This window comes from Sphingomonas sp. OTU376 (genome assembly GCF_038440415.1).
GTDB classification, from domain to species: Bacteria; Pseudomonadota; Alphaproteobacteria; order Sphingomonadales; family Sphingomonadaceae; genus Sphingomonas; species Sphingomonas kyeonggiensis_A.
This window is the reverse complement of the sequence record NZ_JASATQ010000008.1, coordinates 54305-109753: the sequence shown is the minus strand read 5'-3', so window position 1 is coordinate 109753 and position 55449 is coordinate 54305. Positions and strand designations below refer to the sequence as shown.

General features: G+C 67.1%; 55 protein-coding genes and 2 riboswitches (1 of these 57 running past the window's edge). Of the genes, 24 read left to right on the top strand and 31 right to left on the bottom strand.

Annotated features, from left to right (window positions below):
- Positions 1-108 precede the first annotated feature (108 nt).
- The 14 genes from AAHM44_RS05815 to AAHM44_RS05750 all read right to left on the bottom strand — a co-directional run bounded on the left by AAHM44_RS05815 (position 109) and on the right by AAHM44_RS05750 (position 13316).
- On the bottom strand, positions 109-666 hold the full coding sequence (locus tag AAHM44_RS05815) for a dihydrofolate reductase family protein (RefSeq protein WP_342249336.1): 558 nt from the start codon (positions 664-666) through the stop codon (positions 109-111).
- Between the two features lie 97 nt (positions 667-763).
- The gene (locus AAHM44_RS05810) at positions 764-2314 is read right to left on the bottom strand and encodes a carboxylesterase/lipase family protein (RefSeq protein WP_342249335.1); all 1551 of its coding nucleotides are present in this window, start codon (positions 2312-2314) and stop codon (positions 764-766) included.
- Positions 2311-3201, bottom strand: coding sequence for a LysR family transcriptional regulator (locus AAHM44_RS05805; RefSeq protein ID WP_184171257.1), 891 nt, complete (start codon positions 3199-3201; stop codon positions 2311-2313). Before AAHM44_RS05805 ends, AAHM44_RS05810 begins: the two co-directional genes overlap by 4 nt.
- A gap of 32 nt (positions 3202-3233) precedes the next feature.
- The gene (gene kdgD, locus AAHM44_RS05800; protein WP_342249334.1) at positions 3234-4172 is read right to left on the bottom strand and encodes a 5-dehydro-4-deoxyglucarate dehydratase; all 939 of its coding nucleotides are present in this window, start codon (positions 4170-4172) and stop codon (positions 3234-3236) included.
- Positions 4173-4227: 55 nt separating this feature from the next.
- The gene (locus AAHM44_RS05795; protein WP_342249333.1) at positions 4228-4698 is read right to left on the bottom strand and encodes a hypothetical protein; all 471 of its coding nucleotides are present in this window, start codon (positions 4696-4698) and stop codon (positions 4228-4230) included.
- 176 nt (positions 4699-4874) lie between these two features.
- On the bottom strand, positions 4875-5384 hold the full coding sequence (locus AAHM44_RS05790) for a hypothetical protein (protein WP_342249332.1): 510 nt from the start codon (positions 5382-5384) through the stop codon (positions 4875-4877).
- A 12-nt stretch (positions 5385-5396) separates the two neighbouring features.
- Entirely contained in the window at positions 5397-5969 is a 573-nt protein-coding gene (locus AAHM44_RS05785) for a hypothetical protein (protein ID WP_342249331.1), read from the bottom strand.
- A 67-nt stretch (positions 5970-6036) separates the two neighbouring features.
- Entirely contained in the window at positions 6037-7044 is a 1008-nt protein-coding gene (locus tag AAHM44_RS05780) for a type II secretion system F family protein (RefSeq protein ID WP_269572682.1), read from the bottom strand.
- 4 nt (positions 7045-7048) lie between these two features.
- Positions 7049-8029 carry a type II secretion system F family protein gene (locus AAHM44_RS05775; protein ID WP_269572681.1) on the bottom strand — a complete coding sequence of 327 codons (981 nt, stop codon included), beginning with the start codon at positions 8027-8029 and terminating at the stop codon, positions 7049-7051.
- 51 nt (positions 8030-8080) lie between these two features.
- Positions 8081-9373, bottom strand: a complete 1293-nt coding sequence (locus AAHM44_RS05770) for an AAA family ATPase (protein ID WP_269572680.1) — start codon at positions 9371-9373, stop codon at positions 8081-8083.
- Positions 9370-9996, bottom strand: coding sequence for a CpaD family pilus assembly protein (locus AAHM44_RS05765; RefSeq protein WP_311768512.1), 627 nt, complete (start codon positions 9994-9996; stop codon positions 9370-9372). The genes AAHM44_RS05770 and AAHM44_RS05765 overlap by 4 nt, the downstream gene beginning before the upstream one ends.
- 29 nt (positions 9997-10025) lie before the next feature.
- Positions 10026-11747, bottom strand: a complete 1722-nt coding sequence (locus AAHM44_RS05760) for a type II and III secretion system protein family protein (protein ID WP_269572679.1) — start codon at positions 11745-11747, stop codon at positions 10026-10028.
- 1 nt (position 11748) lies between these two features.
- Positions 11749-12780, bottom strand: a complete 1032-nt coding sequence (gene cpaB, locus AAHM44_RS05755; RefSeq protein ID WP_269572678.1) for a Flp pilus assembly protein CpaB — start codon at positions 12778-12780, stop codon at positions 11749-11751.
- A 62-nt stretch (positions 12781-12842) separates the two neighbouring features.
- Positions 12843-13316: an A24 family peptidase gene (locus AAHM44_RS05750; protein ID WP_184168977.1), complete on the bottom strand. Its 474-nt coding sequence runs from the start codon at positions 13314-13316 to the stop codon at positions 12843-12845.
- Between the two features lie 49 nt (positions 13317-13365).
- Here AAHM44_RS05750 and AAHM44_RS05745 point away from each other — a divergent pair, with 49 nt between their 5' ends.
- The 5 genes from AAHM44_RS05745 (at position 13366) to AAHM44_RS05725 (ending at position 16973) form a co-directional block, all read left to right on the top strand.
- Complete coding sequence (locus AAHM44_RS05745) at positions 13366-14310, top strand: alpha/beta fold hydrolase (protein WP_269572677.1); 945 nt, start codon at positions 13366-13368, stop codon at positions 14308-14310.
- Positions 14310-15395, top strand: coding sequence for an NAD(P)/FAD-dependent oxidoreductase (locus tag AAHM44_RS05740; RefSeq protein WP_269572676.1), 1086 nt, complete (start codon positions 14310-14312; stop codon positions 15393-15395). Before AAHM44_RS05745 ends, AAHM44_RS05740 begins: the two co-directional genes overlap by 1 nt.
- A gap of 34 nt (positions 15396-15429) precedes the next feature.
- Entirely contained in the window at positions 15430-15603 is a 174-nt protein-coding gene (locus AAHM44_RS05735; RefSeq protein WP_269572675.1) for a YegP family protein, read from the top strand.
- Between the two features lie 122 nt (positions 15604-15725).
- Positions 15726-16100, top strand: coding sequence for a hypothetical protein (locus AAHM44_RS05730; RefSeq protein WP_342249330.1), 375 nt, complete (start codon positions 15726-15728; stop codon positions 16098-16100).
- Positions 16101-16241: 141 nt separating this feature from the next.
- On the top strand, positions 16242-16973 hold the full coding sequence (locus AAHM44_RS05725; RefSeq protein WP_342249329.1) for a hypothetical protein: 732 nt from the start codon (positions 16242-16244) through the stop codon (positions 16971-16973).
- Between the two features lie 237 nt (positions 16974-17210).
- Here AAHM44_RS05725 and manD read toward each other — a convergent pair whose 3' ends face one another.
- Entirely contained in the window at positions 17211-18422 is a 1212-nt protein-coding gene (gene manD / locus AAHM44_RS05720; RefSeq protein ID WP_269572672.1) for a D-mannonate dehydratase ManD, read from the bottom strand.
- An 87-nt stretch (positions 18423-18509) separates the two neighbouring features.
- Between manD and AAHM44_RS05715 the strand changes: the two genes are divergently transcribed.
- The 4 genes from AAHM44_RS05715 (at position 18510) to AAHM44_RS05700 (ending at position 25564) form a co-directional block, all read left to right on the top strand.
- A complete protein-coding gene (locus AAHM44_RS05715; RefSeq protein WP_184168972.1) occupies positions 18510-19280 on the top strand; it encodes a FadR/GntR family transcriptional regulator in 771 nt (256 codons plus the stop codon).
- A 70-nt stretch (positions 19281-19350) separates the two neighbouring features.
- Positions 19351-21228 (top strand): hypothetical protein, encoded by a 1878-nt coding sequence (locus AAHM44_RS05710; protein ID WP_342249328.1) that lies wholly within the window; start codon positions 19351-19353, stop codon positions 21226-21228.
- 114 nt (positions 21229-21342) lie between these two features.
- The gene (locus AAHM44_RS05705) at positions 21343-24261 is read left to right on the top strand and encodes a TonB-dependent receptor (RefSeq protein WP_269572670.1); all 2919 of its coding nucleotides are present in this window, start codon (positions 21343-21345) and stop codon (positions 24259-24261) included.
- A 19-nt stretch (positions 24262-24280) separates the two neighbouring features.
- Entirely contained in the window at positions 24281-25564 is a 1284-nt protein-coding gene (locus AAHM44_RS05700; protein WP_342249327.1) for an alginate lyase family protein, read from the top strand.
- 43 nt (positions 25565-25607) lie between these two features.
- Here the strand turns inward: AAHM44_RS05700 and AAHM44_RS05695 are convergent, their stop codons facing one another.
- The 3 genes from AAHM44_RS05695 to AAHM44_RS05685 form a co-directional block, all read right to left on the bottom strand.
- On the bottom strand, positions 25608-26549 hold the full coding sequence (locus AAHM44_RS05695; protein WP_269572668.1) for a DUF4861 family protein: 942 nt from the start codon (positions 26547-26549) through the stop codon (positions 25608-25610).
- A gap of 9 nt (positions 26550-26558) precedes the next feature.
- Positions 26559-27734 (bottom strand): glycoside hydrolase family 88/105 protein, encoded by a 1176-nt coding sequence (locus tag AAHM44_RS05690; RefSeq protein ID WP_342249326.1) that lies wholly within the window; start codon positions 27732-27734, stop codon positions 26559-26561.
- Between the two features lie 87 nt (positions 27735-27821).
- Positions 27822-28520: a hypothetical protein gene (locus AAHM44_RS05685; RefSeq protein WP_342249325.1), complete on the bottom strand. Its 699-nt coding sequence runs from the start codon at positions 28518-28520 to the stop codon at positions 27822-27824.
- 179 nt (positions 28521-28699) lie between these two features.
- On the opposite strand from AAHM44_RS05685, the gene AAHM44_RS05680 reads away from it, so the two are divergent.
- Together AAHM44_RS05680 and AAHM44_RS05675 are read left to right on the top strand one after the other, a co-directional pair.
- Positions 28700-29110 (top strand): acyl-CoA thioesterase, encoded by a 411-nt coding sequence (locus tag AAHM44_RS05680; RefSeq protein WP_184168966.1) that lies wholly within the window; start codon positions 28700-28702, stop codon positions 29108-29110.
- Between the two features lie 102 nt (positions 29111-29212).
- The gene (locus AAHM44_RS05675) at positions 29213-29569 is read left to right on the top strand and encodes an STAS/SEC14 domain-containing protein (RefSeq protein ID WP_269572665.1); all 357 of its coding nucleotides are present in this window, start codon (positions 29213-29215) and stop codon (positions 29567-29569) included.
- A 31-nt stretch (positions 29570-29600) separates the two neighbouring features.
- On the opposite strand, the gene AAHM44_RS05670 is transcribed toward AAHM44_RS05675, so the two are convergent.
- The 4 genes from AAHM44_RS05670 to ispH form a co-directional block, all read right to left on the bottom strand.
- The gene (locus AAHM44_RS05670; protein WP_342249324.1) at positions 29601-30959 is read right to left on the bottom strand and encodes a protein arginine N-methyltransferase; all 1359 of its coding nucleotides are present in this window, start codon (positions 30957-30959) and stop codon (positions 29601-29603) included.
- A gap of 64 nt (positions 30960-31023) precedes the next feature.
- Positions 31024-31464, bottom strand: coding sequence for a ribonuclease HI (rnhA, locus tag AAHM44_RS05665; RefSeq protein WP_269572663.1), 441 nt, complete (start codon positions 31462-31464; stop codon positions 31024-31026).
- Positions 31461-32417 carry a homoserine kinase gene (gene thrB, locus AAHM44_RS05660; RefSeq protein ID WP_342249323.1) on the bottom strand — a complete coding sequence of 319 codons (957 nt, stop codon included), beginning with the start codon at positions 32415-32417 and terminating at the stop codon, positions 31461-31463. Before thrB ends, rnhA begins: the two co-directional genes overlap by 4 nt.
- Before the next feature lie 60 nt (positions 32418-32477).
- Positions 32478-33452, bottom strand: coding sequence for a 4-hydroxy-3-methylbut-2-enyl diphosphate reductase (gene ispH / locus AAHM44_RS05655; protein ID WP_342249322.1), 975 nt, complete (start codon positions 33450-33452; stop codon positions 32478-32480).
- Positions 33453-33560: 108 nt separating this feature from the next.
- Here ispH and AAHM44_RS05650 point away from each other — a divergent pair, with 108 nt between their 5' ends.
- From AAHM44_RS05650 to gcvPB, 6 genes are all read left to right on the top strand, one after another.
- Positions 33561-34208 (top strand): hypothetical protein, encoded by a 648-nt coding sequence (locus tag AAHM44_RS05650; protein WP_184168961.1) that lies wholly within the window; start codon positions 33561-33563, stop codon positions 34206-34208.
- An 89-nt stretch (positions 34209-34297) separates the two neighbouring features.
- Positions 34298-34386, top strand: a riboswitch (glycine riboswitch).
- A gap of 1 nt (position 34387) precedes the next feature.
- A riboswitch (glycine riboswitch) is annotated at positions 34388-34477 on the top strand.
- A 67-nt stretch (positions 34478-34544) separates the two neighbouring features.
- Positions 34545-35708 carry a glycine cleavage system aminomethyltransferase GcvT gene (gene gcvT / locus AAHM44_RS05645; RefSeq protein ID WP_342249321.1) on the top strand — a complete coding sequence of 388 codons (1164 nt, stop codon included), beginning with the start codon at positions 34545-34547 and terminating at the stop codon, positions 35706-35708.
- Positions 35708-36079, top strand: coding sequence for a glycine cleavage system protein GcvH (gcvH, locus tag AAHM44_RS05640; RefSeq protein WP_269572659.1), 372 nt, complete (start codon positions 35708-35710; stop codon positions 36077-36079). Before gcvT ends, gcvH begins: the two co-directional genes overlap by 1 nt.
- Entirely contained in the window at positions 36076-36564 is a 489-nt protein-coding gene (locus AAHM44_RS05635; RefSeq protein WP_342249320.1) for a hypothetical protein, read from the top strand. The genes gcvH and AAHM44_RS05635 overlap by 4 nt, the downstream gene beginning before the upstream one ends.
- Positions 36565-36574: 10 nt before the next feature.
- Positions 36575-37933: an aminomethyl-transferring glycine dehydrogenase subunit GcvPA gene (gene gcvPA / locus AAHM44_RS05630; protein ID WP_342249319.1), complete on the top strand. Its 1359-nt coding sequence runs from the start codon at positions 36575-36577 to the stop codon at positions 37931-37933.
- Complete coding sequence (gene gcvPB, locus AAHM44_RS05625; RefSeq protein WP_342249318.1) at positions 37930-39504, top strand: aminomethyl-transferring glycine dehydrogenase subunit GcvPB; 1575 nt, start codon at positions 37930-37932, stop codon at positions 39502-39504. Before gcvPA ends, gcvPB begins: the two co-directional genes overlap by 4 nt.
- Positions 39505-39641: 137 nt before the next feature.
- Here gcvPB and AAHM44_RS05620 read toward each other — a convergent pair whose 3' ends face one another.
- Positions 39642-40553 (bottom strand): oxygenase MpaB family protein, encoded by a 912-nt coding sequence (locus AAHM44_RS05620; RefSeq protein ID WP_342249317.1) that lies wholly within the window; start codon positions 40551-40553, stop codon positions 39642-39644.
- A 125-nt stretch (positions 40554-40678) separates the two neighbouring features.
- Between AAHM44_RS05620 and AAHM44_RS05615 the strand changes: the two genes are divergently transcribed.
- Complete coding sequence (locus AAHM44_RS05615; protein ID WP_342249316.1) at positions 40679-41005, top strand: phage tail protein; 327 nt, start codon at positions 40679-40681, stop codon at positions 41003-41005.
- Positions 41006-41026: 21 nt separating this feature from the next.
- Here the strand turns inward: AAHM44_RS05615 and AAHM44_RS05610 are convergent, their stop codons facing one another.
- Positions 41027-41500: a methyltransferase family protein gene (locus AAHM44_RS05610; protein WP_269572653.1), complete on the bottom strand. Its 474-nt coding sequence runs from the start codon at positions 41498-41500 to the stop codon at positions 41027-41029.
- A gap of 129 nt (positions 41501-41629) precedes the next feature.
- On the opposite strand from AAHM44_RS05610, the gene AAHM44_RS05605 reads away from it, so the two are divergent.
- Both AAHM44_RS05605 and AAHM44_RS05600 read left to right on the top strand, forming a co-directional pair.
- A complete protein-coding gene (locus AAHM44_RS05605) occupies positions 41630-42139 on the top strand; it encodes a CcdC protein domain-containing protein (RefSeq protein ID WP_342249315.1) in 510 nt (169 codons plus the stop codon).
- Complete coding sequence (locus AAHM44_RS05600; RefSeq protein WP_342249314.1) at positions 42136-42717, top strand: DUF938 domain-containing protein; 582 nt, start codon at positions 42136-42138, stop codon at positions 42715-42717. Before AAHM44_RS05605 ends, AAHM44_RS05600 begins: the two co-directional genes overlap by 4 nt.
- Before the next feature lie 132 nt (positions 42718-42849).
- On the opposite strand, the gene AAHM44_RS05595 is transcribed toward AAHM44_RS05600, so the two are convergent.
- Both AAHM44_RS05595 and AAHM44_RS05590 read right to left on the bottom strand, forming a co-directional pair.
- A complete protein-coding gene (locus AAHM44_RS05595; protein WP_269572650.1) occupies positions 42850-43755 on the bottom strand; it encodes a DMT family transporter in 906 nt (301 codons plus the stop codon).
- A 50-nt stretch (positions 43756-43805) separates the two neighbouring features.
- A complete protein-coding gene (locus AAHM44_RS05590; RefSeq protein ID WP_342249313.1) occupies positions 43806-44603 on the bottom strand; it encodes a hypothetical protein in 798 nt (265 codons plus the stop codon).
- Between the two features lie 229 nt (positions 44604-44832).
- Here AAHM44_RS05590 and AAHM44_RS05585 point away from each other — a divergent pair, with 229 nt between their 5' ends.
- The 3 genes from AAHM44_RS05585 (at position 44833) to AAHM44_RS05575 (ending at position 48125) form a co-directional block, all read left to right on the top strand.
- The gene (locus AAHM44_RS05585) at positions 44833-46368 is read left to right on the top strand and encodes an aminoacyl--tRNA ligase-related protein (RefSeq protein WP_342249312.1); all 1536 of its coding nucleotides are present in this window, start codon (positions 44833-44835) and stop codon (positions 46366-46368) included.
- A gap of 144 nt (positions 46369-46512) precedes the next feature.
- On the top strand, positions 46513-47121 hold the full coding sequence (locus AAHM44_RS05580) for a TIGR02466 family protein (protein ID WP_269572647.1): 609 nt from the start codon (positions 46513-46515) through the stop codon (positions 47119-47121).
- A complete protein-coding gene (locus tag AAHM44_RS05575; RefSeq protein ID WP_342249311.1) occupies positions 47118-48125 on the top strand; it encodes a pectinesterase family protein in 1008 nt (335 codons plus the stop codon). The genes AAHM44_RS05580 and AAHM44_RS05575 overlap by 4 nt, the downstream gene beginning before the upstream one ends.
- A 4-nt stretch (positions 48126-48129) precedes the next feature.
- Here AAHM44_RS05575 and AAHM44_RS05570 read toward each other — a convergent pair whose 3' ends face one another.
- From AAHM44_RS05570 to glpD, 5 genes are all read right to left on the bottom strand, one after another.
- Positions 48130-48543, bottom strand: a complete 414-nt coding sequence (locus AAHM44_RS05570) for a TadE/TadG family type IV pilus assembly protein (protein ID WP_342249310.1) — start codon at positions 48541-48543, stop codon at positions 48130-48132.
- On the bottom strand, positions 48540-49040 hold the full coding sequence (locus AAHM44_RS05565; RefSeq protein ID WP_342249309.1) for a TadE/TadG family type IV pilus assembly protein: 501 nt from the start codon (positions 49038-49040) through the stop codon (positions 48540-48542). Before AAHM44_RS05565 ends, AAHM44_RS05570 begins: the two co-directional genes overlap by 4 nt.
- Positions 49037-51046, bottom strand: a complete 2010-nt coding sequence (locus AAHM44_RS05560) for a beta strand repeat-containing protein (RefSeq protein ID WP_342249308.1) — start codon at positions 51044-51046, stop codon at positions 49037-49039. The genes AAHM44_RS05565 and AAHM44_RS05560 overlap by 4 nt, the downstream gene beginning before the upstream one ends.
- A 318-nt stretch (positions 51047-51364) precedes the next feature.
- Complete coding sequence (locus AAHM44_RS05555) at positions 51365-51697, bottom strand: PilZ domain-containing protein (protein ID WP_342249307.1); 333 nt, start codon at positions 51695-51697, stop codon at positions 51365-51367.
- 49 nt (positions 51698-51746) lie between these two features.
- Positions 51747-53195 (bottom strand): glycerol-3-phosphate dehydrogenase, encoded by a 1449-nt coding sequence (gene glpD / locus AAHM44_RS05550; RefSeq protein WP_342249306.1) that lies wholly within the window; start codon positions 53193-53195, stop codon positions 51747-51749.
- Between the two features lie 54 nt (positions 53196-53249).
- Between glpD and rnr the strand changes: the two genes are divergently transcribed.
- On the top strand, positions 53250-55449 hold the 5' portion of the coding sequence (gene rnr / locus AAHM44_RS05545) for a ribonuclease R (protein ID WP_342249305.1). It continues 41 nt past the right edge of the window; the window shows 2200 of its 2241 coding nt (coding positions 1-2200); its start codon is at positions 53250-53252; its stop codon lies off the right edge, out of view.

Sequence of the window (55449 nt, the reverse complement as noted above, 5' to 3'; positions counted from 1 at the left end):
CCCCCCCCCCCCCCCCCCCCCCGCGCCCGCCCCCCCCCCCCCCCCCCCCCCCCCCCCCCCCCCCCCCCCCCCCCCCCCGGGGAACCGAAAGTGGAATGACGGCCCCAGCTACGCCAGCACATAGGTCAGCCGGATCACATCCGGACCGATCCGCTCGTCCGCCACCAGCCGCAGCCTCGGCCGTGGCCCCGCGAAATAGGGCTTGCCGCCGCCCAGCACGACCGGGTGCAGATAGATGCGATACTCGTCGATCAGCCCCAGCTCGGTCAGGCTCTGCGCCAGGATCGTGCCCGAGACTTCGATCACCCCGTCCCGCCCCGCCTTCAATTCCCGCACCGCCGCCGCAAGGTCATCTCCAAGCAGCATGGCATTGGGCCCGACCGATTCCAGCGAGCGCGACGCCACCCATTTCGGCATCGCCCGCCACGCCTCGGCATAGTCGCGCCGGGCCGCGTCCCATTCGGGATGCTCGTCGTCCCAGTAGCGCATGATTTCATACATGCGGCGGCCATAGATGCTGCCGGTCAGGCTCCGCACATCCTCGATGAAGTGCCGGAAGACGATCTCGTCGGGCGCGAACGCCATGTGATCGACATAGCCGTCGAGCGACTGGTTCAGGGCATAGACGAGCCTGGCCATGGCGATCTCCTTCGGAAGGGTATCCATACACACTTCCGGTTCCCCGGCGAAAGCCGGGGCCCAGGGCCACAAGCGAGACGATGGAGAAACCCCGGACCCCGGTTTTCGCCGGGGAACAGCCAGCCTAACCGCCCGGCTTGATATAAGGCGCGACCGACCAGAGCAGCCGCTCCTCGCGACGCGGATCGTCCACCACGCGCGTATCCACATCGAAAACCATCGTCGGCCGCTTTTCCAGCTCGAATTGCGGCCAGGCCGGGATGCCAGCACAGTTCGGATCGCCGGTGCGGGCAAAGGCGATGAAGACGTCCGCCATCCGCCCCGCCAGCCGCCGCGCCTCGGGCCCGTCGCCGGTGCGCGCGCCCCTGGCGCCGGTATTGTCGAACACCAGCGGGATATCGAGCGTATGGAAGGCGCCGAGCACCCCGCCCGCCTCGGGCGACGGGAAGTCGAGCTGGTACATCCAGGTCGGCGCGCCGATCTTCGCGCGCTCCTCGGCCTGGATCAGATGGCCGGGCCAGGAACGCCCCGCCGTGCTTGCCGCCAGCAGGATCTGGCCGGGCGTCTTCTCCGGGTAGATCTCGCGGTAACGCTGCACCACCCAATCGGGCGCGACGTCCTTGGTGATCTGCGCCGCGACGCGCTCGGTCAGATTATCCCAGCTGGTATCGCCACGCTTCAGCACTTCGCCCAGCCAGAAGCCGGTCTCGTCATGCGTGTTACCGACGATCAGCGGAATATGCGCCGCCTCGCGCGGGGCATCGGGCACGAAGGGATGGCGCGGCAGCACGCCGTGATCGAGCGTGGAGGTGAAGCTGATCTCGCCCTTCCCCTCCAGCGGATCGGTCATGCCCATCGCCCCGACCAGCTTTTCGACCGGCAGCGTCGCCAGCGCACCGACGTCGGGAGCACCGGCCTTCGCCATCCAGGCCCTGGCCCGCGCGGTCGCGTGCATCGGGCCGGCGGCGGTGACGTGCTGGCCGCTCATCGTCGCGGCGCGGTGGAAGAGCGGCCGCGCCTCGGGCATCGCCATCAGCGTCACCACCTTGGCGCCCCCGCCCGACTGGCCGAAGATCATGACGCGCGACGGATCGCCGCCGAAGCCCGCGATATTGTCGCGCACCCATTGCAGCGCGAGCACGATGTCGAGATTGCCGACATTGCCCGATTCCGCCGGTCCGCCGAGCTGGGCGAGATAGGCATAGCCCAATGCCGCCAGCCGGTGGTTGAGCGTGACCACAACCACATCGCCGCGGCGGACGAGATGGCTGCCATCATAGAGCGGGTCCGATCCCGATCCGTGCGCATGCGCGCCGCCATGGAGGTAGACCATAACCGGGCGCTTCCCGGCACCGAGCGCGGGCGTCCAGATATTGAGGAACAGGCAGTCCTCACTGGTTGGCTCTTCCGCCCTGGTCTGCGGCGCGGCCGGGCCGTAGCGCGTGGCATCGGCCACGCCCTTCCACGCCACCGGAGGCAGAGCCCGCCGGAAGCGGCGGGTGCTGGTATCGGCGCCGTAGCGGACGCCCTTGAACACCAGCACGCCTCGCTCGCTCAGCCCCCGGACCCGGCCATAGCGGGTAGTGGCAACCGGATCGCCCTTGGCTCTGCCCAGCGCCGCGCCGGCGGGCAGCAGCAACGCACCGCCCAGCACCACGCCGCGCCGGTCTATCACGCGCCCGCCGTCTGGGCGCAGAGCCGGCGCATCGGCTCGAGCGCGGGATTGGCGTTGTCGCGGCGCCAGGCCATGTGGAGCTCGACCGGGTTCTCCGGATCGGTGCGCAGCGCGCGGAACTGGACATCCATCAGGTGCAGCCCCGATGCCGATTGCGGCACCAAGGCCGCCGCCAGCCCGGCATGGACCAGCCCGAGCATCGAATGGATCTGGGTGACGTGCTGCACATAGAGCGGCGAGACGCCGGCATCGTCGAACAGCCGCACCAGCATGTTGTGGAAATAGCCCGCGCCCTGGCGGGCATACATGATCAGCGGCTCGTCATCGAAGTCGGACAGCTCGAAGCTCGGCCGCGACTGGCGCGGATCGCCCGGCGGCAGCGCCACCACCAGCGGCTCGTGCAGCACGCACAGCGTCTCGAACTCGTGCCGGTCGATCGGCGGGCGGACAAAGCCGATGTCGATCAGCCCGGTAAGCAGCGCGTCGACCTGGTCGCCGCTGACCATCTCGTGCAGGTCGAGATCGATATTGGGCAGGCTCGCCCGGGCATTGGCGACGATGTGCGGCACAAGGCCATAGCCCGAGACGGCGGTGAAGCCGATCGCCACCTTGCCGGCATCGCCCTGCGCCACGCGCCGGGCGGAGAGCGAAGCGCTTTCGGCAAGCCGGACGATGCGCCGCGCCTCGATCAGGAACACCTGCCCCGCCGGGGTCAGGCTCACCTGGCGGCTGGTCCGCTCGAGCAGGGTGACGCCGAGGATGCGCTCGAGCAGCTGGATCTGCCGGCTGAGCGGCGACTGGGTCATGTTCAACCGCTGCGCCGCGCGGCCGAAATGGAGTTCCTCGGCCGCGGCGACGAAGCAGCGGAGCTGGCTTAGCTCGAACATGGACCCAGCCTATCGCAGTTGGCTTCTCCCTGTCACGCGGCGTGCGCGACCGACTTGGCGGAGACACCCTCGACCAGCGCGCGCAGCTCGTCATGCTCGGCGGCGGTGAGGTCGGTCAGCGGGGTGCGCACCGGGCCCGCATCGCGCCCGACGACGCGCATGCCCGCCTTGACGATCGACACCGCATAGCCGCGTCCACGGTTACGCAGCGCGATATAGGGCAGCACGAACGCCTTGAGCTGGGCCATCACCTCGGCCTGGTTGCCGGCGCGGACGGCGCGATAGAAGTCGAGCGCCCATTCCGGCATGAAGTTGAAGATCGCCGAGGAATAGGTGGTGACGCCCATGGTGAGGTACGGCGTGGCGAAGGTCTCGGCCGTAGGCAGCCCGCCGATATAGGTGAGCCGGTCGCCCATCCGCGCGAAGATGCGGGTCATCAGCTCGATGTCGCCCACGCCGTCCTTGAAGCCGACCAGGTTGGGATTGCGCTCGCACAGGCGGGCCAGCGTCTCGTCGTTCACCACCGCATTGTCGCGATTGTAGACGATCACGCCGAGCCCGGTGGAGCGGCACACCTTCTCGACATGCGCGGCCAGGCCTTCCTGGCTCGAGCCGACCAGATAGGGCGGCAGCAGCAACAGGCCGTCGGCGCCGGCCTTTTCCGCGCCCTGCGCGATCTCGGTGGCGATGGCGGTGCCATAGCCGCAGCCCGAGATCACCGGCAGCTTGCCATTGGCCTCGGCCACGGCAGCCGCCACGACGGTGATGACTTCGGCCGGGGTCAGCGAGAAGAACTCGCCGGTGCCGCCGGCGGCGAACAGGCCGGTCAGCTCATGCTCGAGCATCCAGGCGCAATGCGCGCGATACGCATCCTCGACGAAGGCGCCATCGGCATCGAAATGCGTGACCGGAAAGGACAACAGGCCGCCGCCAAGGCTGCGCGCCATTTCAACCGGGCTCCAGGTCGTCACGATCTTCTCCTAATCGCCGCCCGTCGCATCGACGGGGGTCGGGTTCGATCGTTAGCTATTGGGTGATCCCCTTCGCGTCCAAACCAAAGCCGCGATGGATCGATGCAAGACTTGGCTTGATCCACATGCAGGTGCGGGGGGGGGGGGGGGGGGGGGGGCGGCGCCCCCCGCGGGGGGGGGGGGGGGGGGGCGGGGGGGCGGCCCCCATCACCGTCACCGACCAGCCGACCGCCTTGCCGGCGAACTGGGTCTTCACCTTCTGGGCGATCTGCGCGACGGCGAGTGCTTCCTGGTTGATCTTGATGCCGCCCTTGGGGAGCCAGCTGCCCGAGCTTGCGGGGCGCAGCTTGTAGGGGCGGCTGACCGGCTGGTCCTGCGCCGGAAAGCGTTGGCGCAGTTCGAGGGGCGAGACCTGGCGAAGGTCCTGGGCGGTTACCTGGAGTTGCGGGCGGACGGTAACCTGGCCCAGGGCCGGCGCCGCCACGCCAAGAAGGGGAATCGCTACGAGGACGTGCTGCAACTTCACGGCTCTTCTCCGAAAGACAGAGGCACTGGGCTGGTGCGCGCCAAGCCGGTCCGATTCGGGCGATCGATGCCGGCGACGAAAGAGCGATCCCGCACACGCCTATAGCCGATGCCGGGCGGATCGGCATCGTAAAAAAACCGTTCAGTACCTATGTTTGGCGAATAAAGTCGCGGCGATCAGCCGAATTTCTCCGCATGCGCGTGCTCGTTGCCGGCGGCGAGCAGCGCGGCCTGTTCGCGCCAGCCCTGTTCGGCGATCGTGCCGGCGGGCAGCTCAAGCCGCTGCTCCAGCGCCGCCTCGTCGGCGGGCGCCATCTTCTCGATCTCGCGATAGGTCTTGATGCCCAGCTCGTTGAGCCGCTTCGCCTGGGCGTCGTCGATGCCCTTGATCCGCACCAGATTGTCGCGGCCCCAGCCGAACCAGCCACGCCAGGCAGCACCCGGCTTGTCGTCGGCCGCAACCGGGGGGGCAGGGACCTGGCCACGCAGCGCCTTCACTTCGGCCTGGAGCGCGCGGATGCGTTCCTCGGCCTCGTCGCGGGTGCGCGCGTGCTCGAGTTCCTCGTCCTGATAGCGCTCGCGCCACTTCGCCCCGCCCGAACGGCTGGCCAGCCCCAGGAACCAGCCGGCGACCAGAGTCAGTCCCAGCGCCGCAAACTGCGTCGCGGTTTCGAACGGAAGCGGCATTATCGGGCGATCCTAGTGGGCGTGCTCTGGGTGTGCGGGCTCGGCTGCTGCCGGCTCCGCATGCGGGGGCTCGTCATGCGCCACCGGCTCGGCGGGGGCAACGGCAGCCGGCGCTTCCTCGACATGCACGGGTTCGGCGTGCGCGGCGGGTTCCGGAGCGCGGGGCGGCTCGGCGGGAGCCGCTTCGGCTGGTGCGGCAGCGTCGTGCGATTCCACCGCATGGGTGACCGCGGCGCCCGCAACGGCCCCGGCGACCGCGGCTGCAGCCACGGTTGCGGTCGAATGGCCTTCGGGCTGGGGTGCGGGTTCGGGCGCAGCGGCGGCGACGGGCTCGGCCACCGGTGCCGGTGCAGCTGCGCGCAGCTTCGCATTCTCGGCTTCCAGGTCGCGGATGCGGCGGGCGGAGTCGCGCAGGTCGCTCTCGGCGCGGTCGCGATAGCCCGCGTTGTCGATCTCTTCTTCCTCGAGGCGCTGGCGCCACTTGCGGCTGCCGCTGTGGCTGGCGAGCCCCAGGAACCAGCCGGCGATCAGCGTCAGACCCAGCCCGGCGAGCTGCGTGATCGTCTGGAACGGCAAATCATGCATCGAGTCGACCTCCCCTTAGTCGGGCGGGAGGCTATCTCGCCCGGGCAGGTCGCGCTACCGAAATTGGTTAAGGACCCTTGGAGATCAGCGCGTCGTTGATCGAGCAGGCCGCCGGGCCAAGGATCACGATGAACAGCACCGGCAGGATGAACAGGATCAGCGGCACGGTCATGATCGCGGGCAGGCGGGCGGCCTTTTCCTCGGCGCGCATCATGCGCTCGTTGCGGAATTCGGCCGAGAGCACACGCAGCGCCGAGGCGAGCGGGGTGCCGTATTTCTCGGTCTGAATCATCGTGGTGACCACGCCGCGGATCGAATCGAGGTCGATGCGCTCGGCGAGATTCTCGAAGGCCTGACGGCGATCGGTGAGGAAGCCCAGCTCGATCGCGGTCAGCTGGAATTCCTCGCCCAGCTCGGGATAGGCCTTGCCCAGTTCCTTGGAGACGCGCGCGAAGGCGGCATCGACGGTGAGTCCCGCTTCGGCACAGATCACCAGCAGGTCGAGCGCGTCGGGCAGGCCCTTGCGGATCGCGGCACTGCGCTTGGTGATCTTGTTCTTCAGGTAGATGTCGGGGAACTTGTAGGCGAGAATGAAGCTGCCGGCGACCAGACCATAGGCCTTCATCGGGCTCCAGTCCGAGAACATCTCGGTGCCGTAGACGAAATAGAGCATCGGCCCGCCGATCACGATCGGCAGGACCAGGCGGCCGAAGATCACCGCGACCGCGAATTCCTTGCGGCGGATGCCGGCCTGGAGCAGCTTGGTCTGCGCCTGCTTGACCTGGCTGTCCTGCAGCACCTTCATCGAGGAGAGCAGCGAGCGGATCCGGTCGGTGGTCTCGCTCTTCTGGACCAGCTTGGCGCGGCGCTTCGAGGTGGAGGCGGTGATGCCCGCCTTGAGCTGCTCGCGGCGTTCGTTGAGCGACTTGACGCGCTTCGCCATCGGGTCGCGCACCGTGGTGGCGGCGTAGATCGCCAGCAGCACCGCGAAGGCGGCGACGGCCGACAGGATCGATGCCACCCAGATGATGTCGATGCCCATGATCGTGGGGCCGGAAGGAGGTGCGCCGTTCATCGCATCAGATCTCGAAGTTGACCATCTTGGCCATGATGAAGGCACCGAGCCCCATCCAGATCAGGCCGCCGCCGCCGATCATCATCAGCCGCTCGTCCTTGAAGAAATTGGCCATGTAGTTGTTGTTGATGAACCACACGAGCGTGAACACGATGAAGGGCAGGGCGCCCACGATCAGTGCCGACGCCTTGGATTCCGAGGACATCGCCTTGATCTTCAGCTTCATCTGGGCGCGCTTGCGCAGCACGTCGGCCAGGTTGGCCAGCGTCTCGGCCAGGTTGCCGCCGGTCTCGCGCTGGATCTGGATGGTGATGGTGAAGAACTGGAATTCGGGCGTGCCGAGCCGGTCCGCGGTTTCCTGAAGCGCGGTGTCGAGCGACTTGCCGATCTTCATCTTGTCGCTGACCGCGCGGAATTCCTCGCCCACCGGGCCTTCGACTTCCTGCCCGACCACACCCATCGTCTCGGTGATCGGCAGGCCCGAGCGCAGGCCGCGCACGAGCAGCTCGATCGCGTCGGGAAACTTGGAGGTGAACTTGGCGACGCGGCGCTTGATGAAGAAGCCGACCACGAAGTGCGGCAGGCCGACGCCCAGGAATAGGCCGACGCCCAGCGCCAGCAGGATCGGCAGGCCCTGGAGCAGGATCAGGCCGGTGGGCACCAGCGTGAGGCCGGCGCTGACCATCATATACTGGCCAAGCGTCCATGGCTTGCCCGTCATGTTCAGGCGCTTCTGGAGCAGGGCCGGATTGGGCAGGAAGCGGGCGGCGGTCGCGTCCATCTTGGTCGCGCGGGCGGCGGCCACCCGGCGCATCTGCGCTTCCATCGCGTTGGCGCCGACGGCGCTCACCACGTGGCGCTCGCGCATCGTCTTCACGCGGCGCGCGCCTGCACGCTCGGCGGATGGGCCCGAAAAGGCGAACACCATCAGCACGAGCACCAGGAAGGTGCCTCCAGCGAGCATCAATACCGGCAGCATGTCCACGCCGCGCTAACTCCGCCTGTGTGATCCCCGCGCAGCCTGGCTGCGCAAAGGTTACTTCCTTGCCTTGACCGGCATCTTCACCTTGAACTTCTCGAGCAGCGAACCGCCGCCCTTGGCCGGCTTTCCGCCCTTGGCCTTCGCCTTGGCGCCGCCGTCATCGGTGCCCGAATCGGCGATGCCGACGATGCGCTGGGCAAGGTCACCCAGCGGTGCCACGCCCTTGTTGCTCCGGCCCACCTCGGCAAGCGGCTTGCCCAGCTTGGCCGATTGCGATGCCAGCTTGGCGTCGAACGGCAGCAGGAAGTCGATCTTGCGCTCGATCGAGCCTTCGAAGTCCTTGCGGCTGATCTCCAGAACGCCCGCCTGCTGGATTTTGTTCGCGACCACGATGACCTGGGTCTGCGGCGCGTTCGACTTGAACCAGCTGAGGATGCGGATCGCGTCACGCGCGGCGGCGAGCGTCAGCTCGGTCACCAGCACGGCCACCTGCACATCGGTGATCAGGTGCGGATGGTTGACCAGCATCGAGCGCGGCAGGTCGACCACGGTGCACTCGAAGGCGGTGCGGATCTCTTCCTGCAGCTGATAGAAGGCCGCGCCGTCGGTCATGATCGGCGAGTGGATCGGCGCCTCGGCGCTGAGCACCGCGAGCCGGTCCGACGCGCGCACCATCGCGCGCTCGATGAACAGGCCGTCGATGCGGCTCGGATTCTCGATCGCGTCGGTCAGGCCGCGGCCGGGCTCCAGGTCGAGCGCGAGCGCGCCGGTGCCGAAATGCACATCCAGGTCGAGCAGCGCCGTGGTGCGGCCCTGCTTCTCGCCCATCAGCCAGGCGAGCGAAGTCGCGATCGTCGAAGCGCCGGCACCGCCGCGGGTACCGATCACCGCGACCGCGCAGTGCGCGCGCTCGGCGCCGGTCTCGGCGGCCTTTGGCGCGTTGAGCGCGGTCTGCGCCTGGGCGAAGGCATCGCGCAGCGCATCCGGGTTCAGCGGCTTGAGCAGATAGTCGTGGATGCCGCTGGCGACGAGGTCGCGATACAGGCGCACGTCATTGACCTGGCCCGATGCGATCACGACCGTGCCCGGTTCGCAGACTTCGGCGAGCGCGTTGATGTCGTTCAGCGGATCGCCGCTCTCGGACAGGTCGACGAACAGGATGTTCGGGCTGGCCGAGACCGACAGGGTCTGGACCGCGTTGCGCAGGCCGCCCTTGTTGACCTTTTCCGGCGACCAGCCGAGCTCGACGGCGATCGGACGCAGGATCTCCGCCGTCGCCTCGTCGCAGACGAAGGCAACGAACGGATCGCGATGCCCGGTGCGGGCGGGATTGAAGGGCGCGTTCACTTCGGCGTGCTCCCACCAGAGTTCAGCGTGGCGCCGCCGGCGCCCGAGGGCGCTGCCGTACGGAAGGCACCGATCGCCTTGGCGCTGGTCGCCGGGTCGCCGGTGGGCGAGCCGGGCGCGCCGCGGACGAGATCGGCCGGATCGGCGATCATCGCGGCGAGGTTGGCATTGGTGGAGCAGCCATAGTTGGAGCTGGTGCTCGCCTCGAACGTGTATTCGGCGGGACGCGAATTGTCGGGGCAGCCCGGCACCGCAGCGGTCATCCGGGTGACGACCACGCGGATCGTGCCCGGCGCGATCTGGCCGGCGGTCACCGGGGCGCGATCGGCGAGGATCAGGCCGTAGCGGCCCGCCTCGGCGGCGATTTCCTGGCGGCCGGTGGTGCCGGCGGCGCCGTCGTCGATCGCCACGCGGTCGCCGTAGCGCAGGTTCATCGCCGACATCCAGCCGGCCAGGCGCTGGCTCTCGCCGGCGGCAAGGCCATAGCCGGTGGTCTGCAGGTCGAGCACATAGTCGTTACGCTGAACGACCGGCTGATGCACCGATTCGACGCCGCCATTATAGGTGCCGCAGCCTGCGAGCAGCAGCGCCGGGACGAGCAGGGGAGTGAAGCGCGGAAGCACGGGCGATCTCCTCGTCAGTCGCATCGGGATCAGAAGCCGAAGCCGGGGGCCGCGGAGCCACCCTTCTTCTGCTTGCGGTTGTTGGTGGGAGCCGGCGCGACCTGGACGGGCGCGACGGGCTGGTTGGTCGGTGCGGGCGAAAAGGCGCCCACCGCGGGCTGGCCGTCGGCCGGCGCCATGCTCGGCTTCGGACGATCGTTGGTCTTGTCCTTGCCCGAGAGCGAACCCAGGAGCACGCGCTCCAGGTCGTTCGGCGCGCGATAGCCGTCGGTCGGCAGCACGATCTGGTTCGCGTTGACCGGCTTCACCAGATACGGGGTGATCACGATCACCAGCTCGGTCTCGTTGCGCTGGAAGCCGTTGGAGCGGAACAGCGCGCCGAGCACCGGCACGTCGCCCAGGCCGGGCGTCTTGGTGACGGTGTTGTTGTGGCTGTTCTGCAGCAGGCCGCCGATCACCATGCTTTCGCCCGAACCGAGCTCGACCGTGGTCTCGCTGCGGCGCGTGCTGAGCGCGGGGATGGTGACGCCGTTGAGCTGCACCGCGCCGGCCGAAGTCAGCTGCGACACTTCGGGGCGGACCCGAAGCGAGATGCGGCCGTCGCTCAGCACCGTCGGCGTGAACGCCAGGCTGATGCCGTACTGCTTGTACTCGACGGTGGTGGTGCCCAGGCCCTGCGCCACGGGGATCGGAATCTCGCCGCCGGCCAGGAAGTTGGCGGTCTCGCCCGATCGCGCGGTCAGGTTCGGATTGGCCAGCGTGGTCACCTGGCCGATCGTCTCGCCGATATCGATCGCCGAGAGCACGTCCAGGCCGAACAGCTTGCCGGCCAGGCCCATGGTGGCGTTGTCCGAGCCGCGGGTGATGTCGGCCAGGCCGCTCGCGCGCGGGTTGAGGAACTGGCCGGTCGAGGGATCATAGGCGCCGGTGATGCTGACGCCGTTCTGCGTCATCGTCGCGACCGGATATTTGGCCAGGTCGGCGGCGGTGAACGAACCCGGGCTGCGGCCCTGGGCCAGGCCGAACTGGAAGCCGCCGGTCGAGTCCTTGGTCGTGAAGTTCACGCCGATATTCTTGACGAAGCTGCGGCTCACCTCGGCGAACTTCACCTGCAGCTGCACCTGCAGCGGCGTGGCGGTCTTCAGCCGGTTGATCACCGCGATCTTCACCTGGGCGTTCGGATCGCTGCCGTTGACGCCCGGGTTGAGCAGGCTGGTGACCAGGCGCTGGGCCTGCTCGCTGTCCTGCGGGGACTTCACCGTGCCGTTCAGCACCGCGATCTGGCCGACCGTGGTCACCTGGATGTCGGCATCCGGCATCGCGACCTTGATCATCCGGTCGATCGAAGTGAGGTTCTGCGCGACGCGGACGGTGGTCGAGAACACCACCGCGCCCGAGGCGCTGGTGGCGAACACGGTCGCTTCACCGAAGTCCTTGCCGAACAGGTGGATCTGGCGCGGATTGTTGACATAGACGTCCGCCACGCCGGGGTTCGACGTCCAGACATTCGCCACATTGCCCGGCAGCGTGATCAGCTGGCCCTCGCCGATCGACAGCAGGATCTCGCTGGTCGGGCGCTGGGTGCCGGCCGGCAGGCTGGCGACGCCGACATTGGCGCGCGACTGGCTCGGGCGGGTCTGGTGCGGGCGCTTGGCCTTTGCCGATTGGGCGAAGCCGGTCGCCGGCGCGCCGACCATCGCGGTCGACACGATCGCGGCAAGCGAGCGCTTCAGAAGAAGCTTGCTGGTCATCTTAGTTCTTGCCCCCCAGAGCAACGGCGGTCTCGGCATTGCCGCGAACGATGGTGACGACCGGGCCGCGCGGAGCGACCGCACCCGGATAGCCTTGGCCCGGCGCCACGCCGGCAGGCGCCCCGCCCATCGGGGCGGCGTCGCGCGGCTTGGCCGGAACGGTGCTGCGCTGGAAGCGCGACACGTCGGCGCCGGTCGCGAAGGTGGTCGCGCCCTCCTGGGGACGCGTCGCCACCTTGGCGATCATTTCCTTTTCCTTCTTCGGATCGGTCGGCACTTCGACGTCGCCGGCGGCGATCGCTTCCTCGAGCTCGCCCTGGTTGTCGGCGATCGAGCGCAGCGACAGCGAGAGCGTGCCGATGGTCTGCGCGACCGCGATCTTCTCGGCGATCTTCGGAGTCGCCTCGACCGTCACGGTCGAGAAGGTGTTGACGATGGTGTTGCCCTTGTCGTCGGTCTGCTTGTCGGTCTTCTGGTCGGTGGCGAGCACGCGCAGGTTGCGCAGGATCGTCTCCGAAGCCTTGAGCGGCGGGCCATCGCCACCGCCCGACACCGACTGGGTCAGCACCAGGTCGATCCGGTCGCCCGGGAAGACGAAGCCGGCAACGGCGCTCTGGGTCGAGACGGGCACGGTGACCGCGCGCATGCCGGCGCCGAGCGCGGCGGCGAGGAAGCCGCGGTCGCCGGGCTTCACCAGCGCGCCCTGGGTCACCGGCTGACCGGCGGGAATCGGGAAGCGAACCACGGTGCCGACCAGCTTGGCCGGATCCGATTCGCTCTTCACGTAATAGGCGCCCTCGACCAGCTCCTTGGGCCAGGGGCGGAATTCGAGCGACTGGGCGTCGAGGATGGTGCCCACGGGCAGCTCGCGCTTGGCGACGAGCACCTCGGTGGTGTTCTGCGGCTGCACCGCGGCAGGCACGGCCCCGGCCTGGGGCGCGGGTGCGCCGCTCATCAGGCTGCGCGCCATGAATGCGGTGATTGCGGCCACGACCAGCGCACCGACGAGCAGGATCAGCTTGCGTGCATCCATTTCGCTATTCCCAAGCCTTCTCAAAAAAACGTCGGCGTTGTGGTTGCGCCAGCGTTAAGTATTCACCCGAACTGGTTAAAAATCGGTTCGCGAAGAACGAGCAGCGCTGCGATTGCGATGGCCACGCCATAAGGAATTTCCACAGGTCCCCCCCGGGCCGGCCGCAGTTTCTTCTCGATCACCATCACCAGGGTGAGCCCGCCGCCGATCAGCGACATCAGCACCAGCATCCACACCAGCGGCTGCATCGGCAGCCATAGTGCGAGCGCGCCGATCATCTTCACGTCGCCGCCGCCCATCTGCCCCAGCGCGAAGGCGCCCAGGAAGAAGCCGAAGACCAGCGTGGCGATGCCCAGCTGCAATGCCATGTCCGGCCACAGGGCCAGCCCGTTCGCCCACCACCAGAGCGGCGCCATCAGCGCGATGGCCGCATTCTTCCAGTTGGCGATCTCACGGGTGCGCGCGTCCTGGATGCCCGCCGAGACGAGCAGCAGCGCGAGCGCAACAAGCAGCAAGGTGACGAACCACTCCCCCATAGGAGCAAAGTCCTAGACGGGACGGCTTATCAAAACGTAACCAAGCGATATGCGTGAAAATCCGGATATTCGCCGTACCCTCCCCGCCGGGGCCAAGGTCCACCACTGGACCGCGCCCGATGGCTGGCACCTGCGCGCCTTTGCCTGGCCCGCCGACACCGCCACGCCGCGCGGCTCGATCCTGTTCCAGGGCGGCCGCGGCGACATCTTCGAGAAGTATCTGGAGGCGTTCCACCACTGGCACGAACAGGGCTGGACGATCACCTCGTTCGACTGGCGCGGCCAGGGCGGCTCGGGCCGGCTCACCTCGCGCGCCAATTGCGGCGACATCGACAGCTTCGACAGCTTCATCGCCGATCTGCGCGCCTTCTATGCCGAATGGGAAGCCGCGACTCCGGGACCGCATGTCGTGATGGGCCATTCGATGGGCGGCCATCTGATCCTGCGCGGGCTGGTCGAAGGCGCGATCCGCCCCGATGCGGCGGTGATCGTCGCGCCGATGCTCGGCGTGAAGAGCGCGCTGGGCCCCTTTGCCGAGCGTGCCGCGCGCATCCTGGGCGGAGTCGGCGATCCCACCCGCCCGGCCTGGAAGAGCAACGAAAAACCCTATACCACCGAAACCCGGGCCAACCTGCTCACCCATGATCGCGATCGCTATTCGGACGAGATCTTCTGGCAGCAGCACAATCCCGAGATCGTCACCGGCCCGCCGAGCTGGCGCTGGCTGATCCAGGCGTTCAAGTCGATGCGCGAGCTTGCCGGCAATCCGAAGCTCAGGAAGATGCCGGTCCCCGTGCTGGCGCTGGTCGCCAAGGCCGATGGGCTGGTCGACGCAAAGGCCGCGCTCAGGATCGTTCCCAGGCTGCCCGATGCCCGCATCGTCAGTTTCGGCAAGGAAAGCGCGCACGAGATCCTGCGCGAGGGCGACAAGGTCCGCAATCGCGCGATCGGCGAGATCGACCTCTTCCTCGCCGCCCGCGCCCAGCGTCGCTGATGGCCTATGACGTTGCGATCATCGGCGCCGGCATCGCCGGGGCCAGCCTCGCGGCCGAGATCGCGCCGCATGCGCGCGTGCTGCTGCTCGAGGCGGAGGACCGTGCCGGCTATCACTCGACCGGCCGCTCGGCGGCCTTCTGGTCCGAAAGCTATGGTGGTCCGGCGATCCAGCCGCTGACCACCGCCTCGGGTGGGCCCTTGCGTGACGGCGGCTATCTCGAGCCGATGGGCTCGGTCCATATCGGCCGCGCCGACGAGGCGTGCGCGATCGACGCGTTCCTCGCCGAGTTCGAGGGCACCGGAGTCGAGCTGCGCGCCGTCGATCCCCAGGCGCTGATCCCGGGGCTGCGCCCCGAATGGACGCTCGGGGTGCTAGAGCCGAGCTGCGAATATATCGATGTCGGCGCGCTCCACGGCGACATGCTCGCCACGGCCAAGCGGGCAGGGGCGGCGCTCCATACCGATGCCGGCCTGCTCTCCGCCCGTCGCGAAGCCGGCCGCTGGCTGCTCGAGACGCGCGCAGGCGCGTTCGAAGCCGATATGCTGGTCAATGCCGCCGGCGCCTGGGCCGATCCGGTGGCCGAGATGGCCGGTGTCACTCCGCTCGGCATCACGCCCTATCGCCGCACGATCATGCAGTTGAAGACCGATCCCGCGCCGGCGCCGCTCAGCCCGATGGTCGCGCATATCGGCGGCAGCTTCTACTGGAAGCCCGAGGCGGGCGGCCGGCTCTGGCTAAGCCCGCATGACGAAATCGAGACCCCACCCTGCGACGCCCAGCCCGAGGATCTGGACGTCGCGCTGGCGATCGACCGGTTCGAGCATGTCGTCGACTGGCGGATCGAGAAGCTCGAGCACAAATGGGCGGGCCTGCGCAGCTTCGCGCCCGATCGCCTGCCGGTCTATGGCTTTGCGGGCGACGCGCCGGGCTTCTTCTGGTGCGCGGGGCAGGGCGGCTTCGGCATCCAGACGGCGCCCGCCGCCGCGCAGCTCGCCGCGGCGCTGCTGCTCGGCACCTCGCCCGATCCCGCGGTGGCGGCTATTGACCCGGCCACCTATTCGCCTGCACGTTTCGGCGGCTAACTTAGGTTAGCGGTTTGAGTCCGGGAGAAAGCGAATGGCACACAAGTTCGTGATCGAGCAGAACAAGGCTGGCGAGTATGTCGCCAAGTTCAAGTACAACAGCGAAGTGATCTTCTGGACCGAAGGCTACACGACCAAGGCGAGCGCGAAGAACGCGATCGAGTCGATCCTTAAGAACGGCCCCGGCGCTCCGGTCGAGGAGGGCTGAGCCCTTCCCACTTCCGTTCCCCGGCGCAGGCCGGGGCCCAGGGTTTCTCCGCTGGAATTCTTCTGACCCTGGGCCCCGGCGTTCGCCGGGGAACTGGCCGGCGCAGCGGGCGAGGTACGGCCATGAAGCTGCGCACCCTTCGCGCCCTCTGGGCCGCGCTTCTCGCCACAGCTGTTCTCGCCGCATGCGGGCCAGCGCCCAGGCTGGCGGATGGCTGTTATTATCTTGGCACCAGACCGGTCATGCGACTCGCGGGCAGCGATGGGCGTTTGCTCGTCCCCGGTGCCGTGCATGACTTCCGGGTGGTGCGGGCGGGCGCCGAGATACAGGTCACGCCGGGCTTTCTGTTCGACGGCAGCGGCGATGCCGATCTGCACAGCGTGGCCTGGAACGCGCCGCAGCGCTTCGAGATCAAGCGCGATGCGCGCGAACCGACCCTGGTGGTCCACCGGGTCGCATGGGGCGACAGCGCGCTGAAATCGGGGCCGGCCTGCTAGGCGCCTTCCCATGTGGAGCTTCGCGCGCTCCGCATCCCCCAAACGGATCATTCGGTGTCTTTCCCCGGCGCCGTCGCGCGGGCAGTGTGGCTGTCGTCAGGCCCGGGGGATCCGATGGAAATTGCACGCCGCACGTTGCTGATGGCAGGAATCGCTGCCTGTATGCCGTTGCCCGCCTTTGCCGGTGCGGCAGCGGCCGAGCCGCTGGTCGTGCTGATCTCGCTGCCGGTCTGGTCGCTCAGCATGGGCCTCGAAACCCCGGATTTCGCGCTCTATGCCGATGGCACGGCGATCTATCGGCATGGCGAGGGTTTTCGGACGGTCCGGCTCGAACCGTTGGAGCGTGATGCGCTGGTTCGGGACCTGAACCTCCCCGTGCAGGCCGGGCTGGCCCGCCACTATGAGGTGGAAAGCTGGACTGACGGCAGCAATGTCACGCTGTATCTGTATGGCGCGGAGTCGCCGCAGGTCCTCTCGGTCTATGGCGACCCGTCGATCGCGCGGGTGCGCGAGAAGCTGCCGCCGTTGGTCGTCGCAGCCTATGATCGGCTGGCGCATTTCGATCCTCCGGGCGCCACGGCGTGGATGCCCGAGCGGATCGAAGTCGTGCTCGGCCTCTATAATCCGGTGCCGGAAGGCGCCCCGCTTGCATGGCCGCGGCGCTGGCCCGGCCTGAATGATCCGCGGACCGTCCACTGGAAGGATGGCCAGTACAGCCTCTATCTGCCGGTGCAGGATCTGCCCGCCCTGGACCGCCTGTTGGCGCGCAAGGCGCCGGGGCAGCCGATTGCGATCGACGGAAAGTCCTGGGGGCTCATGCCGCGCATTCCCTTCCCGGGCGAGGCGCGCTGGATGAAGCGGGAACGCGCCTAGCCCTCCCTTGCAATGTAGGATTTCGCCTGCTTGGCTGGCGCGGTCGGGCTCGTTGCCCGCCGCTCTTTGCCCTGTCGGATGAAATAGGATCACGCGCGCGCAACAATGTTGCGGGATGAATCGCGTTTCCGTCAAAAGGGTCAAAATTGCCGCAGCGAAAACGCGCTCTTGGCCTGTACTTCGTGTACTTTCGCGAGTCGCCGGCGCCCGCGCTGTAGGCAAGCGCCGGCGTGAATCTCACCAGTTGAACATCGTCCCGTCCTCGAGCCGGTTCACCGGCAGATAGGCGCGCTTGTACTCGTATTTGGCGGCCAGGACCTCGTCGATGTCCACGCCCAGCCCCGGCTTGTCGCCCGGGTGCATCAGCCCGTTGTTGAGGCTGTAGGCATGCGGGAACACCGCGTCGGTCTCCTCCGAGTGGCGCATATATTCCTGGATGCCGAAATTCGGCACCGACAGGCCGAAGTGCAGCGCCGCCGCCATGCATACCGGCGACAGGTCGGTCGCGCCGTGGCAGCCGGTGCGCACCTGGTAGAGGTCGGCCAGTGCGGCCACCCGGCGCAGATGGGTGATGCCGCCGGCATGCACCACGGTCGCGCGGATATAGTCGATCAGCTGTTCCTCGATCAGCTGCTTGCAGTCCCAGATCGAATTGAAGATCTCGCCCACCGCCAGCGGGGTTGTGGTGTGCTGGCGGATAAGCCGGAAAGCGGCCTGGTTCTCGGCCGGCGTGGCGTCTTCCAGCCAGAACAGCCGGTACGGCTCCAGGTCCTTGCCCAGCCTGCCTGCCTCGATCGGGGTCAGCCGGTGATGCACGTCATGCAGCAGGTGGATGTCCCAGCCCAGCGACTCGCGTGCCTTGTCGAACAGCTCCGGCACGAAGCGCATGTATTTCGACGTGCTCCACTGCGATTCCTCGGGCAGCGATCCCTTGGCCGGCTCGTAGTAGAAGCGCTCGCCCGACACGCCATAGGTCGTGGCCATGCCCGGCACGCCCGACTGGAGGCGGACGGCCTTGTAGCCCTGCTCCAGATATTCGTGGGCGCGTTCGATCGTCTCGCTGATGTCAGAGCCATTGGCATGGCCATAGACCATGCAGCCTTCGCGGGCGGCCCCGCCGAGCAGCTGGTAGACCGGCATGTTGGCCAGCTTGCCCTTGATGTCCCACAGCGCCATGTCGACGGCGGCGATCGCGCTCATCGTCACCGGGCCGCGGCGCCAATAGGCGCCCTTGTAGAGATACTGCCAGATATCCTCGATGCTGTGCGCATCGCGGCCGATCAGGCAGGGAATGACGTGATCGTTGAGGTAGCTGGCCACCGCCAGTTCGCGGCCGTTGAGCGTCGCGTCGCCGAGGCCATAAACGCCCTCGTCCGTCTCGATCTTCAGCGTTACAAAGTTGCGGCCGGGGCGCGTCACGATAACGCGGGCGGCAGTGATACGTGGCAAGTTTAAACCCTCTCAAGTGGTCAGGCCAATATCCACTTGTATGACCTATCGTGTCAACCTACGAGGTTGTGTAAGGATGAGGACGGCATGAAGATCACAGGCAACAAGCTTTACCAGCGGGTAGCCGCTTCGATCACCGAAGCGATCGAGGCCGGGCGCTGGTCGCCGGGTTCGCGCCTGCCGGGCGAGCGCGACCTTGCCGAGGAATACAAGGTCAGCCGTCCGACCATCCGCGAAGCGATGATCGCGCTCGAGATGAAGGGCTGGATCGAGGCGCGGCATGGCTCCGGCCTCTATGTCACCAAGCGCGAGCATGGCAGTGGCGAGCGGGCGGATTCGCTCAATTTCGACGTCGGCGCCTTCGACCTGACCGAGGCGCGCATCCTGTTCGAAGGCGAGGCGGTTGCCCTGGCCGCGGTGTCGATCACCGACGAGCAGCTCGCCGAGCTCGAGGAATTGATCGAGGAAATGGCGGCCGACGACTCGAACGAGCCCTCGGTGATGGACGCCGATCACCGCTTCCACCTCGCCATCGCCAATGCCACCGGAAACGCCGCGATCCGCAGCGTCGTCGACTATCTCTGGGACCTGCGCGTCAACTCGCCGCTGGCCGCCAACATGTTCGCCCGCGCCAAGCGCGGCGGCATCACGCCGCGAGTCGAGGAGCATCGCCCGATCCTCGATGCGCTCAAGGCGCATGACCCGCATGCGGCGCGCAACGCGATGCGCCGGCACCTGCGCGGCGTGGTCGACGACCTGCTCGAGGCTACCGAGCTCGAGGCGATGCAGCGCGCACGCAACGAGATCGAGACGCGCCGCGACAGCGTGGCGCGCCGCCTGAAGATCGGCTCGGCCTGATCCCGCAAGCGAGTGGCTTGACACCGATTACCTGAAGATTGAAATTGGCCTTACCAAAAGGAGAGGCCAATTGAAGAACCTGTCGCGTGCGCCGCTGGGCGCCGCCTGTCTCGCGTTGCTCGCCGTCCCCGCGGCGATCGCCCAGCCCGCAGCGCCTTCGCCCCATGGCCCCGTCTATGCGGTGGCGCCGCCCATGGACGCGACGATCGAGCAGCGGCTGATGCCCCAGCTGGCCGCGCTGCTCCACCAGCTGCTGCGCGAGAAGCGGGCCATGCGGCTCGATGGCGTGCCGGTGTTCGACAGCGGCGACAAGTTCCTCCCCGGCAAGATCGCTTCTGGCCTCAGCTATCTGCTGCTCGACACGCCGCGCACCGACCCAAAGCTGGCCGAATATCTCGCCGGCTACCGCGCGATCGCCGACCTGACGCTCGACGACCCCAACGATACCTGGGGCATCTACTATTACATCTCGGCCCTTCACGCCCTGAAGCAGGCCGGTCTGCTCGATCAGGCGGTGCGCCCCGAAACGATGGCGCGGCTTCGCGAGAAGCTCGACTGGCGGCGCTTCGTAGATGCGAAGTCGCTCGACCTGCTCCACGACCTGCCCAACAACTACTACGGCGTCGCCTTCAGCGTCGCGCGTCTGCGCTACCTGCTCGGCTGGGAGGACGAAGCGGCGTCCACGGCGCTGCTCCAGCGGATGATCGAGCATTATCGCAGCTATTCGGGCCAATATGGCTTCGCCGACGAGACCGACGGGCATGGCCGTTTCGATCGCTATTCGGTGTTGCTGATCGGCGAGATCGCCCAGCGCTTCATCGAGACCGGGATGTCGCCGACGCCGCAGGTAAAGGCCTGGTTGCGCAAGTCTGCCGAGCTGATGCTCCACCGTGCGACCCTGACCGGCGAAGGCTGGGAATATGGCCGCAGCATCGGCACCTATGGCGAGACTGCCTTCCTCGAGGTGCTCACCGCCGCGGCAAGGCTCGGCGTGCTGACGCCCAAGGAGCGCGACATGGCCTATGCGCTCTCCAGCCGGATCGCCGCACGCTATGCCGATTTCTGGCTGAGCCCGGCAACGGGATCGGTGAACCTGTGGGACGATGGCCGCCGCACCGATGGCTATCGCGGCAAGCACCGGATCCTGGGCGAGAATCTCAGCCTCGCCCGCCAATATATCTATACCAACGCGCTGTGGAACGGCCTGGGTTACAAGGGCGCAGCGCCCTCGCCCGACTATGCGGCCTGGCTCCGGACCTTGCCGGCGGCGCGCTTCACCTGGTTCGCGCGTGGCGACCATGACCGCGCGCTGCTCACGCTGCGCGACAAGGGGCATGTCATCGGCCTGCCGATCATCAACGGTGCCGAAGACCAGCATATGCACAATCCCTATTTCCCGATCCCTTTCTCGGGCGGGATGCTGCAGGGATCCGCGGACGCCAGCTTGCCGCAGCTTACCCCGCGCTTCGCGCTGGCGGACGGCAGCGTGTTGATGCCGCTGGCCTGGTTCCGCGGGATCAGCTGGAAGCGGCAGGGCAGTCGGACGATCGTCAGCTGGCGGCAGGATGCGATGGACCGGATGGGCGAGAATGCCCCGGTCGCCGACAAGCGCATCACCGTCACCACCCGCTACGAATTCACGCCCGGCCGGATCACCCGCACGGACACCTATCGCGCGGCCGGGCCGGTCGAGCTGTCCGACGTTACGCTGGAATTCGCCAGCTTCTCCGGCGAAGCGCGCAGCGCCGGGCCCGGCGCGGTGGCGTTCGGGGCAGGGGAGGTCACCGGCTTCTCCGCCACCGGCTATCAGGGTTGCACGGTCGGCCCGGCGGAGGGCAAGGAGTATCGCGCGCCGACCGGCGCCTTCGCTTCGCTCGTCCGCTGTCGCCTTGGCGCCCGTCGCCTGTCCGGGCCGCTCACCTTGCGGTGGTCGCTCAGCTACCGCTGACGGTAGCTGGAGATCTCGAACTGGCCAATTGGGTTGACACCGGTGACAAATTGGCCTTACCAAGAAGCCCGACCCGAAAACGGGCGCGATAAAAATATATGCAGGGGAGTTGGTATGCCTGGGATCCGTTTTTCCGCTTTCGGACGTAATGCACTGCGCCTGGCGCTGTTGGCATCGGCCTGTGCCGTGGTGCCCGCCTATGCGCAGGACACGACGGCCGATCCCGCCGCGGCGGCTCCCCAGGAGGAAAGCCAGGCCATCGTCGTCACCGGTGCCCGCGCCGAGCAACGCAGCTCGATCGACGTGAAGCGCAACGCCGATGTGGTGCTCGACGGCATCGTCAACGACGAGATCGGCGCGCTGCCGGACAATAGCGTAGGCGACACGCTCGAGCGTATCACCGGCGTCTCGGCCGATCGCTTCAAGGGCAATGCCAACGAACTGTCGGTGCGCGGCCTCGGCCCGACGCTGAGCTTCTCGACCTTCAACGGCCGCGAAGTCTCCACTGCCGGCGCGGACCGTTCGGTCGCCTTCCAGCAATTCCCATCCGAGCTGGTCAACGGCGTCATCGTCTACAAGACGCAGCGCGCCGACTTCCTCGAAGGCGGCATCGGCGGCGTGATCGAGCTCAAGTCGATGCGCCCGCTCGATTATGGCAAGTCGCGCTTCCAGGCCGAGATCCGCGGATCCTATCTGCCCAAGGATGACGACATCATCGGCCGCGACGGCCTTGGCTACCGCGCCAATGCCAGCCTGGTGAAGCAGTTCAGCACGGGTATCGGCGAATTCGGTATCGCGATCGGCTATCAGCGCCAGGACGTCGCGGCGCCGGAAGACTATTACAACGGCAACTCGAACTTCGTGCCGTGCAACACCTCGGCGCTCAACGGCACGCTCGTCACTGGCACCACTGCCCAGCTCAATGCGGCGGGCGCAAACTCGAACTGCCAGGTGGGCACTGCGCCGCGCGCCGGCATCGGCGAGACGGTCGGCACCACCTATTACGCCACCCAGTCGCGCAACTTCCGCCAGCAGAATACGCGCGAGTTGCGCAACGCGGTGATCGGCGCGCTCCAGTGGCGCCCCGCGCCCAATCTCGACATCGCGCTCGACGGGCAGTGGTCGAAGCGGGAATCGACCGAGGATCGCAACATCCTGTCGATCGCCGAGGCGCTGCGCGGCATCAAGCCGATCCTGATCGGCGACGGCACCAACGGCTACACCAAGGGCGCGCTGATCAAGTACAGCGGCAACTCGAACATCGAGAACCAGCTCGAGCTGCGCAATCGCAACGAGGAATACAAGGGCGGCGGCGCGACCGTCACCTGGAAGCCGGGCAACTTCATCCTCACCGCCGATGGCAGCTTCTCGGACTCGCACCGCACCGAGACGCAGAAGGCCACCCGCATGCGCTCGACCACGCGCGTCGGCTATGAGCTCGACTATACCGACAGCCCGGACGTGCCGCGCGTCACTTTCCTCAATTTCGACGTCAACAATCCGGCGAGCTTCGGCGCCAACACCGCGACCGCGGTCTATGCGCGCAACCGCTTCGTCACCGATCGCAAGGACAATATCTGGGCGGGCCGCTTCGATGGCGAATACAAGTTTGCCGAGGGCAGCTTCCTCACCGCGATCAAGGCGGGCGGGCGCTATTCCGAGCACCACCGCACGCTCGACAACAACCGCAACAACGATGTGAACACGATCCTGCCCTATGGCGGCCAGACCGTCGCGCAGATCATCAACGGCGCGAACGCCAATTGCCGCCGCGGCTTCCCGACCAAGGACTATTTCCCGAGCACCAGCACGAACCTCACCAGCTGGGCGACGTTCGACAACCAGTGCCTGTACAAGGCCTTTACCGGATCGGACGCGCTGCCGCTGCCGGCCGAGAGCCGCGACCCGAGCGACCTCGACATCCGCGAGCGGATCAAGGCGGCCTATGTGATGGCCAGCTTCCGCGGCGATCTCGGTGCGCTGCCGGTCAGCGGCAATATCGGCCTGCGCTATGTGAAGACCAACATCACCTCGGTCGGCTATCGCCTGCCGTTCAAGGTGACGATCGATACCGGCGCGGACAGCTACACGGTTGCCGCCGATCCCACCGGCACGATCCAGACCGATACGCTCAAGGGCGAATATTCCTACTGGCTGCCCAGCCTGAACCTCAGCTTCGACCTGTCGGACAAGATCAAGCTGCGCACCGCCGGCTATCGCGCCCTGTCGCGTTCGCCGATCGAGAGCTTCGGCGCGGGCATCAACCTGAACCCGACCTCGGGCACCGGCGGCGCCTCCAGCGTGACCTTCAATCCGACCAGCGGCAATCCGAACCTCAAGCCGATGCGCGCCTGGAATGCGGACGTCAGCCTGGAATTCTATCCGAGCCGCGACACGCTCTTCTCGGTCGCCGGCTATTACAAATGGCTGCGCGGCTCGGTGATCTCGCGTTCGGCGGGTCTCCCGACGACGATCACCGTCACTACCCAAGTGGATGCCGGCGCACCGACCCAGCAGAGCTACAACGTCAACCTGATCGCCCCGGCCAATGATCCGGACCTGCGTCACCTCTACGGCGTCGAGTTCACCGGCAGCCACAATTTCTCCTGGCTGCCCGGCATTCTGAGCGGCTTCGGCGTCAACGGATCGCTCAACATCGCCTGGGCCAATTTCCAGTATCCGGACACGTCGGCGCTGGGCGCCTATCTCGATCCGGAGAACCTGATCGGCCTGTCCAAGTACGTTGCCAACGGCACGGTCTATTGGGAGCGCAAGGGCTTCTCGCTGCGCGCGATGTATCGCTACCGCTCGCACTATTACAAGCCGAATGGCGGCACGAACCGCGGGGTGCAGGACGCGGGCTATCTGAACCTCTCGGTCCAGTATGACGTGACGAAGAACATCCAGCTCAAGCTGCAGGCGCTCAACGTCACCAACACCAAGGACGTGTTCTACAAGGGCGGCTACGATTCGATCGCCGAGGTGAGCGAGAGCGGGCCGCAATATTATTTCGGCTTCCGGATCCGCTACTGAGCGCGAAGGAGAATATCCCATGCGCCGCAGTCCCATTCCTCTCCTAGTCCTGGCTGCGGCGTTCGCGCCGCAGGCTGCCTCCCATGCCGGGATCGCCTCCCCTGGCCAGAATACGCAGCAGCCGGTCTGCAACGGCGCGGAAGGATATTCCGCGGCGTTCGATGGACGCAGGACCTTTTTCTTGGCGCCGGACGTGATGGCGCGGCTCAAGGCCGCGATCGCCACCGATCCGGCGGTGAAGGCAGCCTATGAGCGGCTGATCGCCCGCGCCGAGGCGGCGATGAAGCGGCCGCTCTATACGGTGACCGACAAAAGGACGATCCCGCCCTCGGGCGATCGCCACGACTATCTCAGCATCGGCCCCTATTGGTGGCCCGATCCTGCCACGAAGACCGGGCTGCCTTACATACGCCGCGACGGCGAGATCAATCCCGACCGCAACACCGACAAGTTCGACGTCAGCGATCTGGAGGGGATGAGCTCGGACGTCGAGACGTTGAGCCTGGCCTATTATTTCTCCGACAACCCGCGTTACGCCGGTCGCGCGGCCAGCCTGGTGCGCACCTGGTTCCTGACGCCCGCGACGCGGATGAACCCGAACATGAACTATGCCCAGGCCGTTCCCGGGCGCGAGGAGGGCAGGGCGGAAGGCGTGCTCGACACCTCGCGGCTCGAGCGGGTCGTCGACGGCATCGGGCTGATCGGCCCGGCGGGCAAGCTCACCGCCGAGGAGCAGAAGGGTCTGGAGAAGTGGTTCTCCGACTATCTCGACTGGATGCAGTCGAGCAGGAACGGCAAGGCGGAGAATGCCGCCAAGAACAACCATGGCATGTGGTTCGACGCGCAGACCGCGCAATTCGCGCTGTTCGCCCGCAGGCCGGAAATGACCAGGGCGGTGGCCGAGGCTTTCCCGAAGAAGCGCATCGCGCCGCAGTTCACGCCGGAGGGCAAGCTGCCGCTCGAGCTCACCCGTACGCGCAGCCTCCATTATTCGATCTATGCGCTGCTTGCCGCCTATGACGTCGCGGATATGGCCAGGTGCGTCGGCGTCGATCTGTGGAACTACCAGGACGGCGGCAAGGGCCTGCGCGGGGCCACCGACTATCTCAAGCCCTATTACCGCAAGGTCGAGACCTGGCCGATGCCCGAGCTGCGTCCGCTGCCCGGCGAGCTGGACGAGCTGCTGCGCCGCGCGCGCGGTGCCTGGGGTGACAGCTATCCGCTTGCGCCGGAGACCGAGCTGAAGCGCTATTTCGGGAACGGCTCGGGCGTGAGCGAGTCCAATCCTAAGGCAGATAGCTAGGCGTCCGTTCCCCGGCGAAAGCCGGGGAACCGTCAGGGCCTCTTCACTTCGCCGCGCAGGTCTTCTGCACCGCGCCCACCACATAGGGCTGGGTCGCCAGGTCGGTCGCGGTATCGTCCAGCCACTTCCGGAATTCGCGCTCGGTTTTCGGCGCGCCCGGCTCCTGCACCCAGACGGCACCGAACGCATAGCGGATGTTCCGCGGGTCGCAGAAGGTCACGTACAGCGTCTTGCCGTCGCTGCCGGTGCCCGCGGCCTCGTCGGCCGGATAGAAGAGCGCGATGCCCAGATCGTCCCCGGCCAGGCTCTGCTTGCCCCAGGTGGCGAAATAGCGCCACTTGCCGCGCTTCGGGCTCTCGATCTTGCTGACCCCGTCGTGCAGCGTCAGCCCCGCGATCATCTGCGGCACCTTGCCGCTCACCCGCGCCTCGACATTGGTCAGCCGCGATCCCGCGAAGATCCGGTAGGTGGTCGAAAGGTCGGCCGGCCCGCCTTCGCCGGGGAAGCCGACATTGTTGACCAGCACCGTCGCCGCGCGATCGGTGTTGAACACGCGCGCGCTGATCTTCGCCTTGCCGAGCTGGGTCGCCGCGCCGCCGCGCAGCACGCCGATCCCGCCCATGCCGAGCGACTGGTCGACCTGGAAGATGTCCTGCCCCCAGGGTGCCATCGAGTGATAATTGTCCTGGCCCATGCCGATCGTCGGCAGCACGTTCCCGGGCAGCTTCTTGCCATAGATGTCGGGCACGTTCCGCTCGTCGAGGTACAGGCGATAGGCGACCTTGTCGCTCTCCCAACCTGGTCCTTCCATCGCGATCATGCCGTCATGGATCTTGTGATCCGCCGGCACGTCGAACCGGTCGACCAGCTTGTAGCTGCCATCCGCCTGGCGGACGTTGAGCGTCGCCAGCGGGGCCGGCGGCGGGCTGTCCTGCCCGGCCGCGACCAGCAGGGGGGCGGCGAGGAGCCAGAGGGCATGCTTCATATGTCTTCCTTACCTCGTCAGATCATGGACCGCGGCGCCGGCGAGCAGATACGCGCCCGTACCATAGAATTGCGCGTCCTCGGCCTTCACGACGTCCGGCCGGTCGCTCACTTGCTGTACCCAGCCCAACATTCCATTCGGCTGAACGGCTCTCTCAAGTGCCGCCCAACCCTTTGTAACCGCAGGGAGATAGGTCTTGCGATCGAGAAGACCAGCCTTGATTCCCCATGCCATGCCATGGACGTAGAAGCCGGTGCCGCTCGATTCATCCTGCGAGCGCTCGGGATCGGCGAGCAGCGAGGGCGGCCAATAGCCGTTGCCGCGCTGCAGCTTCACCAGCTTCGCCGCCATCTCCTTGAACAGCTTGACGTAATAGGGGCGGCGCGGATCCTTGGCCGGAATCTCGGGGATCATCCGGGCCAGGCCGGAGAACACCCAGCCATTGCCGCGGCTCCAGAACAGCTTCTCGCCATGGGCGCCGCGCTGGTCGAAGAAGCGGCTGTCGCGGAAATAGAGGTCCTCGGACTTGTCGAACAGATAGTCGGTGGTCGCGCGATATTCCTTGTCGGCAAAGGCGGCGTAGCGCTTGTCCTTCGTGTCCTTGCTCAGCGCCCACAGCGTCGGTGGTGCCATGAACAGCGCGTCGCACCAGCACCAGCGGGTGGTGCAGGTCGGATCGCCCTTGCCGGGCTCGGGCGCGGTGAACAGCAGGTCGTTGGTCTTGGGCGCGGCGAGGATCTGGTTGAAGCTCGCGCGCATCGGGGCGAGCGCCTGCGCGCCCGCGCCGTGGCGCGCGGCCCAGATCCAGGCTGCGCCGATGATATGGTCGTCGGCATGGTAGAGCCGGTCGCCCAGCCGCCAGCCTTCCTCCTTGCCCTTGGCGAAGATCGCATCCTTGTAGCGTACGCTGCTCGAGCGGTCGGCGAGGTGCGTCAGCGCGACCCAGAAGGTCGCCTGCTGCCAGTCGCGGGCGCGCTTGGTGCTGGGGCGCGCGGCGGGCATGTAGCTGAGGTCGTCGAGATGGGTGAGCTGCCAGTCGGCGACGCGCTCCATCGATGCCATCACCTGCGCGCGGCTGGGCAGGGCGGGGGCGGTCGCCACGGCCGGCGCAACCGGGCGGGCCATGCCGCTGCCGGCGGTGGTGAGTGCGACTCCGGCCAGAGCGGCGGCGAGCTTCAGTTTCATCGGACATCCCCATCATGCTACCGCTGTCATCGCGGCTATGCCCGGACGATGTTGGCCCGACGTTTTCGAGTCAAGTGGTAAGGCCAATTATTCCGACATCTCGCCGATCTCGGGATCGATGAACAGCGCCAGCGAGAGTGCGGCCGCCACCACCGCTTCGCGCAACGCCGGGTCGCGGGGCAGGAGCACGTGTTTTGACCGGCCGTTCAGGTCGATTCCGCCGATCACGTCGCCACCGATCGAGAAGACATAGCCGAGGGGCATCGCCATCGGCAGGCCGCTGCCTGCAAGGCGATGCTCGGAGCGCAGGTCGATCCGCACGCCTTCCATATCGATATGGCCGCGCCGCTCCTCGCGCATCAGCGCGCCGCGCTCGTCGAGCACGAGCCGTGCGGCGATCGGCTCGCGGTCGCGGGCATAGCGGCAACGATAGGCCATGCCGCGCGTGCGGATGGTGATCGCACCGGTGCCGACATCGGTGGCGGAGGAGCGGCATTCCGCGCTCAGCTCGCCCCGGATTTCCCCGCCGCGCACGATGAAGGCGGCGCCGCCATCCAGTTGCACTGCTTCGCCGATCCCGTTGCCGAACCAGCGATAGCCGGCACCGCGCACGAAGCTGCCGTCATATTCGGCCAGGATGAATTCGCCGTCATGATTGTCCCCTATGCCTTCGAGCACCGCCTGCTCGGTCCGCTCGGGGGAAGTGACGGGCAGGCGCATCTGGACGGGAGTGCAGGCCGTTGCGGTGAGCAGGACGAGCGTCGGTACGGCGTGGCGGAGCTTCATGGGCGATTCCTTCCCGTGACTACCCGACGCGGCTTGGGACGGAATCCTGGGTGCAAAACCGCATCCGCGAACGAGGCGGTTGCGGAATGACGCTACGGCAAGCGCGCTTTGCGCATAAACCGCAGTTTTCCGGGGATTTTAGTCGCTTCGAAACGCTTGATGCGCTACATTCCGGAAACATGTCCGGCACCGCGCTCCCCTATGAATTCCCGATCGACGTCGCTCAGGACGATATCGACTTCATGGGGCACGTGAACAACGCTTCCTATCTGAAGTGGGTGCAGGAAGCGGTGATCAGCCACTGGCAGGCGCTGGCGCCGGTCGAGGCGGTGGCCGAGCACCTCTGGGTCGCGCTCAAGCACGAGATCACCTATCGCAAGCCTGCCTTCCTCGAGGACGACGTGGTCGCCACGGTGTTGCTCGAAAAGGTCCAGGGCGCGCGCGCTTTCTACGAGACGGTGATCCGCCGCGGCGGCGAAGTGCTGGCCGAGGTCAAGTCGAGCTGGTGCTGCCTCGATGCCGAAACGCTGCGTCCGGCACGGCTGGCCCGCGAAGTGATCGACAAGTTCTTCGTCAAGGACGAAGGCTAGGCGCGGTAGCCGCGCGCGCTTCCCGGTGGCGTGCCCATGACAAATCGTTTCGCATTGGGCACGGTCTAGATTCCCTTAACCTTTGGCTGCAAGAGCGGCCACATGTACCGCGTTGCCTTCCGTAAAGAGCTGAATCTGCTCGATATCGAGTGGCTTGCGATGTTCGGGCCTGACGAAGTCGGCGACTATGCCCGCAAGCTGCGCGACCAGTTCGATGCCGAGGGGTTCGCGCCCGGCTATCTCCTGCGCATGGACATGCGCCGCAGCGGCGTGCAGGCGCAGGCGGCGGTGGCGGCCTTTCGTCGCCACTTCGCCGGCTTTCCCGCGGCCAGCCGCATCGCGATCGTCACCGAAAGCGCGATTGCCCGCATGCAGATCCGCCGCGAGATGACCCAACCCTATCTGCGCATCTTCGGGCGCGCCGAGACCGCGCTCACCTGGCTGCTGCGTCAGGGCTGAGGCAACACCGCATCTTCGCGCAGCCTGACGGTTAGGCGAGCGGGAGCAGGATCAGCGTGATCCGGTCGTGACCGACCGCGATGTCCAGCGTCTGCCCCGCCACCACGTCGATCGGCTCGGGGAAGCTGTGCAGGAGCTGGAGCCAGCCGCCATCGGTATAGCGATCGGGGTGATTGTCGAACGACACGCCGTCCCACAGGTCGATATGCATCCACTGGACGATGCCGATGGCGCGCCCGCTCGCGGTGACCGGAATGCTCAGCCGCGCGAGTACCGCGTCATGCTTCTTCTGCGTCAGGTCGAGGCGAACGAGCTCCAGATCGTCCGACAGGCGATCCCATGCGGTCATCGTGCCGTGGATCGGCAGGCGCTGCGGCGCGAAGGCAGTGAAGGCGGAAAGATCGAACCCGGAAACCTCGCCGACAAAGGAATAGTCGGCCAGGTTCTCGCTTGCCACCAGGCATCCCATCGCGCTCGCCGCGCGCGGGATCACGATCGCGTCGGGCGCGAGGAGGCGGCGATGGGCGTCCTCGAACGTGTCGAGCACCTTCTCGGTCAGCAGGTCGCTTGAGAGGATTTCCGAGACCAGGATATCGGCCGGCGCATCGAGTTCGGTGCCGATGGCGAGTTCGGTCGAGGGCTTGGCGTGCACCGTGACGCGATCGGCGTAGCCGTTCCGGGCGACGATCCGCTGCGCCATGTCGGCGATCATCGGATCCATCTCGCACGCCACGACCCTTTTTGCCCCGGCACGCGCGGCCATCAGCGACAGCAGGCCGCTGCCTGCGCCGATGTCGAGCACCCGGGCGTCGGGGCCGGTGACGGCGATCGCGGCCTTGATCGCATCCTCGAACGCGTCGTTGCGCGGCGCGTCGTTCATCATCGGGATGTGCCAGAAGGGCACCGACCCCGAGCCGAGGCGCCGGACCTGGTGGCGCAGGTGCAGATTGTCCGGCTGCAGCGCGAGCGCACGGCGGAAATGCTGGAGTGCGTCGAGGTTCCGGCCGGCATCGGCCAGCACCACGGCGAGGTTGCCGATCGCGATCGGGTTTTCGGGATCGACCGCGCAGGCGCGCTCGAGTGTCGCGATCGCATCGCCGGTGCGACCGAGCCAGTGCAGCGTCAGCCCCTTTTCATGCAGCGCCACGGCATGATCGGGCTCGATCGCGAGAAGCTGGTCCCAGGCGGCGAGTGCATCTTCGGGGCGCGTCAGGCGCCCGAGCAGGCCGGCGAGCAGCGGCAGCACGTCCGCCGGGCGATAGCCCTGTGCCAGCACCTTGCGATAGCCGGCTTCGGCGCCTTCGAGGTCACCTTGTTCATGCAGCGCCATCGCTTCGGCGAGCGCGGCGCGTGCCTCGGTCATATGGTCGGTCGAAGCCGGATTGGTCACGTCGTCTTCCTAGAATATCGGTATCGGGGCGCGGTCCGTTCGATAGGCCAATCGCCGTCGCCGGTCACATCCCGATCGCGGCATCGCTCGCCAGCTTGTCGGCGCGCTCATTGTCCGGATGGCCGGCATGGCCCTTCACCCACACCCATTTCACCTGGTGCGGCTTGGCGGCGGCGAGCAGTTCCTGCCACAAGTCGGCATTCTTCACCGGCTTCTTGTCGGCGGTCCTCCAGCCATTCTTCATCCAGCCATGGATCCACTTGGTCAGCCCGTCCATGACATAGCGGCTGTCGGTGGAGAGGGTGACGCGGCAGGGGCGCGTGAGCGCCTTCAGGCCCTGGATCGCCGCCATCATCTCCATGCGGTTGTTGGTGGTGTGCTTCTCGCCACCCGAGAGTTCCTTCTCGGTGTCGCCCATGCGTAGCACCACGCCCCAGCCGCCCTTGCCGGGATTGCCCTTGCACGCGCCATCGGTGGCGATTTCGACATGTTGCAGTTCGCTCATGCGAACAGCGCGTCGCCCTTTGCCGCGTAGAAGTCCAGCCGGCGCATATAGGCGAGCGGATCTTTCCTGGTGACAAGCGCGTCCGCCGGCGTGTTGAGCCAGTCCCAGGCGCGGGTCAGGAAGAAACGGAGCGCCGCGCCCTCGGCCAGGATCGGCAGGGCGGCGCGCTCGGCATCGGACAGGCCGAAGCTTGCGGCATAGCCCTCGATCAGCGCCGCGCCGATCTCCGCTGAGAAATTCTCGCCCTTGCCGTCAAAGGCCCAGGCGCCGTGCATCACCGCCAGGTCATAGGCGCGGATGTCGGTGCAGGCGAAATAGAAGTCGATCAGCCCGGTCACCCGGTTGCCGAGCATCAGCACATTGTCGGGGAACAGGTCGGCATGGATCGCGCTGGTCGGCAGATCCTCCGGCCAGGCGGCGAGGATCGTGTCGAGCGCCTTGCCCGCGCGGTCGTACAGTCCCGGCGCGATGCCATCGAGGTCGCGGCCGCAGCGCTCGAACAGTGGCTGCCATTCGGCGAGGCCCATCGAATTGGGCCGGTTCAGCGGGAAGTCCTCGGCCGCCTTGTGCAGCTTGCCCATCGCCTCGCCGGCGGCACGCGCCTGCGCCGGCGTCGGGTGCGACACCGATACGCCCGACAGGAACTGGATCAGGCACGCCGGGCGTCCCTCCAGCTGGTGGATCAGCGTGCCGTCGCGGTCCGGCACGGCGGGCGGCACCGGCAGGCCTTTGTCCGCCAGATGCTCGAGCAGCGCCATGAAATAGGGCAGGTCGCCCTCCGCCACGCGCTTCTCGTAGAGCGTCAGGATGAAGCGGCTCTTGCTGGTATCGACGAGATAGTTGGAGTTCTCCACGCCCTCGGCAATGCCCTTGGCCGAGACGAGCTCGCCCACATCGAACTTCGCCAGGAAATCCGACAGCGCTTCCGCCGATACCTGAGTGTAGACCGCCACGCTGCCCCCCTATCCCCTCGAACGCGGCGACCCATCGCCCGTCGGGCGCGCCCGCACAACTTAGTTGTGCTTGGCTGCCCTATCAGGCGCTTCCAGCCCGCGCGGCAGCTTGAAGGTGACGTTCTCGGGCACCGTCTCCACTTCGCGCTCGCTCACCTCGAAGCGCTCCGAGAGCTTGTCCACCAGCTCGCGCACCAGCAGTTCGGGGGCGGAGGCACCCGCGCTCACGCCGACGGTGCCGACGCCTTCGAACCAGGCCCAGTCGATATCCTCGGCACGCGGGATCAGATAGGCGGTGGTGCCCTGGCGCTCGGCGACTTCGACGAGGCGCAGCGAATTGGACGAGTTCTTGCCGCCGATCACCAGCATCAGGTCGACCGACGAGGCGATTGCCTTCACCGCGCCCTGGCGGTTGGTGGTCGCGTAGCAGATGTCGTTCGGGCCGGGCGCCAGGATATTCGGAAAGCGCCGCTTGAGCACCGCCAGCGTCGCCGCGGTATCGTCCACCGACAGCGTCGTCTGGGTGAGGAAGGCGAGGTTCTCGCCGTCGCCCACGCTTACCCGCTCGGCGTCCTCGGGCGTCTCGACCAGGGTCATCGCGCCTTCGGGCACCTGGCCGAAGGTGCCGATCACCTCGGGATGGCCGGCATGGCCGATGAACAGGATATGCCGTCCGGCATTGACCAGCCGCTCGGCCTGGCGATGCACCTTGGAGACGAGCGGGCAGGTCGCGTCGAGATAGTCGAGCCCGCGCTCCTCCGCCTTGGCCGGCACTGCCTTGGGAACGCCGTGCGCGGAGAACACCACCGGCACGCCGTCCGGCACCTGATCGAGATCCTCGACGAAGATCGCGCCCATCGCCTTCAGGCTGTCGACGACATATTTGTTGTGGACGATCTCGTGCCGCACATAGACGGGCGCGCCATATTTCTCGATCGCCAGCTCGACGATACGGATGGCGCGGTCCACGCCAGCGCAGAAGCCACGGGGGGCTGCGATCAGCAGCTCGAGCACAGGTTTGAGTTGGTCTGCCATAGTTCCGCCTCGCACCTACGCGATTGCTTGCGCGGGCTCAACGCGGTTCCTATGGTGCGCGCCGCTTTGGACCCCTTCTGGTCCCGTGTGTTTGAAAGGGTTTCCGTCTTGGTCCGCAAGCTTGCCGTTGTCGCCCTGATCCCGCTCGCGCTCGGCGCCTGCGCCAAAACCGGCGAGATCGACGCCTCCGGCGGCGGCGCCGGCATCACGGCGGTCCGCTCGGCCTGCCCGCATGTCGCGATTCCCGCGGGCACCGGCGACATCACGATCTTCAATCCGGCGAACAGCCGCGAAGCCAGCGCGATCGACGTCAATGCGGTGATGACCAACGTCACCTCTAAGTGCGACGACGCCGGCCCCCAGGTCGTCACCACGGTCAATTTCGATGTGCTGGCCCGCCGCCAGAACGCCGATGGCGCGCGTGACGTCAGCTTCCCCTATTTCGTCACGGTCGTGCGTGGCGGCAGCTCGGTGGTCGCCAAGCGGATCAACCGCGTTACCGTGCACTTCGAGCCCGGCCAGCTGCGCGCCCAGACCACCGGCACCGCCACCACCTATGTCGATCGCAGCGCCGCGACCCTGCCGGACGATGTCCGCAAGCGCCTGACCGAGAAGCGCAAGGCCGGTGAGCAGTCGGCGGCGATGGACCCGCTCGCCGATCCCTCGATCCGCGGCGCGGTTCTGTCCGCGACGTTCGAGGCGCTGGTCGGCTTCCAGCTGACCGAGGACCAGCTCAAGTACAACGTCACGCGCTGATTGCGTCCCGGGCGGCAACGTCCGACCACGCTTTGCAAGCAATGCAATTGACTCGAATCGAGGGGGCGGCCAAGGCTGCCTCCTGTCGATAGGCACGCGCGGGAGAGTGTGGGGCAACCCACCGCCGAAGGAGCAACCGCCCCGGAATCTCTCAGGCACAAGGGACCGCGCGTACACGACACTCTGGAAAGCGGACGCGGCCCGGCCACGTCCCACCGAAGGGGTAAGCCAGGCGACTGGCGAAAGCTCTCAGGTTCCGTGACAGAGGGGGCGATGGAACGGCGCGAGGATTCCGCGCCATTGCATCGTGTCCCTACTTGAATCCGGAGCGTGCAGATGAGCGAGCAAGTCCAGGACCAGACCCTGAGCGCCGATCCCGAAGGCGGGGAGGGCGAAGCCGAGCTGCTCAAGCTCCCGCTCGATGCCTGGCACCGCGCCCGTGGCGGCCGCATGGTCCCGTTCGCCGGCTATGAAATGCCCGTCCAGTATGAAGGCATCATGGCGGAGCATGTCTGGACCCGCGAGCATGCCGGCCTGTTCGACGTCAGCCATATGGGCCAGCTGACCTTCACCGGCGAAGGCGTCGAAGCCGCGCTCGAGGCGCTGATGCCCGCCGATATCCAGGCCGCGAAGTTCTCGCACCCGGTCTATTCGCTGCTGATGGCCGAGAATGGCGGCATCCTCGACGACCTGATGCTCACCCGCATCCAGGACGGCGAAGTGTACATGGTCGTCAACGGCGCCTGCAAATGGGACGACATCGCCCATTTCCGCGAGTTCCTGGCCGACGAGATCGGCCTCAATCACATGGAAGACCATGCGCTGCTCGCGCTGCAGGGGCCGGAAGCGGCTGTGGCGCTGGAGCGGGTGATCCCGTGCGTCTCGGCGCTGGTCTTCATGCAGGGCGCGGCCTTCCAGTGGCAAGGTCACGACCTGTGGATCAGCCGCTCGGGCTATACCGGCGAGGATGGCTTCGAGATCTCGGTGCCCGCGGAGGCTGCCGAGGCGCTGGCCGATGCGCTCACCGCCCAGCCCGAAGTCAAGCCGATCGGCCTCGGTGCCCGCGATTCGCTGCGCCTCGAGGCGGACCTGCCGCTCTACGGCCATGACCTCGATACCGAGACCACGCCGGTCGCCGCCCAGCTCGGCTTCGCGCTCAAGAAGCGCCGTCGCGAAGAAGGCGGCTTCCCCGGCCACGCGCGCATCATGCTCGAGCGCGAGAACGGCCCGATCCTCAAGCGCGTCGGCCTGATCGTCGAGGGACGCCAGCCGGTCCGCGAGGGCGGCCTCGTCCTCGATGCCGATGGCAACGAAGTCGGCAAGGTCACCAGCGGCGGCTTCGCGCCGACCCTCCAGAAGCCGATCGCCATGGCCTATGTGCCCGCCGCATCGGCCGAGCCCGGCACCAAGATCACCCTTGCCCAGCGTGGCAAGATCCATTCGGCGGAGGTCGTGAAGATGCCCTTCGTCGCCCACAAGTACGTCAGAAAGGGAGCCTGATGAGCCGCTATTTCACCGAAGATCATGAGTGGATCGACGTCGATGGCGACACCGCCACGGTAGGCATCACCGAATACGCCCAGAGCCAGCTCGGCGACATCGTGTTCGTCGAAGTGCCGGAAGAGGGCAAGGAAGTCGCCAAGGGTGACGACGCTGCCGTGGTCGAGTCGGTCAAGGCCGCGTCGGACGTCTATGCGCCGGTGTCGGGCACCGTCATCGAGGGCAATGAAGCGCTCGCCGACAATCCCGCGCTGGTCAACGAAGACCCCGAGGGCGAGGGCTGGTTCTTCAAGCTGACGCTCAGCGACACCGGCGAGCTCGACAGCCTGATGAACGACAGTGCCTATCAGGACTACGTCTCGAAGCTGTGATACGTGTGCTTGCCCTTTGCGCCGCAACGGCATTGCTCGGCAGCTGCGGCCAGGCGCCGCAGCTGCCGACGGTCGATCGCTATATCGCGCAATGCGAGGCGTTGAAGGGCAAGCCCGTCCGGCTGGCCGGCTATCTCGGTGAGTGCGCCGGCTATGACTGCCACATGACTGCCAGCAAGCAGGCATGGGATGCCTATAAGGATGCCTTCAAGCGCAGCGCCGGCGACAAGACCACGCCCGAGGCGCTCAAGGCCGCAAGAGCCGCTCTGGACGAGATGCAGGCCATCCCGCTGATCGGGATCGGGGGCGACGAAGCCTTTGACCGCCAGGCCGCGCCCTTCCAGCAACGCTATGTCGTGATCACCGCCCAGGTGGCCAAGGACAGCTGCACCGGCGCAGGCGGCACCGACCGTTCCGCCGGCATCGAACCCTCCGATATCCGCGCCTGGACCCCGTCCGAAGGCGCTCCCGCCAATACCCAGTGAGAAGGCCCTGATGCGCTACCTTCCCCTTACCCAGCCCGATCGCGAGGCGATGCTCGGCGTCATCGGCGCCAAGTCGATCGACGATCTCTTCGTCGATGTTCCTGAGAGCGCCGTGCTCGACGGCCCGATCCCCGGCCTGCCGATGCATGCCAGCGAGCTCGCGGTCGAACGCCACATGACGAAGCTGGCGGCGAAGAACCTTGCCGCGGGGGCAGCGCCCTTCTTCCTCGGTGCCGGCGCCTATCGCCACCATGTGCCGGCCAGCGTCGATCACATCATCCAGCGCGGCGAGTTCCTCACCGCATACACGCCCTATCAGCCGGAAATCGCGCAGGGCACGCTGCAGATGATGTTCGAGTTCCAGTCGCAGATCGCGCGGCTGCTCGGCTGCGACGTGGCGAACGCCTCGATGTACGATGGCTCGACCGCGTGCTGGGAAGCCATCACCATGGCCCGCCGCGTCACCAAGCGGGGCAAGGCGATCCTCTCGGGCGGTCTGCACCCGCATTATGTCTCGGTTGCCGAGACCATGGCCAAGTTCACCGGCGACCAGCTGGTCACGGCGCTCCCCACGCTGAGCCCGACTCCGGACACCGATGACCTGATCGCCCGGATCGACGACGATACCTCGTGCGTCGTGGTCCAGTATCCGGATATCCTCGGCCGTATCGCCGACCTCTCCAAGCTCGCCGAAGCCGCGCATGCCAAGAAGGCACTGCTCGTCGCCGTCGTCACCGAGCCGGTGGCGCTGGGCGCGATCAAGGCGCCGGGCGAGATGGGTGCGGACATCGTGGTGGGCGAGGGCCAGTCGCTCGGCGTCGGCCTGCAGTTCGGCGGGCCCTATGTCGGCCTGTTCGCCTGCTCGGAAAAGCTGGTCCGCCAGATGCCGGGTCGCCTCTGTGGCGAGACGGTCGATGCCGAGGGCAAGCGCGGCTATGTGCTGACGCTCAGCACCCGCGAGCAGCATATCCGCCGCGAGAAGGCGACTTCGAACATCTGCACCAGCTCGGTGCTGTGCGCGCTCGCCATGTCGGTGCACATGACGCTGCTCGGCGAGAAGGGCTTGCGCCAGCTCGCCGCGATCAATCATGCCACGGCCTCGGCCGCCGCGAACCGCCTGGCCCAGGTGCCGGGCGTCGAGCTGGTCACTCCGACCTTCTTCAACGAGTTCACGCTGAAGCTCTCGAAGGAGGCTCGTCCGGTCGTCCGCACGCTTGCCGACCAGGGAATCCTCGCTGGCGTGTCGCTCGGCCGCCTCTATCCGGGTGCCGATGATCTCGCCAACGGCCTGATCGTCGCGGTCACGGAAACCACCACATCGGAGGACGTCGAGACGCTTGCCTCCGCACTCCAGGAGGTGCTGGCATGAGCACGATCAACCAGTCCGGCTGGCGCCCCACCACCCCGGAAGCGGGCGAGGCGGGCAACCTCTCGACCTTCACCGGCAACCGTGCGCTGATGCTCGACGAGGCGCTGATCTTCGAGATCGGCTCGTCCGAGACCACCGGCGTCGATTTCGGCGAAGTCCCTGCGGCGCCCTCGCGCCTCGGCGGGCTGGAGCGTTCGAGCGAGATCGGCCTGCCGGGCCTTTCCGAGCCCGAGACGGTGCGCCACTACACCCGCCTGTCGCGCCAGAACTACGCGATCGACCTGGGCCTGTTCCCGCTCGGCTCGTGCACGATGAAGCATAATCCGCGCCTCAACGAGCGCATGGCACGCCTGCCGGGCTTCGCCGATATCCACCCGCTCGCGCCGGTCGATACGGTGCAGGGTGCGCTGGAGGTCATCGACCAGCTCGCGCACTGGCTGATCACGCTCACCGGCATGCAGGCGGTGGCGATGAGCCCCAAGGCCGGCGCGCATGGCGAGCTTTGCGGCATCCTCGCGATCCGCTCGGCGCTCGACGCGCAGGGCCAGCAGGACCGCAAGATCCTGCTCGTCCCGACCAGCGCGCACGGCACCAACCCGGCGACGGCGGCGTTCGCCGGCTTCTCGGTCGAGGACATCCCCGCGACCGAGGACGGCCGTGTCGATCTCGAAGCGCTCAAGGCGCGGCTGGGGCCCGACATCGCCGGCGTGATGATCACCAACCCCAATACCTGCGGCCTGTTCGAGCGCGACATGAAGGCGATCTCGGACGCGGTGCATGCGGCGGGCGGCTATGTCTATTGCGACGGCGCCAACTTCAACGCGATTGTCGGCCGGGTCCGCCCGGGCGATCTCGGCGTCGATGCGATGCACATCAACCTGCACAAGACCTTCTCGACCCCGCATGGCGGCGGCGGCCCGGGCTCGGGCCCGGTCGTGCTGTCGGCGGCACTGGCGCCCTATGCGCCGCTGCCGTTCGTCGAGAAGCAGGGCGACAAGTTCCACCTCGTCGAGGAAGAGACCGCGGGCGAGCATCATGCCGGCACCTTCGGCCGCATGACCGCGTTCAACGGCCAGATGGGCATGTTCACGCGCGCGCTGACCTATATCCTCAGCCACGGCGCCGATGGCCTGCGCCAGGTCGCCGAGGATTCGGTGCTCAACGCCAACTACATCCTGCGCTCGATGACCGACGTGCTCGACGCACCCTTCGCCAAGTACGGCCCGTGCATGCACGAGGCGATCTTCAGCGATAAGGGCCTGCCCGAGGGCCTGTCGACGATCGACATCGCCAAGGGCCTGATCGACGAGGGCTATCACCCGATGACGGTGTATTTCCCGCTCGTCGTCCACGGCGCGATGCTGGTGGAGCCGACCGAGACCGAGTCGAAGGCGACGCTCGACCAGTTCATCGGCGCGTTCCGCAGCGTGGCTGCCCGCGCCAAGAATGGCGACCCGACGATCAAGACCGCCCCGCACTTCGCCCCGCGCCGCCGCCTCGACGAGACGCTCGCGGCCCGCAAGCCGGTGCTGGCGTGGAAGGCTCCGGCCCAGGCCGAGGCTGCGGAGTAAGAACCTTCTGGTCCCCCTCCCTGAAAGGGAGGGGCTAGGGGTGGGTCGATTTACGCGATACGGCAATCGAGCGGGCGCTCGGCTGCAGTATCGCCAAGTCTCCACCCACCCCCGACCCCTCCCTTTCAGGGGGGGAGCTATCGCTTCCACAACCAGTCCGCCGGCAATCCCAGCCGCTCGCTCGCTTTCGCCGGCGGGGAGTCCAGCAGCGGCACCCGCTCGGCCATCCGTGCCACTGCCCGCACCAGCCTCCGCTCGAACCCGCGCAGTCGCCAGTCCTCCAGCCCCAGCCGGTCGATCAGCGGATCGGGCAGCAGTGAGACCGCGGCGCGCAGCAGCATCTTCTGGAACGGCCGCGCCACCCGCGGCAGCGCCGGCACTTTCACCATGATCGCCAGGAAATCGTGGATGATGGGCGAGGGGACCAGCCGCGCGTCCATCTTCGCGAACAGCGCCGCCATCCTCGCCTCGCTCTTCGGCGCGCCGATCGCACCATAGAGCCGCGCCACCGCCGCGCCCTCCGCCAGCGCGCTGTCGCGTTCGCGGTAGCTCAGCCGCTCGACATGGAAGTGATAGGCGCGGATGAAGCCATAGGAGGCGGTCGCCTGCACCCAGTCGAGCAGCACCGGATCATTGGCGCGGTAGCCATGGCCCTCGCTGGTGACCCCGGCTACCCGGTCATGCGCGCGCACCACGCCGGCGATCATCGCCTCGGCCCGGCCGCGCGGACCATAGACCGTCATCATCGCCGCAAGGCCGGTGCGCCTGAGGCGGGTGAGCGCATCGGTGCGGAAGCTCGAATGCTGCCACACGCCATCGCGCACCCCCGGCTCGGCAAGTTCGAGGATTACCGCCGCAACGCCGCCGATGAACAGGGTGACCGGGTTCTTGAACACCCGCCACGACACCGAGTCCGCCGGCACCAGCGCCGGCTCGCCCGCCGGTACCGAGAAATCGAAGTCCATTCCGGGCGCCGAGCCCATCATCTCGCTCGCCGCCGCGCCGATACGGCGGAGCAGGGGCTCGGGCAGGGCGAGGGCGTCGATCATATCCCTTCAACGTGCCGGCAGGCGCTTTCGTTCAGGGCGGCACTGCTCCGGAACCGACCAAATGCCGATTGCGCCGCGCGCGGGCGCTGAGGCAGGCTGCGCGGTGCTTTCAAGGGGGAAATGCCATGAAGACCGTGCTGCTAGCATCCGCCATCGCCGCCATCGGCTTCGCGCTGCCCGCCCATGCCCAGCGCGACGCGATCGTGGGCGAGGTCCGGCTGATCGGTTTCGATTTCTGCCCGGAAGGCTGGGCCGAGGCCGATGGCCGGCTGCTGCCGATCCAGGGCAACCAGGCGCTCTTTGCGCTGTTCAGCAGCAGCTATGGCGGCAACGGCTCCACGAACTTCGCGCTGCCCGACCTGCGCAAGGCGATCCCGACCCCGGTGACCGACAAGGAAAAGCGGCTGCGCTACTGCGTCGCGATCCGCGGCGACTTCCCCCGGCGGCCTTAGAGGTTGGGGAGCAGGTGGCGCCTAGATCCAGCGGCGCACCGCGGCCCTATAGGCCAGATATCGCTCTCCGAACTTCGCCGAGAGGTACAGCTCCTCGCGCTCGATCACTTCGCGCTGGATCACGATCAGCAGCGGGATCAGCAGCAGCAGCGTGACGAGGCTGTCCATCCAGATCGCCACGCCAGCATAGGCCAGCGCCATCCCGAAATACATCGGGTTGCGCGACCAGCGATAGACGCCGTCGGTGACCAGCGCGGTGGTGCGCTTCCACGGCTTGGGATCGGTGCCGGCGGCACGGAACAGCCCGACGGCGGAGAGCATGATGCCCACGCCGAGCAGGGTCGCCAATGAGCCCAGCCCGCGCTCGCTCGAATGGTTGAGCGGCAGGTCGGGGCTGCCCAGCAGCTTGCCGAGCGCGAGGCCCACCACCAATGTCCCGATGAAAGCGGCCGCCGGCGCGAATTTCACGCCAGCGCTATCCTGTTCGACGTCCATGAACCCTCCGGACGCCCTGATGGACTGGCGATCCCGCATGCGCAATCCTCTTGCCTTTGCACCGCAACTCGGCTGGCATAGAAGCTGTATTACTTATATAAGTCACGTGCAAGTTTCCGGGGGCAAACCATGCAAGGCCAGCACAATCCGCTGTTCAACCTGATTCCGATCGCCATCGTGCTTCTCGTCCTGGCGCTGCGCATGCGGCGGCTCACCCGCGAGCGCCCGCTCAAGATCGAATGGCTGTGGGTGGTGCCCGCGCTCTACATCGTCATCGCGGGCGTGACCTTCTGGAACCTGCCGCCCTCGCCGATGACCTGGGTCGCCGCCTTTGCCGCGCTGCTGGCGGGCGCCGCGCTCGGCTGGCAGCGCGGGCGAATGATGCACATCGCGGTGAACCCGGAGACGCACGAGATCTCGCAAAAGGGCTCGCTCGCCGCGATGGCCTTCATCCTCGTCCTCGTGCTGATCCGCACCGGTGCGCGCAACGCTGAATCGCTCGGCATCCCGGGCGTGCATTTCGACGTGATGGCGATGACCGACGTGCTGATCGCCTTTGCGCTGGGCATGCTGACCATGCAGCGTGTCGAGATGTTCCTGCGTGCTCGCCGCCTGCTCGAGGAAGCGCGCGCGGCATGAGGCGCCACGCGCCCGCGACCGACCGCAACCGCGATCCGATCGCCGCGGTGCTGGCCGAGGAGCTGCCGGCCAGCGGCATGGTGCTCGAGATCGCCAGCGGCACCGGCGAGCATTGCGCCTTCTTCGCGGAGCGCTTCCCCGGCCTGACCTGGCAGCCGAGCGATCCGGACGGCGATGCGCTCGCCTCGATCGCGGACTGGTGCGCCGAGCTGCACAATGTCGAGCCGCCGCTGGAGATCGATGCGGCGGCCGGCGACTTCCCGCCGGCGGACGCGCTGCTCTGCGTCAACATGGTCCATATCAGCCCGTGGCAAGCGACACTCGGCCTGCTCGCCGGCGCGGGGAAAGTGCTGGGGCAGGGGGCACCGCTGATCCTCTACGGACCCTATCGCCGCGAGGGCGTGGAGACCGCGCCGTCGAACGAGGCGTTCGAGCTGTGGCTCAAGGACAAGGACCCGCGCTTCGGGCTGCGCTTCGTCGAGGCGGTGAGCGAAGCGGCGGCGGCGCAGGGGCTGGCGCTGGCACGGTTGGTGGAGATGCCGGCGAACAACCTGATGCTCATCTATCGCAAAGTCTGAAATTCGTCGTCATGCTGAACTTGTTTCAGCATCCAACGCGCCACCGGCGATATCGCTTGGGGAGAGTTGGACCCTGAAACAAGTTCAGGGTGACGGTTGGGTTGGGGGTGGCCGAGGTCCGTTCCACCTTCCCTAAACCGGCTCCATCTCCGCGCTGGTCACCGCCGGGCCCACCCCGCGCTTGCGCTCGCGCCAGACGATGTACAGCCCGCTCGCGATGATCACCGGGGCACCGAGCCAGGTCCAGCCGCTCGGCCACATGCCGAAGATCGCCCAGCCATAGAGTGTGCCCCAGATCAGGCTCGAATAGTCCATCGGCACCACCGCGCTGACCGGGGCGTGCTTCACCGATCCGGTCAGGGCGAGCTGGCCGACCCCGCCGATCAGCCCGATGCCCACCAGGATTGCCCAGGTCATCGGATCGTGCGGCTTGACCTGGAAGGCATAGGGGATCGCCAGCACCGGCACCGACAGGACGGAGAACCAGAACACCGTCGTCCCCGTCGGCTCGGTCTTGCCGATCTGCCGCAGCAGGATCGCGACGATCGCCACGAACAGCGCGGCGAGCAGGCCGACGGTCGCGCCGAACAGCGGGACGTGCGCGCTCCACGGCTGGGTTACGATCAGCACGCCGACAAAGCCGACCACGACCGCGCCCCAGCGATGCCAGCCGGTCGGCTCCTTGAGCAGCAGCGCGCCCAGGATCGTCGCGAAGATCGGCACGGTGAACTGGAAGGTCACCGCCTCGGCCAGCGGCAGCAGCAGCACCGCGCCGAAGGTGAAGATCATGCCGGTCAGCCCCACCGCGGTACGCGAGACATGCGCGCCGAAGCGCTCGGTGCGGATCGATGCCAGGCCGGGGCCCGCGGCGATCCAGGCGGTCACCAGCGGCACTGCCCAGAGCTGGCGGTGGAACATCGTCTCGACCAGCCCCGCGCCGCGCGCCTCGGCCAGCTTGATCAGCGCGGACATGGTGGCGAGGCAGGCAACCGCGAACAATCGCAGCAAGATGCCCTTGAGGATGTGATCGCCCGCCATTCCCCGGCGCTAGGGAAAGTCGCGCGCGGGGGCAATGTTGCCGGGCGCGTTCAGGGCAGTTTCTGCGAGGCGAGCCAGCCGGTAACCCGGTCGGCCGGGGCGTGGGGCATCTCGACGATGCCTTTCAGCAGGTACAGGCCGATCGCGCATTGCTGCTCCGGCCGTGCCCGCGCCATCCGCGCGGGATCGGTCCAGACCTCCAGGTCGGTCTGGTTCATCCCCGCGTGCCGCATGTTCGTCACCAGCGCGACGGCATCCGCTTCGGATATGTCGCCCTTCGGGATCTTGCGATCGGCGGGATGGTCGCGCCCGCCGGCCGAGGCGGTGATCCACGACGCCGCGACTTCGATCAGCCGCTCGGCGGTCTCGGGCGGGTAGCGCGTGCCGGGGCGCAGCGTCCCCATCGCATATTGGCCGCACAGCCGCACATCCTCCTGCTGCATCGTCTCGACCAGCTGGATCTCCATCTGGCGATAGAGGTTGAGGTCGCCGTGCGGCGCCTGCACGAATTCGTCGAGATGGCGCTGGGTGGTCGCCTGCATCCAGGTGAAGCTCTCGGCCCGGATCTGCTCGCGCGTCGCGCCATCGCGGACGCGGCGGGAAAGCAGCGCGGTATAGTCGGCGAACTCCTTGGGATAATTGTCGCGCAGCGCCTCGAAGAAAGGGGCGCCCTTGCGGTCCTTCAGGATCGACTGGGCGATGCCCTCGGGCGATTGCGCCTGCTGCTGCAGCTTCGCGCCGAACCACAGCGCGGCGCCGAGACCCACCGCCGCCAGCAGCAGCACGACGATCCCGACGACAAGCCCCGAGCGCGAGAATTCGCGCCCCGCCACATCCCGCTGTTCCATGCCCCGATTCCCCCTGGCGGGCAGTAGAGCGAGCCGGGCCGGTGGAATCAAGCCGGGTGCCGGTGCGGATGGCGCTGGCAATGTAGGATTTGATTTGTCACCACGATGCTGGTCCCGACGGTGCCCCGCGCACGTACGGGTGATTCAAGAGATTCAATGAATCTCGCAATCAACGCCGCGAATATCGGCTCGCTTGCGGCGGGCCGGGCAGGGAATTACAGGCACCGCCATGATAAAGCATGCGCTCAACGTCACCCGCGAAGCCAATTTCGCCGAATGGTATCAGACCGTCATCACCGAGGCCGACATGGCCGAGGAGAGCGGCGTGCGCGGGTGCATGGTCATCCGGCCGTGGGGCTATGGCATCTGGGAGCGGATCCAGCGCCTGCTCGACGACCGCATCAAGGGCGTTGGCTATGACAACACCTATTTCCCGGTGTTCATCCCGCTCTCCTATTTCGAGAAGGAAGCCGATCACGTCGAGGGCTTCGCCAAGGAAATGGCGGTGGTCACCCATCACCGGCTGATCGCGGACGGCAAGGGTGGGCTGATGCCCGATCCCACGGCGAAGCTCGAAGAGCCGCTGATCGTGCGTCCCACCTCGGAGACGGTGATCGGCGCCGCGTTCAGCCGCTGGGTCCAGTCGTGGCGCGACCTGCCGGTGCAGATCAACCAATGGGCGAACGTCGTCCGCTGGGAGATGCGCACCCGCATGTTCCTGCGCACCAGCGAGTTCCTCTGGCAGGAGGCGCATGCCGCCTATGCCACCGCCGAGCAGGCGCGGGCGGAGACGCTCAAGGGCCTCGAAATCTATCGCAGCTTCGCCGAGGATTGCGCGGCGATGCCGGTGATCGCCGGCGAGAAGCCCGAGAATGAGCGCTTCCCGGGCGCCGTCTCGACCTACAGCATCGAAGCGATGATGCAGGACGGCAAGGCGCTGCAAGCGGGCACCAGCCACTTTCTCGGCACCACCTTCTCTTCGGCGCAGGACATCAAGTTCCAGAATTCGGAAGGGCAGCAGGAGCTCGCCCAGACGATCAGCTGGGGCATGTCGACCCGGATGATCGGCGGCATGATCATGACGCATGGCGACGACGACGGCATGCGCGTGCCGCCGCGCCTGGCGCCGTGGCAGGTCGTGATCGTGCCGATGCTGCGCGACAATGACGAGGACGCGGCGCTGATCGAATATTGCCAGGGCGTGCAACAGGAGCTTGGGAAGCTTCTAGTATTCGGCGAGCCGGTGCGCGCGCTGCTCGACCTCAAGGCGATCAAGGCCGTCACCAAGCGCTGGGGCTGGATCAAGAAGGGCGCGCCGATCGTGGTCGAAGTCGGCGGGCGCGACATGGCCGGGGGCAATGTCTCGGTCACCGTCCGCACCGATCTCTACAAGGAAGACGGCAAGCTCAACTCGCAGATCGTCGCCCGCGACGCATTCCTCGGCGATGTGGTCGGCACGCTGGAGGGTATCCAGAAGACCCTGTTTGATCAGGCCAAGGCGCGTACCGACGCCAATATCGTCCGCGACGTGACGGACTTCGCGGGCCTCGAAAGCTATTTCGAGAATGCCGGCAAGTTCCCGGGCTGGGTCGAGGTCGAATGGTCGAAGCCGACCGGCGCGGAGCTCGACAAGGTGGTCGAGCGGATCAAGGCGCTCAAGCTCACCTTCCGCAACGTGTCCAACGACGCGGCGCCGGCCACCGGCACCTGCATCTTCACCGGCGCGCCGGCGGTGGAGCGGATCCTGGTGGCGCGTGCGTACTGAGGTCTGCCGAGCTGACAACTTTCCGTCACCCCGGCCTTGTGCCGGGGTGGTCCACGGTGCCGCGTCTGCTGTCCTCACGCCCCTTGTCCATTGCGCGCTTCCTGGTGGACCCCGGCACAAGGCCGGGGTGACGGGTTGGGAGCGATGACGCTGCGCACGCTCTTCTCCACGCCGCTCTACCAGGAGCCGCTGGGTGACGACGATCTCCTCGACGCGCTGGAGGATTCCTGCCTCCAGCTCGCCGAGGACGACAGCGCCGGCCGCCGCTGGTGCCGCGAGAACCATTATCGCGGCTATACCAGTTATGCCTCGCTCGACGATTTGCCGATCCGCGACCCCAATTTCGCGGACCTGAAGCGCCTGCTGGACAAGCATGTCGCCAAGTTTGCCAAGGCCTGCGCCTTTGATCTCGGCGGCAAGAAGCTCAAGCTCGACAGCCTCTGGGTGAACGTGCTCGACGGCAAGGGCGGGCATGGCGCACACATCCATCCGCACAGCGTCGTCTCGGGCACGCTCTATGTCTCGCTGCCCAAGGGTTCGCGAGGCCTGAAACTCGAGGACCCGCGGCTGGCGATGATGATGGCCGCGCCGCCGCGCCTCGAAAATGCGCCCGACGAGCTGCAGAGCTTCGTCGAGATCGTGCCCGAGCCCGGCACGGTGCTGCTCTGGGAAAGCTGGCTGCGCCATGAGGTCCCGCCCGGCTCGGGCAAGGAAGTGCGGATCAGCATCAGCTTCAACTATCGCTGGGGATGACCGGCCGGCGCGCCTTTCTCGCCGGCGCGCTGTCGCTGCCGATTGCGGCACAGGCGCGGGGCGCGGAGCAATGGGACGCGGTGGTCGATCCCGCCACCGGCACGCTGGGCGCCGCGCTGGCCGAGGCGGAGAAGGCGGGACGGCCCTGGCGCATCCTGCTCAAGCCGGGCCTGTTCACCGAGAAGCTGACGGTGCGCGTGCCCGGCCTTACCCTCCAGGGCTCGCCGGGCACGGTGATCGAATATGGCACCGCGTCGGGCACACCCAAGCCGGGCGGCGGCACCTGGGGCACCGGCGGCTCGGCAACGCTGACCATCGCCGCACCCGGCGTGACGCTGCGTGAACTCATCGTCATCAACAGCTTCGACTATATCGGCGCCCGGCGGGACGGCTCGGGCAACGGAGCCCAGGCAGTGGCGCTGGCCATCGGCCGCGAGGCGGACCGCACCACCGTCGATCGCTGCACGCTGCTCGGCTATCAGGACACCTTCTATGTCCAGGCCCGCAGCCTCATCACCGGCACGCGGATCACCGGCGGGGTCGACTTCATCTTCGGTGGCGGCGCGGCGTGGTTCGAGCGCTGCGAGATCGTCACCCGCTATGTGCCGAATGCCGAGAGCTTCGGCTATGTCGCTGCGCCGAGCACGCCGGCGGCGCAGGAATTCGGGCTGGTCTTCTCGGATTGCAGCCTGCTGCGCGAAAACGGCGTGCCCGAGCGTGCGACCTGGCTCGGCCGCCCCTGGCGTGCCGGCGGCAACATGGCGCTGACCGGCGAGGCGGTGTTCCTGCGCTGCTTCATGGACGGTCATATCCGCCGCGAGGGCTGGACCTGGATGGGCTACAAGGGACCGGACGGCGAGCCGCGCCGGCTGACTCCGCCCGAAGCGCGGCTCTGGGAATTCGGGACCCGGGGTCCCGGTGCGGCGCCGGCGGGCACCGACCGCAAGCTGCTGACGGTGGCGGAGGCGAAGCGCTTCACCCGGGCGAAGGCGATCGGCTTCTGAGGGCTCAGCCGAGCTTGGGGAAGCAGGCCTTGGCGGTGATCTCGGCGGGGATTGCGGAGATCAGCCCGGCAATGGGCGAACGGAAGGGCGCGGTGATCGAGACCTGGTTGGAAGCGGCATTGCCCTCGCAGGTGATATTGGCCTTGATCGCCAGGTTGGTCGCCGTGATCGCCACGCCATATTGCGAGGCGCGGGTGAGTGCGTAGCTTTGCTGCTGCTGGAGCGTGGCGCAGGTGCTGCTGACCGACATGCAGCGCACCGTGCTGAAGGCGACCTCGCCCAGCGTCTGCCGGAGCCACAGCATGCGGCTGCCCTCGATGATGCCGAACAACAGTGTGAGGAACACCGGGGCAAGCAGCGCGAACTCGACGGCGCTGGCGCCCCTGGTGGCACGGAGGAGGCGGCGGACGGGGTTCATTGCAGCCGCACAGTGGCGGTTTCGGAAATGCTGGAGGCGGTCAGCAATCCGCGGGGCAGTACCAGCGGCTGGTAGGCATAGGAGGCGGAGATCTTGAGATAATAGCCGGAGGTGGCACCGGCAGCCATGCCCGAGCCGGAACAGGGCACGCCGCAGCTCGCGACCGGCACATAGGTTGCGGTGCGGCTCAGGCAGGCGCAGCTGCGCGCGCTGTTGTTACAGACCGCGCTGCCGTTGCAGGTGGTGGTGACCAGCGCCGTGGCGGGGGCACGGGCGGCGCGGCGGACATAGTCGGGGATCGCCGCATAGCTCACCGTGTCGCGCTGGGCGAAGCTCGATGTCGCCGCGGCGGACACGGCCTGGCGGAGCGAGCTGCGTTGGATGAGGTAGGTGCCGATATCGAGTGCAACGAGCATCACGCCGAGGAAGAAGGTGGCGAGCAGCGCAAACTCGATGGTCGCGGCGGCGCGACGCTCCCGGAGCAGGCGGCGGATCATTGGACCAGCCCGATCGAGCCGGTGCCGTTGCCCGAGCTGCCGCCGCCGGTGATGCTGGTGCAGGCTGAGCCCGTCGCCGCGCCGCCGGTCGCCGCGATGCGATTGGCGATCAGCATGAAGCACTGGCCGGCCGACAGCGTGGTGCTGCCGCCGCTCATCGTCACATCGGAATTGGGCAGGTGAACCGCGCCGACGAATATATTCTGCGCGCCGGCGCCCCAGCTGGTCGCGCTGCGGGTCAGGCTTTCGATCAGCAGGTCGGCGATCGCGCCGCCGCTGGTACCGATGGTCGCGGCGACCAGCTTGGTCTTGGCACCGCCGCCGAGATTGAGCGTGCCGGAGAGGATGAAGGACACATTGACCCCGGCCATGTCATAGCCGGAGACGCTCACCCCCTCGAGTGTGTTGCCATAGGTGAGGCCGGTCACCGACGAGGTATAGGGCCAGGTGGTGCCGCCGGTGCCGTTGGTGAAGTTGCCGGCGATCGTGTAGCGGCTGGTGCCGAACAGCACCGATCCGGCGATGGTCATGTTGCCGTTGATCAGGTGGTTGGTGGTCTTGCCGAACACCAGCCGGCTGCCGCCCGAGGTGGTGATATTGCCATTGGCGCTGAACGCGCCGTCGCCCATGAGCATCACCGCGCTGCCCGACAGGTTGACCGCGTCGCCCGAACTAGCCTTGCCCAGCCGGTAGTCGCCCTTGCCGGCCGCGAGCGTCGATCCGCCGCCCACCGCGATACCGGCGCCGACGTCCAGGTCGCCATCGCCCAGTTTCATCCAGCCGCCGCCGCTCAGCGCCACGCTCTGGAAGGCGTGGTTGCCGGTGCCCATGCTGAGCGACGAGCCACCGCCCAGATTCACCGTGCTGTTGATCGTCACCGCGCCATTGCCGATGCTGTTGGTGCCGTTGAAGCTGATCGAACCGCTGCCGATCTCGATCGTGCCATTGCCCAGGGTGACACCGCTCGATCCGCTGGCGAAGCCGCCATTTACCTTGAGGTTAAGGTCGCCGAACACGACCGTGGAGCCGCCGCCGATCGAGACGCCATTGGCCACGGTAATGTTCGATCCGCTTGCGAAGCGGACGTTGAGGCCGCCATCGATGGTCAGCTTGCCGATCGTGTAGTTGCCCGCCGGGATCGTGTAGTTTGCGCTGGTGCCGCTGCGATAGGCGGCGATATTGGCCGAGGGCGTCCAGCCGATCGTCCAGTCGGCGCCGGCCGGCGTCACCGGATTGGCAAGGGTGCGCGGCGCGACGAAACTGCCGATCAGCGCGCGGGCATTGGCCAGGTCGACATTGTCGGCCAGCGGATCGGTGATGTCGGTCGTGCCCTTGATGATCTTGTCGGACGAGGGGACGTTGGTGTTCCACGAGGGATTGGTGAAGCTGTTGCCGTAGCGGATCAGGTCGGCCGACAGCGTGCCGTAATTGTTGATGACCGATCCGGTGCCGGCGATGATGTTCTTCGCGGTGATGCCGGTGCCGCCATTCTCGACCGTGGACACGGCCGCGACGACGCAATCGGGCGTGTTGATCGTAGCGCCGCCGCTTGTCGAGATCCCGGTGCCGCTCGAGGCGAGCGAGAGAATGCAGGGGGTGCCGATCTGCGCGGCCGAGTTGAGCGAGGCATAGGCGGTCGCGCCGACATCATAGGCACCGTGGAAGCCCATCGCCGTGCCCAGGGCAAAGGGCATCCGGGTGGTGACGGTGACCTTCACGGCCTTGGTTCCGGCGGTCGGGACATCGTTGACCAGTGTCGCGGTGACGGTGGCGTCGGCGATGCCGTTGACCAGCACCACGTCCTGCGCGGTGGGGGCGAGAACCATTTCACTGTTCGCCGCCTTGTAGGCCAGAGCGGCGGCGAGTGCGCCCATGTCCGCCGCGCGCTGATTGGCGATGCGCTGGTCATAGCCCCGGTTGAGATCCACCGCGAACGCTGCACTGCCGATCACCGCCACCAGCGACAGCGCGCCGATCACCGCGACAGTGCCACGACTGTCGCGCACCAAGCGCGCGCATATCGTGCGCAAGGCATGTGAGAGCTTTAGAGGAATTTCCCGACCCTTGTTCTTTGCGTCGGGCGCTAGGTAGGCGGGGTAAACGATCCATTACGGATGCATGTTGGTATCGGTATCACGGTTGCGCGAGATGCAATCGTTCAACCGGCCTCCGGTACACGCTTGTATCTCTAAAATGCTGTAAACATAGAGAAATTGTAGGTCGCGTCGTCGCCGGATATGTACATCGCCAGCGACGAAGATGAGCCGAAATCCGCCATTCTGGGGACTCTCGAGCATCTCCGGCCTCGCCCTGCCGTGAAACGGCTAGCGGATCACCAAGGTCAGCTGGCGCACCAGACTGCGCTCGATCGGCTCGTCGAAGCGGCAGCCGATATGCGTGCCGTCGTTCCACACCACCGTGGCGGGCACCGGGGCGCCGTCGGGCAGGTTGAGCCACACCTTGTCGCCCGTTCCGTGCGGGGCTTCGCAGGCGAGGCGGCAGCCATAGACCGACAGGTCGTGCAGCATTGCCTCGACCGGCTTGTTGCCGCGCTTGGTGAGGGTGGCGCGGGTGACGAGAATGCGATGACGCGTCGCGGCCCGCTGCTCGACGAGCGCAGGTGCTACGGCCCGATATTGGGAGAACTTCGTTGCCATTCTCTCTCCGCCCCGGCGCGCACCCTGCCTTGGACGGTTTAAGAAGGGCTTAAGGGCCTTTCAGCACCATTTCGACCTCGGAGGCCAGTTCAGGACCGGCGTGCAGCCCGAGCTTGCTCCGCCGCCACAGCACGTCCTCGGCGGTGCGCGCCCATTCATGGTCGCGCATCCAGCGTATCTCGGTGGCTGTCAGGCCGGCGCCCAGGTCCTCGCCGAGATCGGTCACGTCGCGCAGCATGTCCGCCAGGCAGCAGCCATAGGCATGCGCCATGCGTTCGGCCCGGGCATCGCCGAGGAACGGCCAACGCGCCTTGGTCTGCGCCACGAACCTGTCGAAATCGGCGATCGTGCCGCCGGGGAAGGGGCGGGCCCGGGTAACAGGCTCGACTTCGCCGCCGAGTGCCGGGCCGATCTTCGCCAGCGCTTCCTCGGCCAGCGCACGGGCGGTGGTGATCTTGCCGCCGAAGATCGAGAGCAGGGGTGGGCCCTTGTCGTCGAGCTCGAGCACATAGTCGCGGGTCACCGCCTGAGCCTTGGCGGCGCCGTCATCGTGCAGGGGGCGGACGCCGGACCAACTCCAGACGATGTCGGCGGGGGCGACCTGCCGGGCGAAATAGCGGTTCACCGCCGCGCAGAGATAGGTCTTCTCCTCCTCGCTGCACACGGCATCCTCGGGGCATTCGACCTGAATGTCGGTGGTGCCGATCTCGGTGAAGCCGCCCTCATAGGGGATGGCGAACACGATCCGGCCGTCGGGCTGCTGGAGGATATAGGCATGGTCGCCGTCGAACAATTTTGGGACGACGATGTGGCTGCCCTTGACCAGCCTGATCTGAGAATGATTAGCAATAGCCAGCGTGTCGAGGAGGTTTCGCACCCACGGGCCGGCCGCGTTGACCAGGCCGCGCGTCTCCACGGTGCGGCCATCTGAGAGCTCGGCATGCCAGATTTCGCCCTCTCGCCGGGCGCCCAGCAGCTCGGTGCGCGTCGCGATCTCGGCGCCATGGGCCGCGGCGTCCACGGCGTTGGCGAGGGTGAGGCGGGCGTCATCGACGCGGCAGTCCGAATAGACGAAGCCCCTGTGGGTGCCGGCCAGGGGGGCGGTGAAGGCCTGGTCCCGGGCAGTCAGGTCGCGGGAGCGGGGCAGGGTGGAATTGCTGCCTATCGCCAGCGCGTCGTAGAGGTAGAGGCCGAGCCGGACCATCCACCACGGCCGCAGCGCATGGGCATGGGGCAGCACGAAGGTGAGCGGGCGGATCAGGTGCGGTGCGGCCTCCAGCAGCCGCTCGCGCTCGTGCAGCGCTTCGCGGACCAGGCGGAACTCGTAGGTCTCGAGATAGCGCAGCCCGCCATGGATCAGCTTGGTCGAGGCCGAGCTGGTATGGCTGGCGAGATCGTCCTTCTCGACGAGCAGCACCTTGAGCCCGAGCAGCGAGGCTTCGCGGGCGATCGCGCACCCGTTGATCCCGCCGCCGACGATGAGCAGGTCATATGTCACGCTGTGAGGTTACGGCGTTGGCAGGCGGCTCGCGAGTCCTTATCTTAGGGGTCAATGGCAAAACCAAAACATAAAGCTGGACTGCCCACGCGGCAGCAGATTCTGGATTTCATCACCAATTCCAACACGCCCGCAGGCAAGCGCGAAATCGCCAAGGCCTTCGGACTGCACGGGCAGGACAAGATCCTGCTCAAGGCGCTGCTCAAGGACATGAGCGACGAGGGGCTGATCGACGTCGCCCCCGGCCGCGCCTTCCACAAGATGGGCGGAGTGCCCAAGGTCACCGTGCTGCGAATCACCGACGCGGACGGCGACACCACCTGGGCGGTGCCCGAGCGCTGGGAGGCCGAGGGCGTGCCGGTGCCGCGGCTGCGGGTTCGCGAGCCGCGCGGCAAGCGCTCTGCGCTGGCGATCGGCGACCGCATCCTTGCCCGCACCGAAGAGGCCGGCAACGGCTGGATCGCCCATCCGATGAAGAAGCTCGCCCGCGGCGAGGAGCTGATGCTCGGTGTGCTCAAGGAAGAGGCCGGGCGGCTCTGGCTGCAGGGCGTCGAGAAGAAGGAGCGGCGCAACTGGATGGTCTCCGACGCTGGCAGCGGCGAAGTCGGCGACCTGGTGCTGGCCGAAAAGACCGGCCGCCCGCCGCGGATCACCGCCAAGGTGGTCGAGATTCTCGGCGATCCCTTCGCCCCGCGCAGCTTCTCGCTGATCGCGATCCACCGGCATGGCATCCCCAATGTCTTCTCGGAGGACCTGCTCGAAGAGGCCGAGCGGGTGTCGAAGCTCGACCTCGGCAAGCGCGAGGACCTTCGCCATCTGCCGATCGTCGCCATCGACCCGGCGGATGCCCGCGACCATGACGACGCGGTCTGGGCCGCGCCGGACGAGGATCCGAAGAATGAAGGCGGCTGGAAGGCCGTGGTCGCGATCGCCGACGTATCCTTCTATGTCCGCCCCGGTTCGGAGCTGGACCGCGAGGCGCGCAAGCGGGGCAACTCGGTCTATTTTCCCGACCGCGTCGTGCCGATGCTGCCCGAGATCCTCTCGGCCGAGGTCTGCTCGCTCAAGGAAGGCGAGGACCGGGCGGCGCTCGCCTGCCATCTCCAGATCGGCAAGCATGGCGAGCTGAAAAGCTGGCGCTTCACGCGCGCCGTGGTCAGCATCGCGGCAAACATCGCCTATGAGGATGCCCAGGCCGCCATCGACGGCAAGATCGAGCATCCGCTCACCGAGACGGCGCTCAGGCCGCTGTGGAGCTGCTGGCATGCGCTCAACAAGGCGCGCGACAAGCGCGAGCCGCTCGACCTCGACCTGCCGGAGCGCCGCATCGTCCTCGACGAGATGGGGCGTATCCTCTCGGTTGCTCCGCGCGAGCGGCTGGATGCGCACAAGCTGATCGAGGATTACATGATCGCGGCCAATGTCGCGGCGGCCAAGGCGCTGGAGGCGAAGAAGGCGCCGGTGATGTATCGCATCCACGAGCCGCCGGCCCGGGAGAAGCTCGTCGCGCTGCGGGAATATCTCAAGACCTTCGGCATCGAGTTCGCACTGGGGCAGGTCATCAAGCCGGCGACGTTCAACCATATCCTGAAGCGGGTTGGGGAGAGCGACTTTCGCGAGCAGGTGATGCAGCAGGTGCTGCGCAGCCAGATGCAGGCCTCGTATGGCCCGGCGAACCACGGCCATTTCGGCCTGTCGCTCGGCAGCTATGCGCACTTCACTTCGCCGATCCGCCGCTATGCCGACCTGATCGTCCACCGCTCGCTGGTCCATGCCTATGATCTCGGCCCGGGCGGGCTGACGCAGGAAGAAGCCGCGACGATGGAGCGGATCGGCGAGAGCATCTCGAGCCTCGAGCGCCGGGCAATGGAAGCGGAGCGGGAGACGATCGACCGTTATGTCGCCGCCTATCTCGCCAATCATGTCGGCGAGGTGCTGGAGGCACGGATCACCGGAGTGCAGAGCTTCGGCTTCTTCGCCACCGTCGATGGCGTCGGCGGCGACGGGCTGGTCGCGGCACGGGACCTCGGCACCGAATATTTCCGGTACGACGAAGCCGGACAGCGGCTGGTCGGCGACGAGAGCGGCGACGAGTTCACCCTCGGCATGCGGCTGCAGCTGCGGCTGGTCGAGGCGAACCCGGTATCGGGCGCGCTGCGCTTCGAGCTGCCGGACGGCGTCGGTTCGGCCGGTCCTTCGGGCTTCCGGCCGGAACGGGCTGGCAAAGGGCGGCCGCGCCCGATTAAGAGGCGGG

Excerpts from the sequence above, each read along its gene's own strand:
- AAHM44_RS05815 (WP_342249336.1), bottom strand. The coding sequence starts at position 666 with ATGGATACCCTTCCGAAGGAGATCGCCATGGCCAGGCTCGTCTATGCC.
- AAHM44_RS05805 (WP_184171257.1), bottom strand. The coding sequence starts at position 3,201 with ATGTTCGAGCTAAGCCAGCTCCGCTGCTTCGTCGCCGCGGCCGAGGAA.
- AAHM44_RS05790 (WP_342249332.1), bottom strand. The coding sequence starts at position 5,384 with ATGCCGCTTCCGTTCGAAACCGCGACGCAGTTTGCGGCGCTGGGACTG.
- AAHM44_RS05785 (WP_342249331.1), bottom strand. The coding sequence starts at position 5,969 with ATGCATGATTTGCCGTTCCAGACGATCACGCAGCTCGCCGGGCTGGGT.
- AAHM44_RS05780 (WP_269572682.1), bottom strand. The coding sequence starts at position 7,044 with ATGAACGGCGCACCTCCTTCCGGCCCCACGATCATGGGCATCGACATC.
- AAHM44_RS05760 (WP_269572679.1), bottom strand. The coding sequence starts at position 11,747 with ATGACCAGCAAGCTTCTTCTGAAGCGCTCGCTTGCCGCGATCGTGTCG.
- cpaB (WP_269572678.1), bottom strand. The coding sequence starts at position 12,780 with ATGGATGCACGCAAGCTGATCCTGCTCGTCGGTGCGCTGGTCGTGGCC.
- AAHM44_RS05750 (WP_184168977.1), bottom strand. The coding sequence starts at position 13,316 with ATGGGGGAGTGGTTCGTCACCTTGCTGCTTGTTGCGCTCGCGCTGCTG.
- AAHM44_RS05745 (WP_269572677.1), top strand. The coding sequence starts at position 13,366 with ATGCGTGAAAATCCGGATATTCGCCGTACCCTCCCCGCCGGGGCCAAG.
- AAHM44_RS05740 (WP_269572676.1), top strand. The coding sequence starts at position 14,310 with ATGGCCTATGACGTTGCGATCATCGGCGCCGGCATCGCCGGGGCCAGC.
- AAHM44_RS05735 (WP_269572675.1), top strand. The coding sequence starts at position 15,430 with ATGGCACACAAGTTCGTGATCGAGCAGAACAAGGCTGGCGAGTATGTC.
- AAHM44_RS05730 (WP_342249330.1), top strand. The coding sequence starts at position 15,726 with ATGAAGCTGCGCACCCTTCGCGCCCTCTGGGCCGCGCTTCTCGCCACA.
- AAHM44_RS05725 (WP_342249329.1), top strand. The coding sequence starts at position 16,242 with ATGGCAGGAATCGCTGCCTGTATGCCGTTGCCCGCCTTTGCCGGTGCG.
- AAHM44_RS05715 (WP_184168972.1), top strand. The coding sequence starts at position 18,510 with ATGAAGATCACAGGCAACAAGCTTTACCAGCGGGTAGCCGCTTCGATC.
- AAHM44_RS05705 (WP_269572670.1), top strand. The coding sequence starts at position 21,343 with ATGCCTGGGATCCGTTTTTCCGCTTTCGGACGTAATGCACTGCGCCTG.
- AAHM44_RS05700 (WP_342249327.1), top strand. The coding sequence starts at position 24,281 with ATGCGCCGCAGTCCCATTCCTCTCCTAGTCCTGGCTGCGGCGTTCGCG.
- AAHM44_RS05695 (WP_269572668.1), bottom strand. The coding sequence starts at position 26,549 with ATGAAGCATGCCCTCTGGCTCCTCGCCGCCCCCCTGCTGGTCGCGGCC.
- AAHM44_RS05690 (WP_342249326.1), bottom strand. The coding sequence starts at position 27,734 with ATGAAACTGAAGCTCGCCGCCGCTCTGGCCGGAGTCGCACTCACCACC.
- AAHM44_RS05685 (WP_342249325.1), bottom strand. The coding sequence starts at position 28,520 with ATGAAGCTCCGCCACGCCGTACCGACGCTCGTCCTGCTCACCGCAACG.
- AAHM44_RS05680 (WP_184168966.1), top strand. The coding sequence starts at position 28,700 with ATGTCCGGCACCGCGCTCCCCTATGAATTCCCGATCGACGTCGCTCAG.
- AAHM44_RS05675 (WP_269572665.1), top strand. The coding sequence starts at position 29,213 with ATGTACCGCGTTGCCTTCCGTAAAGAGCTGAATCTGCTCGATATCGAG.
- rnhA (WP_269572663.1), bottom strand. The coding sequence starts at position 31,464 with ATGAGCGAACTGCAACATGTCGAAATCGCCACCGATGGCGCGTGCAAG.
- ispH (WP_342249322.1), bottom strand. The coding sequence starts at position 33,452 with ATGGCAGACCAACTCAAACCTGTGCTCGAGCTGCTGATCGCAGCCCCC.
- gcvT (WP_342249321.1), top strand. The coding sequence starts at position 34,545 with ATGAGCGAGCAAGTCCAGGACCAGACCCTGAGCGCCGATCCCGAAGGC.
- gcvH (WP_269572659.1), top strand. The coding sequence starts at position 35,708 with ATGAGCCGCTATTTCACCGAAGATCATGAGTGGATCGACGTCGATGGC.
- gcvPA (WP_342249319.1), top strand. The coding sequence starts at position 36,575 with ATGCGCTACCTTCCCCTTACCCAGCCCGATCGCGAGGCGATGCTCGGC.
- gcvPB (WP_342249318.1), top strand. The coding sequence starts at position 37,930 with ATGAGCACGATCAACCAGTCCGGCTGGCGCCCCACCACCCCGGAAGCG.
- AAHM44_RS05620 (WP_342249317.1), bottom strand. The coding sequence starts at position 40,553 with ATGATCGACGCCCTCGCCCTGCCCGAGCCCCTGCTCCGCCGTATCGGC.
- AAHM44_RS05615 (WP_342249316.1), top strand. The coding sequence starts at position 40,679 with ATGAAGACCGTGCTGCTAGCATCCGCCATCGCCGCCATCGGCTTCGCG.
- AAHM44_RS05610 (WP_269572653.1), bottom strand. The coding sequence starts at position 41,500 with ATGGACGTCGAACAGGATAGCGCTGGCGTGAAATTCGCGCCGGCGGCC.
- AAHM44_RS05605 (WP_342249315.1), top strand. The coding sequence starts at position 41,630 with ATGCAAGGCCAGCACAATCCGCTGTTCAACCTGATTCCGATCGCCATC.
- AAHM44_RS05600 (WP_342249314.1), top strand. The coding sequence starts at position 42,136 with ATGAGGCGCCACGCGCCCGCGACCGACCGCAACCGCGATCCGATCGCC.
- AAHM44_RS05595 (WP_269572650.1), bottom strand. The coding sequence starts at position 43,755 with ATGGCGGGCGATCACATCCTCAAGGGCATCTTGCTGCGATTGTTCGCG.
- AAHM44_RS05590 (WP_342249313.1), bottom strand. The coding sequence starts at position 44,603 with ATGGAACAGCGGGATGTGGCGGGGCGCGAATTCTCGCGCTCGGGGCTT.
- AAHM44_RS05585 (WP_342249312.1), top strand. The coding sequence starts at position 44,833 with ATGATAAAGCATGCGCTCAACGTCACCCGCGAAGCCAATTTCGCCGAA.
- AAHM44_RS05580 (WP_269572647.1), top strand. The coding sequence starts at position 46,513 with ATGACGCTGCGCACGCTCTTCTCCACGCCGCTCTACCAGGAGCCGCTG.
- AAHM44_RS05575 (WP_342249311.1), top strand. The coding sequence starts at position 47,118 with ATGACCGGCCGGCGCGCCTTTCTCGCCGGCGCGCTGTCGCTGCCGATT.
- AAHM44_RS05570 (WP_342249310.1), bottom strand. The coding sequence starts at position 48,543 with ATGAACCCCGTCCGCCGCCTCCTCCGTGCCACCAGGGGCGCCAGCGCC.
- AAHM44_RS05565 (WP_342249309.1), bottom strand. The coding sequence starts at position 49,040 with ATGATCCGCCGCCTGCTCCGGGAGCGTCGCGCCGCCGCGACCATCGAG.
- AAHM44_RS05555 (WP_342249307.1), bottom strand. The coding sequence starts at position 51,697 with ATGGCAACGAAGTTCTCCCAATATCGGGCCGTAGCACCTGCGCTCGTC.